Here is a 55408-nt window from a genome sequence, read left to right on the forward strand (position 1 = left end):
ACGAGTTCTTCGACGCGCAGCTGTTAGGGCTTACCCGCCGGCGTTGACCGCCGCAGGCGGTGTCGCCGCGCTGGCCGGGTTCAGGTTGGCCAGATGTCCGCTCTCCACCCCCGCCGCCGGGTCGAGTTCGCAGTCGATGATCGACGGTCCCCCGGCGCCGATCGCTTCGGCCAGCGCGGCGCGCAGCTCCGACGGGGTGGTGACGTGATATCCCTTGCCGCCGAACGCTTCCGCGAGCAGCTCGTGGTGCGCCCGGGCGTTCAACACGGTCGGTGCCGGGTCGGAGCCGCGCGCGGCGGTGCCGGGTGCGGCCTCGTCGCCGCGGTAGACGCCGCCGTTGTTGAGGATGACCACGGTGACCGGCAGGCGGTACCGGCAGATGGTTTCGATCTCCATGCCGCTGAAGCCGAATGCGCTGTCGCCCTCGATCGCGACGACCGGTTTGCCGGTTTCGACGGCCGCGGCGATCGCATACCCCATCCCGATGCCCATCACGCCCCAGGTGCCCGTGTCGAGCCGGTGGCGCGGCAGCTCCATGTCGATGACATTGCGGGCCAGATCGAGCGCGTTGGCTCCTTCGTTGACGACATACACGTCCCGGTTGTCCTGCAGGACGGAGCGAATCGCGCCCAAGGCGTTGTAAAACCGCATCGGGTGCGGATCGTCGGCCAGGCGCTCGCGCATCTTGGCGTCGTTGCGGGCTCTGCGCTCGGCCAGCTCGCCGGCCCACTCCGGTGGCGCGGTGATCGGCCGGGCGGCCACGCCGTCACACAGTGCCGACAGCACCGAACCGATGTCGCCGGCCAGCGGCGCGGCGATGCGCTGGTTGCTGTCGAACTCGCAAGCGGCGATGTCCACCTGCACGAATTTGGCGTTCGCGTTCCACTGCGGCGAATCCCCATGGCCCAGCAGCCAATTCAGCCGGGCGCCGACCAGCAGGACGGCGTCGGCCCGCGCGATCGCCAGCGAGCGGGCTGCCGCGGCCGACTGCGGGTGCGAATCCGGAAGTAGGCCTTTGGCCATCGACATGGGCAGGAACGGAATGCCGGTGGTCTCGACGAACTTCCGAATCGCGTTGTCGGCCTGGGCATACGCCGCGCCTTTGCCGAGCACGATCAGCGGCCGCCGCGCTTGGGTCAGCACGTCCAGCGCACGGTCGATCGCGTCGGGCGCCGGCAGCTGGCGGGGCGCGGGGTCGACGACCCGCCAGATCGTGTCCGCCGCGGCGCCGGCGTCCATGGCCTGGCCCAGCACCTCGCCGGGGATGTCCAGGTAGACGCCGCCGGGCCGTCCCGAGACCGCGGTGCGAATGGCGCGCGCGATGCCGCGCCCGATGTCCTCGATCCGGCCGATCCGATAAGCGGCCTTGGCGAACGGCTTCGCGGCGTTGAGTTGGTCGAGGTCCTGATAATCGCCGCGCTGCAGATCCACCTGCGCTCGATTGCTGGAGCCGGAAATCTGAATCATCGGAAAGCAATTCGTGGTCGCGTTCGCCAACGCGGGCAGGCCGTTGAGGAAGCCGGGCCCGGACGTCGTGAGGCACACCCCGGGCCGGCGGGTCAGGAACCCGGCTGCGGCGGCGGCATTTCCGGCCGAGGTTTCCTGGCGGAAACCGATGTAGCGGATTCCGGACGCCTGCGCGACGCGGGCGAGGTCGGTGATCGGGATGCCGACAATGCCGTAGATGGTCTCGACGCCGTTGGCCTTCAGCGCGTCCACCACGAGGTGAAAGCCGTCGGTCAGGCGCGTCGGTTCCGGCGCCGGGATTCCAGATGCCGAAGCTGTGGACATGTGGCGACTCCTCGGATGCGTGCGGTCGGCGGGTGGGTGCGCCGGGGGCGGGTACTGCCGTAGCCATCACTGTGGCCCCAGCGCACACCGCGTGTCCAAGACGAAGGCGCTATCCGGCGATTCGCGTTGTCTATCGTGCCAGGTCAAAGCGCTGTGAGGGCGGTTCGATAGCCGGCGGTTATCGATCGTGAGCGAATCGATATTGGACGGCCGAGAAGGCCGCGCGGCAGGGTTGGCATCGGCAGCCGAAGTGGAAGGAGTGCGGCGATGACATCCGAGGCGATTGACAGCGGCGAGGGGTTGACCGAATCCGCGAGCCCCCGCCTGGCGGACCTGGTCGAGGCGGCGGCGCACCGGTCGCCGGAGGCGCGGGCGTTGGTCGTCACCGCCGACCGCATACCCATCAACTATCGAGACCTGATCGGGCTGGTCGATGATCTGGCCGCCCAACTGGAGGCCGGTGGCCTGCGGCCGGGGGATCGGGTCGCGCTGCGCGCCGGCAGCAACGCCGAGTTTGTCGTCGGGTTGCTTGGGGCGTCGCGCGCGGATCTCGTTGCGGTTCCGCTGGATCCGGCTCTGCCCCTGGCCGACCAGCGGGCCCGCAGCGAGGCGGTCGGTGCCCGGGTGGTGCTCGTCGACCAACCCGGTGACGCCGACAATGATCCGGCCGCGCCGCCGTGGTGGCCCATCGCGGTGACGGTCGGGCCGGACGGCACCGCCCCGGCGGTCAGCCTGGACGCCGCCGCGGCGCCCCGTCGCGAGGTGGCCACACCGCAGGGGTTGCGCGACGACGACGCCATGATCATGTTCACCGGCGGAACCACCGGTGTGCCCAAGATGGTTCCGTGGACCCACCACAACATCGCCGGGTCGGTGGCGGCCATCATCGCGGGGTACGGGCTGGGTCCGCGGGACGCGACGGTGGCGGTGATGCCGCTCTACCACGGGCACGGGCTGCTCGCCGCGCTGCTGGGCACGCTGGTGTCCGGGGGAGCGGTGCTGCTGCCGGTGCGCGGAAAGTTCTCCGCGCACACGTTCTGGGCGGACATCGAGGCCGTCGGCGCCACCTGGTACACCGCCGTCCCGACGATCCATCAAATCCTGTTGGAGCGCGCGCGAACCGAGCAGCCGGGCAGCACGCCCGCCCTGCGGTTCATCCGTAGTTGCAGCGCGCCGCTGACCGCCGAGACTGCCCAGGCGCTGCATGACACGTTCTCCGCGCCGGTGGTGTGCGCATTCGGGATGACCGAGTCGACCCACCAGGTGGCGACGACCGCCATCGACGGTGCTGGGCATAGCGAAAACCCCGGTGCCACACCGGGTCTCGTGGGCCGGTCGACAGGCCCGGAAATCCGGATCGTCGGGCCCGGCGGTCAGGCGCTGCCCGCGGAGGCCGTCGGCGAGGTCTGGCTGCACGGCCCCACCGTGGTGCGCGGTTACCTCGGCGACCCGTCCATCACCGTCGCCAACTTCACCGAGGGGTGGCTGCACACCGGTGACCTGGGCACCCTGTCGCCGGCCGGCGACCTTGTCATCCGCGGCCGGATCAAGGAGCTCATCAACCGCGGCGGGGAGAAGATTTCGCCGGAGCGCGTCGAGGGCGTCCTGGCCAGCCACCCCGGCGTGCTCGAGGTCGGCGTGTTCGGGGTGCCCGACAAGCTGTACGGCGAGGCGGTGGCCGCGGTGATCGTCCCCCGCGGGTCGGCCGCGCCGACGCCCGACGAACTGGCGGCGTTCTGCCGGGACCGGCTGGCGCCCTTCGAGGTGCCGGCCGAGTTCCAGCAGGCCGACGAATTGCCGCACACCGCAAAGGGTTCGCTGGACCGCCGGGCGGTGGCCGAGCGGTTCGGTCGCAAAGCCTGACGCGCAGGCGCCCTAAACGGCGGCGTTCACCCGGGCGGCCGCGGACTCCGGCATCGGTTCGTAGCGGACGAACGACCGGGTGAACGACGCCGCGCCGTGCGCCAGCGACCGCAGGTCGATGGCGTAACGGGTCAATTCCACCTGGGGCACCTCGGCTTTGACCACGGTGCGCTCGTTGCCCGCGGTGTCCGAGCCCAGCACCCGGCCGCGCCGGCTGGACAGGTCACCCATCACCGCACCGACGTAGTCGTCGGGCACCAGGACCGAAATCTCGTCGATGGGCTCGAGCAGCGCCACCTTGGTCGCCGCGGCGGCCTCCCGCAGCGCCAGCGCGCCGGCCATCTGGAACGCGAAGTCCGACGAGTCGACGCTGTGCGCTTTGCCGTCGAGCAGCGTGACGCGGATGTCGACCACCGGGTAGCCCGCGTGCACGCCCTTCTCCATCTGGGCGCGCACGCCCTTCTCCACGCTCGGAATGAACTGGCGCGGCACCGCACCGCCGACCACCTTGTCCACGAACTCGAAACCCGAACCCTCCGGCAGCGGCTCCACCTCGATGTCGCACACCGCGTACTGACCGTGCCCACCGGACTGCTTGACGTGGCGACCGTGGCCTTTCGCCTTGCCGCCGAACGTTTCTCGTAGCGGGACCCGCAGTTCCACGGTATCGACGGTGACCCCGTACCGATTGGCCAGCGCGTCGAGCACCACCCCGGCGTGTGATTCGCCCATGCACCACAGCACGATCTGGTGTGTCTCGGAGTTCTGCTCGATCCGCAGCGTCGGATCCTCGGCGGCCAGCCGCCCCAGCCCCACCGACAGCTTGTCCTCGTCGGTTTTGGCGTGCGCGGCGATGGCGACCGGCAACAGGGGCTCGGGCATGGTCCAGGGCTTCAAGACCAACGGCTCGGACTTGTCCGAGAGCGTGTCACCCGTTTCGGCGCGGCTCAGCTTCCCGATCGCGCAGATGTCGCCCGCGACCACCGTCGCCGCCGGGCGCTGCTGCTTGCCCAACGGGAAGGACAGCACCCCGACGCGCTCGTCCTCGTCGTGGTCGGGGTGCACATGGCCCTGAGAATTGGAGCCGTTGCTGGCACCGAAGAACGACGCAAAATGGCCCGACACATGGACCGTCGTGTCGGGCCTGATGGTGCCGGAGAACACCCGGACCAGGCTGACCCTGCCCACGTACGGGTCCGACGTCGTCTTCACCACCTCCGCGAGCAGCGGCCCGTCCGCGTCACACGTCAGGGTGGCGTGCGGCGCACCGACCGGCGTGAAGACCTCCGGCAGTGGGTGTTCCCTCGGAGACGGGAAGCCGCGCGTGGCGACCTCCAGCAATTCCAGGGTGCCGACGCCGCTGCCGCTGCAGACCGGGATCACCGGAAAGAACGAGGCCCGGGCGACGGCCCGCTCCAGATCCGCGATGAGCACGGATTCGTCGATGGCCTCGCCCCCGAGATAGCGCTCCATCAGCGACTCGTCCTCGGACTCCTCGATGATTCCTTCGATCAGGGCGCCGCGCGCTTCCTCGATGTGCTCGGCGTCGGAGGGATTGGGTGACCGCACGGTGCGTGTGCCGCCGCTGTATTCGTAGCGCTGCTGCGACAGCAGTCCGATCAGGCCGCTGCAGTTGGGCAGGTCGGTGGGCAGGTAGAGCGGTAATACCTTGTCGCCGAACGCATTCTGTGCGGCGGCCAAGGCCTCGGCGTAATTCGCGCGGGTGTGGTCGAGCTTGGTGATCACCACGGCGCGGGGCATGCCGACCTGGTTGCATTCCTGCCATAGCGATTTGGTGGGCTCGTCGACGTCCTCGTTGGCCGCGATCACAAACAGCGCGCAGTCGGCGGCCCGCAGCCCGGCCCGCAACTCGCCGACGAAGTCGGCGTATCCGGGTGTGTCGACCAGATTGACCTTGACACCGTCGTGCGACAGGGACGCCACGGCCACGCCCACCGACCGTTGCTGGCGGATCTCGGCGTCGTCGTAATCGCAGACCGTGCTGCCGTCGGCGACCGAGCCGCTTCGGGTCAACACACCGGCGGCGACCAACAAGGCTTCTACGAGAGTGGTTTTGCCGCCGCCCGACGGGCCCACCAGCACCACGTTGCGGATCTCGTCCGGACCGGTCGCGGTGGGGGCGTTCCCCGCGCCTTGGGAAGTAGTTGTCCTGTCGGCCATGACTTTCCTCCAGGTTGCCCGGGCGCACCGTTGCTGACCTCGCTAGCACCTAACTAGCTACCATTCACCCAACTTCGGTAGACCACAAGACCGTCGGGCCAGATCGAGTGGCCCACGCGCCGCGGCCGGCCGAGCCGCCGGTTAGTAGTGCCAGCCCGACCAACGCTGCACCGCCACCACGATCACCGGGCCGTCCAGCGAAACCGATTGGTACTGGGGATATTTCGCGCGCAGCAGTTGGTATCCGAGGTCGGCGTCGTCCCCACCGGTGTGGATCGTGGCGACGCCGTCGGCGCGCACCCACCACAGCTGGGTCCAGTCGTCGGCGTAGTGATCGACCAGCAGGCTCACGCGGGGATTGCTGTCGATGTTGGCCAGGCGGCGCAGCCGCCTTGTCGTTTTCGGTTTCGCGTCGACGGCCGTGTACACCACGTCGGATCCGTCCCGGGCATCGGTGGCGACCGCGAAGACCACCGGCACCACGTGCGGTTGGCCGCCGGGCCCGACCGTGGCCAGCCGGGCCACCGGGGACCCGGCGAAACCGGTTTTGGGGTCGAATCCGCCCACCGGGTCAGCCTAGGACCTGGGGTTAACGACGGCGCGGGTGCCGATGAGGCCGATCACAACCTGACACATGCCATCCATAGCTACCTGCATTACGGTTATATACACACAAATGTGCCGCCAAGAGCTTGAGGCCGGGACAGTTTGTTCTCTACCGCAAAGCAGGAGGGTGACACCGATGAGCAAATCGCACCGCCGCGCGGTCCGGTGGTCATGGTTGGTCAGCGTGCTGACCGTGGTCGGACTGGGCCTCGGCTGGGGATCCGGTGTGGGCCTTGCGCCGGCGTCGGCGTCACCATCGAACCTGGCGCTGGATCGGTTCACCGATCGCCCCCAGGCGCCGCTGGATCCGTCGGCGATGGTTGGTCAGGTCGGGCCGCAGGTGGTCAACATCGACACCAAGTTCGGCTACAACAACGCGGTGGGCGCCGGAACCGGCATCGTGATCGACCCCAACGGCGTCGTGCTCACCAACAACCACGTGATCTCCGGTGCCACCGACATCAGCGCATTCGACGTCGGCAACGGGCAGACCTACGCCGTCGACGTGATCGGCTATGACCGCACCCAGGACATCGCGGTGCTGCAACTTCGCGGCGCGTCCGGCCTGCCCACCGCCGCGATCGGCGGCGAGGCCACGGTCGGAGAGCCCGTCGTCGCGCTCGGAAACGTCAACGGCCAGGGCGGTACCCCCAACGCGGTGACCGGCAAGGTCGTCGCCCTGAACCAGAGCGTCTCGGCGACGGACACCCTGACCGGCGCGCAGGAGAGCCTGGGCGGCCTGATCCAGGCGGACGCCCCGATCAAGCCGGGTGACTCCGGCGGGCCGTTGGTGAACAACGCCGGGCAGGTGATCGGCGTCGACACCGCCGCCACCGACAGCTACAAGATGTCCGGCGGGCAGGGCTTCGCCATTCCCATCGGGCGCGCGATGGGCGTCGCCGGGCAGATCCGCTCCGGCGCCGGCTCGAACACGGTTCACATCGGCCCCACGGCGTTCCTCGGGCTGGGTGTGATGGACAACAACGGCAACGGCGCGCGGGTGCAGCGGGTGGTCGGTGCCGGTCCCGCCGGGGCCGCCGGCATCGCGCCCGGCGACGTCATCACCGGCGTCGACAACGTCGCGATCACCGGGGCGACGTCCATGACCGAGGTGCTCGTTCCGCATCACCCCGGCGACACCATCGCTGTGCACTACCGGTCCAACGACGGCGGTGAGCGTACGGCGAACATCACACTGGCGGAGGGTCCGCCGGCCTGACATCCACGCCGGCGAGACCCGGCGGTGGCCAATTCGTTTGTCACCGGGCGTGTTTCGTCACAAGCGTGTGGGCGTGATTCCGAAAGTCGCGCCTAGGGTACCCGTGGCATCGTGGATTTGATGAACGACGCAAGAGAAGCTGTCGAGCACCATCCCGAGGGGGGCAGCCACGTCCAGGACGGCGTAGTCGAGCACCCCGACGCCGAGGACTTCAACAACGCCGCCGCGCTGCCCACCGACCCCACGTGGTTCAAGCACGCCGTGTTCTACGAGGTGCTGGTGCGGGCCTTCCTGGACGCCAATGCGGACGGGTCGGGCGACCTGCGCGGGCTGCTGCAGCGACTGGACTACCTGCAGTGGCTGGGCATCGACTGCATCTGGCTGCCGCCCTTCTACGACTCACCCCTGCGCGACGGCGGCTACGACATCCGGGACTTCTACAAGGTGCTGCCCGAGTTCGGGACGGTCGAGGATTTCGTCGCGCTGCTCAACGCCGCGCACGAACGGGGGATCCGGGTCATCACCGACCTGGTGATGAACCACACCTCCGATTCGCACCCCTGGTTCCAGGAGTCGCGGCACGACCCCGATGGCCCGTACGGCGACTTCTACGTGTGGAGCGACACCAGCGAGCGCTACACCGACGCCCGGATCATCTTCATCGACACCGAAGAGTCGAACTGGACGTTCGACCCGGTGCGCAAGCAGTTCTACTGGCACCGGTTCTTCTCGCACCAGCCCGACCTGAACTATGACAACCCGGCCGTGCAGGAAGCGATGATCGACGTGCTGCGCTTCTGGCTCGAGCTGGGCATCGACGGGTTCCGGCTGGACGCGGTGCCCTACCTGTTCGAACGCGAGGGCACCAACTGCGAGAACCTGCCCGAGACGCACGCCTTCCTCAAGCGGGTGCGCAAGGTCATCGACGACGAATTCCCGGGCCGGGTGCTGCTGGCCGAGGCCAACCAGTGGCCGGCCGACGTCGTCGAGTACTTCGGCGACGCCACCACCGGCGGCGACGAGTGCCACATGGCGTTCCACTTCCCGCTGATGCCGCGCATCTTCATGGCTGTGCGCCGCGAATCCCGCTTTCCGATTTCGGAGATCCTGGCCCAGACGCCCGAGATCCCCGACATGGCGCAGTGGGGAATCTTCCTGCGCAACCACGACGAGTTGACGCTGGAAATGGTCACCGATGAAGAGCGTGACTACATGTACTCCGAGTACGCCAAGGATCCGCGGATGAAGGCGAACGTCGGCATCCGCCGCCGGCTGGCGCCGCTGCTGGACAACGACCGCAATCAGATCGAGCTGTTCACCGCGCTGCTGCTGTCGCTGCCCGGCTCGCCGGTCCTCTACTACGGCGACGAGATCGGCATGGGTGACGTCATCTGGCTGGGTGACCGCGACGGCGTGCGCACACCGATGCAGTGGACGCCGGACCGCAACGCGGGCTTTTCCAAGGCGAACCCCGGCCGGCTCTATCTGCCGCCCAGCCAGGACTCCGTCTACGGCTATCAGGCGGTCAACGTCGAGGCCCAACGCGACACCAGTACCTCGCTGCTCAACTTCACCCGGACGATGCTGGCGGTGCGGCGCCGCCACGAGGCCTTCGCGATCGGCAGCTTCGAAGAACTGGGCGGCTCGAACCCGTCGGTGCTGGCGTTCGTGCGGCAGGTGTCCGAGGACGGCGACACCGTGCTGTGCGTCAACAACCTGTCGCGGTTCCCCCAGCCGATCGAACTGAATCTGCAGCATTGGAGCGGGTGCACACCGGTGGAGCTGACCGGACACGTCGAGTTCCCGCGCATCGGCCACCTGCCCTACCTGCTCACCCTGCCGGGACACGGCTTCTACTGGTTCCAGCTGACCGGATGCGAGGAGGACGCATGACGACCCCCGCGACGAGGCAGACTGGTGCTCATGAGGAGGAGTGGCGCAAATGACTCAGCCAGCCAAGCTGCCCTGGTCTGAGTGGCTTCCGCAACAACGTTGGTACGCCGGGCGTAACCGAGAACTGACGCGCGCCGAATCCAGCGTGGTCGTCCCGCTCGACGACGACCTCGACCTGGTCCTCGTCGACGCCGACTACGCCGACGGTTCCCGCCACCGGTACCAGGTGATCGTGCGATGGGATGCCGGACCGGTCTCCGAGTACAGCACCGTCGCCACCATCGGCTCCGCTGACGGCCGGACCGGGTTCGACGCGATGTACGACGCCGAGGCGCCGCGGTTCCTGCTCTCTTTGATCGACTCGTCGGCCGTGCGCAACGCGACGGGCACCGAGGTGAGTTTCGCCAAAGAGCCGGGCGTCGAGCTTCCGCTGGAGGCGATGGCGCATGTCTCGGACGCCGAGCAGTCCAACACCAGCGTCATCTTCGACCGCGACGCGATCTTCAAGGTGTTCCGGCGCGTCAGCAGCGGCATCAACCCCGACATCGAGCTGAACCGCGTGCTCGGCCGGGCCGGCAACCCGCACGTCGCGCGGTTGCTGGGCACCTACGAGATGACCGGTTCCGAGGGCAGCGCCGACGAGGCGTGGCCGTTGGGCATGGTGACCGAGTTCGCCGCCAACTCCGCGGAGGGCTGGGCGATGGCCACCGCGAGCGTCCGTGACCTGTTCGCCGAGGGCGACCTGTATGCGTACGAGGTCGGCGGCGACTTCGCCGGCGAGTCCTACCGGCTCGGCGAAGCCGTGGCGTCCGTGCACGCCACCCTGGCCGAGACGCTTGGAACCTCGCAGGCCGTGTTCCCGGTGGACAACGTGCTGGCGCGGCTGTCGGCGACCGCGGCCCTGGTGCCCGAGCTCGAGGAGCACGCGACGACGATCGAAGAGCGCTTCCAGAAGCTGATCACCGAGACGATCACCGTGCAGCGCGTCCACGGCGATCTGCACCTGGGCCAGGTGCTGCGCACGCCGGAGCGCTGGCTGCTCATCGATTTCGAGGGCGAGCCGGGACAGCCGCTCGAGGAACGCCGAGCGCCGGATTCACCGCTGCGTGACGTGGCCGGGGTGCTGCGCTCGTTCGAGTACGCCGCGTACGGACCATTGGTCGACCAAGCCGACGACAAGCAGTTGGCGGCCCGGGCCCGCGAGTGGGTCGAACGCAACCGCACCGCGTTCTGCGACGGCTATGCGGCCGCCTCCGGGACAGACCCGCGCGATTCGGCGCAGCTGCTGGCCGCCTACGAGCTCGACAAGGCCGTCTACGAGGCCGGTTACGAAGCGCGGCACCGGCCGGGCTGGCTGCCGATTCCGTTGCGCTCCATCGCTCGTCTCACCGCCCACTAGCGTTCGCGTGCGCTGCGCGTGCCGCGGCTGTCTGACAGCATGTGCGTGTGCCGAACGAGATCAACAACAGTGAGTCGCGGTTGTCGTGGGTGCTGGCGGTGCTGGCCGGGATTTTGGGGGCGACCGCCTATACGCATTCCGCCGGATACTTTGTGACCTTCATGACAGGCAACGCCCAGCGGGCGGCGCTGGGGTACTTCCGCGGGGACGTGGTGCTGTCGATCTCCGCGGGGGTGTTGATCCTGTGCTTCGTCGCCGGCGTGATCATCGCGTCGGTCTGCCGGCGCCATTTCTGGGTGGCGCACCCGCACGGGCCGACGGTGCTGACGACGTTCAGCCTGGCGGCGGCCACCGTGGCCGACGTCATCGACGAGGGCTGGACCGAAAACCTGCTCGATTTCGCGCCGATCATGTTGGTGGCGTTCGGGATCGGGGCTTTGAACACGTCCTTCGTCAAGGACGGTGAGGTGTCGGTCCCGCTGAGCTACGTGACCGGCACGCTGGTGAAGATGGGCCAGGGCATCGAACGCCACCTCGCGGGTGGGTCGGCGGCCGACTGGCTGGGCTACTTTCTGCTGTTCGCCAGCCTGGTGCTGGGCGCCGCAGTGGGTGGCTTCATCAGCCTGTTCGTCAACGGGACGTGGATGCTGGTGGTGGCCACCGTCGTGTGCGCGCTGACCACCGGCTACACGTACTTCCACTCCGATCGCCGGGCCCTGCTCAAGGAGGCGTGAGAAAAGCATCGGCAGTAGCGCTGACCGGTGCGCTACTGCCGATGCTGGCCTTGGCCTCAGGCCGCGGGAGGGTTAGCGGTAGGGGCGCTAGCCGGCGCGGCGTTGACCGTGTTGAGGGTTTGCAGGATGTCGGGCTTCATCGCGACCAACTGCTGGTTCCAGTAGGGCCACGAGTGCGTCCCGTTGGCGGGGAAGTTGAACACCCCGTTGCGTCCGCCGGCGGCCACGTAGTTGTTCTGGAACTGCTCGTTGGTGCGCAGCGTCATGCCCTCCAGGAACTTGGCCGGCATGTTGTCGCCGCCGAGGTCGCTGGGGGTGCCGTTACCGCAGTAGACCCAGATGCGGGTGTTGTTGGCGACCAGTCGCGGAATCTGGACCATCGGGTCGTTGCGCTTCCACGCCGGGTCGCTGGACGGCCCCCACATGCTGTTGGCGTTGTAGCCGCCCGCGTCGTTCATCGCCAGCCCGATCAGGGTGGGCCACCAGCCCTCGGACGGGTTGAGGAAGCCCGACAACGCGGCGGCGTACGGGAACTGCTGCGGGTAGTAGGCCGCCAGGATCAGCGCGGAGCCGCCCGACATGGACAGCCCGACGGCGGCGTTGCCGGCCGGGGAGACCTGCTTGTTGGCCTGCATCCACAGCGGCATCTCCTGGGTCAGGAAGGTCTCCCACTTGTAGGTGTAGTTCTGTCCGTTACCCGAGGACGGCTGGTACCAGTTGCTGTAGAAGCTGGACTGGCCGCCGACCGGCATGATGACCGACAGGCCGGACTGGTAGAACTCCTCGAAAGCCGGGGTGTTGATGTCCCAGCCGTTGTAATCGTCCTGCGCGCGCAGGCCGTCGAGCAGGTACACGGCGTGCGATCCGCCGCCCTGGAACTGGACCTTGATGTTGCGGCCCATCGACGGCGAGGGCACCTCGAGGTATTCCACCGGAAGGCCGGGCTTGGAGAAGGCCCCCGCGACGGGGGAGCCGCCGGAGGCAACGGCGAGACCGGACAGCAGGGAGGCCCCCATGGCCGCGATCGCCAGTCGGCGCGGCATGGTAGCCGCTGCGCCACGCAACTTTTCGAAGAACGACATAGCTCTCTACCCATCCCAACTTTCATCTGCCGCATGGTGCGGTCGAATCTGTTCTCGGGGAGTCAAACACAGCGGGACGGGTGAATTCGTTTGTCGCGGCCGGGATGTCAGATCGCGGTTGGCTAACGATTGGGCCTCGCACAGAAATCGTCACGATCGGGTCACGATCGGCTCTCGAAACCGTGCACCTGCCTTGCGATGCGCTGGCGCATGCGCTATCGCCGGCGCCGGATCATGCCACCAAGCGACGCAAAAGTGTTGAGGCCGTGACGATTCCGAGCACCGCGGCCACCACCAGCACCGCGATGTCCGCGGGGTTGTATGGGGTGCCGATCAACAACGCGCGCAGCGCGTTCACCTCGTAACTGAGGGGATTGACCTTGCTCAGCACGTGCAGCCACGCGGGCATCACGTCGACCGGGTACAGGGCGTTGGATGCGAAGAACAACGGCATCGTGATCGCTTGCCCGATTCCCATCAGGCGGTCGCGACTGCGCACCAAGCCGGCCAGTGTCATGGACAGACAGGCGAAGAAGGCGGCGCCGAGCATGACGATGGCCATCGCCGCCACGATCCGCAACGGATTGACCGTCAGGCCGACACCCATCGCGTACGCCAGCGCCAGCACGCCGACCACCTGGGCCACCGACCGGACCCCGGCCGCAAACGCTTTGCCGGTGATCAGCGCCGAAGCCGGCGCCGGTGTCACCATGAGCTTGGCCAGCACACCGGCGTCTCGGTCCCAAATGATCTGTATCCCATAGAAAATGGAGATGAACAGCGCTGACTGGGCGATGATCCCCGGCGCCAGGAACGCCAGATATGACACCGATCCGGTGGGGATGACATGCAAGTGGCTGAACGTGGTCCCGAAGATCAACAGCCACAGGGCGGGCTGCACCATCCGGGTGACCAGTTCGGTCCGGTCGTGCTGCAACTTCTGCAGTTCGACGATCGCGAACGCCCCGATGCGGCTGGCCAAGGCGCCGGCTCGTTGCCAGCCGTGGGGCGCGCGAAGCAGTGTCGAGCCGGCGGCGCTATCAACCGACACGGCGAGCCACCTTTCTGCTGGAACGGATTTCGCGAATGGACCCGTTGGCTTCCGCGGGATCCGCGTCATCGGCCAGACCCGATGCCGCGTAGTGGCGGAACACATCCTCGAGCGTGGCGTTCGCAGACACCTTGGCCTTCAACCTGTCGGGTGTGCCGACCGCCCGCAGTTGACCGCGGTGCATCAGCGCGACCCGGTCGCACAGCGCGTCGGCTTCCTCCATGTAGTGCGTGGTAAGCAGCACGGTCATGCCGAACTGGGCCTGCATCTTTTGCACCTGTGCCCACACGCCGTCACGCGCGATGGGATCCAGCCCGACGGTCGGCTCGTCGAGCACCAGCAGCGACGGGCGGTTGACCAGCGCCTGCGCCACCTCGAGGCGGCGGACCATGCCACCGGAATAGGACGACGCCAGCCGGTCGGCCACGTCGATGAGATCCATGGCGACCAGCGCCTGATCGACGCGGTCGGCGCGCTCGGCGCGGGGCACCCCGTACAGCCGCGCGAACCACTGCACGTTTTGCCTGCCGGTCAGTGCGGGCTCAATCGAAAGCTGTTGGGGCACATAGCCGATATTGCTTCGAATGTCGGTGGTCTGGCGGCGGGCGTCCATCCCGAAGATGCGCAGTTCGCCATGCTGCACCGGGGTCAACGTGGTCAGCATCCGGACCATGGTCGTCTTGCCGGCGCCGTTGGGCCCCAGCAGGCCCATGGTTTCACCGGGCCGCACCTGCAGGGTCACGTCATCGACGGCGGTGAACTGACCGTACCGGTAGGTCACATTTCTGGCGTCGACCGCCATCGGCAGCGATACGCTCATGATCGCCGCTCACTCATTTTTCGGGTCATCGTGTCGAGGACCTCCAATCCCTTTGTCAAAGCCTCGATTTGGTCGTCGTCAAGCTCGTCGATCACCTCGGACAGCAACGCCCGCCGGGTGGCGCGGGATGCGTCGACGACCTGCTGGGCGGGCTCGGCCAGCCGCAGTTGGCACACCCGGCGATCGCTGTCGCCGGCAGTCCGCAGCAGCAGCCCGGCGGACACCAACTTGGTGACCAGGGTCGACGCGGTGTTGGGCACCAGGCCCAACTCGGCGGCCGCGGCGCTGACCGAGATCCCCGGCCGACGGCCGACCAGCCACAACAGCTCCGTCTGCGACTCGGACAACCGCGCCGAATCGAACCCGCGACCCGCCGACCGCCGGAGTTGCCGGCGAAACCTGCCGACGACGCCGAACAAGTCGCCGGCCACATCTGTGCGTGAGTTCATCTGCGCCCATAATACCTCTGTAGCCGAGCTATCTATGTGGGGAAGCTGTGCGTGGGTTATGTACCCGCTACCGGGGCAGGCGATGCAGCGCGACCTCGGTCAGCTCGCCGTCCGCGGCGCGCGCCGTCATATAGGTGCAGAAGGGTTGGCGGCGGCGGTCCGTCGGTGACCCGGGATTGAGCAGCCGTAAGCCGTTGTCGGTGGTGGTGTCCCACGGGATGTGGCTGTGCCCGAAGACCAGCACGTGGGTGTCGGGATAGAGCCGCGCCATCCGCGTGTCGCGTCCGGTCGCGGCGCCGGTCTCGTGCACGACCGTCAGCCGGACCCCGGCCAGCGTCACGTCGGCCCGTTCCGGCAGTCGCGCCCGCAGCGCCGCGCCGTCGTTGTTGCCCCAGCACCCCACCAGCCTGGCCGCCCGGGCCTCTAGCTCATCGAGGAATTCGGGTGCTATCCAGTCGCCCGCGTGCACGACGACGTCGGCCGCGGCCACCTCATCCCAGACCTGGGCCGGCAGGTCGCGGGCGCGTTTGGGAATGTGGGTATCGGCAATCAGCAGCAGCCTCACAAACCCATCTTGCGCTAAGCGGGATCAATAGCCAGGCGGCTCGCAGCTATACCCTACGGGGTATGGTATAAAGTGGGCATGGCGATCGAAGGTAATGGCAGCTCACCCCGCACGAAAGCCGGTGCGGGGCGGGACCCCGGTGATATCGATGCCGTGCTCACCCGGTTACGCCGGGCGCACGGTCAGCTCGGGGGGGTCATCTCAATGATCGAGCAGGGCCGTGGGTGCAAAGACGTCGTCACCCAGCTGGCTGCGGTGTCAAAGGCCTTGGACCGCGCGGGTTTCAAGATCATCGCCTCGGGCCTGCGCGACTGCATCACGCGAGGGCACGATCAGCCGGCCGTGTCGATCGACGAATTGGAGAAGCTGTTCCTGAGCCTGGCGTGATTGCCTAGCGCGACGAAAAGGAGGGAAAATGTCTGCCGTCCAACGTAATTCGACCAAACCGGCTGCGACGCTGTGGCTGGACCCGGTATGTCCGTACACGTGGAACACCGCGCGCTGGCTGCGTGCCGTCGCCGAGAAGACCGGGCTGGCCACCGATTGGCGGCTGATGAACCTGGCCGTCCTCAACGAGGGAAGCGAACTGTCGCCCGCGCACCAGGCCCGGATGCGTGACTCCCGGCAGGTCGGGCGGCTGATGGCCGCGATCGTCCGCGACCACGGCAGCGCGGGTTGGACCGCCGCGTATTTCGCCTTCGGTGAGCGGTACTTCGAGCAATCGCAGCCTCTCACCGACTCGCTGGTCGCGGAGGTGCTGGATGCGGCGGGCGTTCGTGACATCACCCCCGCCGCCACCTCGGACGCAACACTGGACGACATTGTCAGGCGAGCACACCAGGACGGACAGGACGCGCTCGGCGAAACCGGCGGCAGCCCGATCCTGCGTATCGGCGAACACACCTTCTTCGGGCCCGTCCTGACGGCCCTGCCCGACGCCGACGCCGCCCTCGCCCTGTTCGACGCGGTGGCCGCCCTGGCCGCAATTCCCCAGTTCACTCAGCTGCAGCGGCCCCGCACCGCGGCCTAGGCGGGATCGCCGCGCATTTCTGGCTAGTGCCACGCCAAAACAGGAGGACAAATGACATCAGGATTGAGCACCACACTGCACACCTCGTTCGAGGACGCGGTGGATCGGACGACGAAAGCCCTGGCCGACCAGGGTTTCGGCGTACTGACCACCATCGACGTGCAGGCCACGCTGAAGCAAAAGCTCGGCGAGGACATGGAGAACTATTTGATCCTGGGGGCCTGCAACCCGGTGCTGGCGCATCGCGCGCTGGACATCCACCGCGAGATCGGCCAGTTGCTGCCGTGCAACGTGGTGGTGCGGTCCGATCCCGCCGGCGATGCGGATGCGGTTCTGGTCGAGGCGATGGATCCTCAGCTGATGGTCAAAGTGACGGCCGAGCCTGGCGCTCTGCAAGACGTGGCGGACCAGGCCACCGCCAAGCTGCAGGCCGCGATCGGCGCACTCGGGTAGCTTTCGGCGCAGCCCTACCGCCCTCGCGGATGGCGCTAGCCGTCTTGACTGCGGGCTTCGGCGCCCGACTCACCGGCGTCGAAGGAATCGTCGGAGCCCGCCGCGCCCACGTACGAGCCGTCTTCCTCACCCGCGGCGGCGCGGGACTGAGTCTGGTGGTTCTCAGCGTCCACGTCTTCCTCGGTCTTGTGGCCCTTGTGATCTGGCATGGTGGCTTCCTTTTCTGGAGAGGTGGCGTTCCGCGTGGGGTTCCCTCGACAGCTCATCCGAAACGGTGACCTCCGGCGATGACGTGGCGCTCCGGCGCTATTGTTGGCAGCCGAAACCAAGGAGAACTCGAATGCGCACCTTCGAATCAGTTACCGAGCTTGCCGCCGCCGCGGGCGAAGCTCTCGGGCACAGCGACTGGGTCACGATCACCCAGGAAGACGTCAACCTGTTCGCCGATGCGACCGGTGACCACCAGTGGATTCACGTCGACCCGGAACGGGCCGCGTCGGGCCCGTTCGGCACGACCATCGCCCACGGTTTCATGACCTTGGCGCTGCTGCCCCGGCTGCAGCATCAGATCTACACAGTCAACGGCATCAAGCTGGCAATCAACTACGGCCTCAACAAGGTTCGTTTCCCCGCACCGGTTCCGGTCGGCTCCCGGGTACGCGCGCAGAGTTCGTTGGTCAGCGTCGACGACGTCGGTAACGGCGCAGTGCAGGCGACCATCTCGACCACCGTCGAGATCGAGGGATCGGCCAAGCCGGCGTGCGTGGCCGAAAGCGTCGTCCGTTTCGTCGCCTGAGGTCGCGGCGCGCGTAGCTAGAACTCGGCGACGGCGTGTTCGAGCCGCTCGGCCAGTCGCGCCTGCGCTTCGGCGCGCCGGGTCGGTATGTGAGCCGACGGGAAAGGCGTTGTCACCGGCTCGTATTCGCGCAGGGTCCGGCGGGCGACAGTCATCTTGTGCAACTCGGTGGCACCGTCGGCGATACCCAGCGACTCGGCGGCCACCAGCATCTTGACGAACGGCATCTCGTCGGAGACGCCGAGCGCGCCGTGTAGGTGCAGCGCCCGCTGCGCGACATCGTGCAGCACCTGGGGCATCGCCACTTTCACCGCCGCGATGTCGCGCCGCACCTTCTGGTAGTCGTGGTGCTTGTCGATCAACCACGCGGTGCGCAGCACCAGCAGGCGGAACTGCTCGATCTGGATCCAGCTGTCGGCGATCTTCTCCTGGGTCATCTGGAAATCGGACAGCCGGCCGTGCCGGGTCTTGCGGGACACCGCGCGCTCGCACATCATGTCAAAGGCGCTGCGGGCCAACGCAATTGTGCGCATGGCGTGGTGAATCCGGCCGCCCCCGAGCCGGGTCTGCGCGATCATGAACGCCTGTCCCTCGCCACCCAGCACATGGTCGGCGGGTACCCGGACGTCGTTGTAGCGGACGTAGCCGTGGGTGGCGCGCTTTGACGACTCCGCTCCGACGCCGACGTTGCGCACGATCTCGATGCCGGGCGTTTCGGCCGGAACGATGAACAGTGACATCTTGTCGTAGGTGCGGGCCTCGGAATTCGTCACCGCCATGACGATGAAGAACGACGCGTGTTTGGCGTTGGTGGAGAACCACTTCTCCCCATTGATCACCCAGTAGTCGCCGTCTCGGGTTGCGGCGGTGACGAATTGCCCTGGGTCAGAACCGCCTTGCGGTTCGGTCATCGAATAACAGGAGGTGATTTCGCCGTCCAGCAGCGGCTGCAGGTAGCGCGCCTTCTGCTCGTCGGTGCCGAACAGGGCGAGGATCTCGGCATTACCGGAATCCGGTGCCTGACAGCCGAACACCGACGGGGCCCACCGCGAGCGGCCCAGGATCTCGTTGAGCAGCGCCAGCTTGACCTGACCGAAGCCTTGGCCGCCCAACTCCGGGCGCAGGTGCGCGGCCCACAACCCCTGGTCCTTCACCTGCTGCTGCAACGGCCGCAGGATGGCCATCATCTCGGCGTTCTGCTTGTCGTACGGGTCGAGCGCGACCAGATCGAGCGGTTCGAGCTCTTCGGCCATGAATTTTTCGACCCAGTCCAGCTTTGCCTGGTACTCGGGGTCTGTTTCGAAGTCCCACACCGTGGTCAACCAATCCCCGGCGCAACGCCGCGCCGGACTCGTTGATGAAGCCACCCCATCCTAGAGCGGGGCGGCGGAGGTTCAGTCGGCGCTGCGGGTGTCGATCACGCGCTGGGCGACGTCGATGAGCTTGGTCTGGCTTTCCTGGGAAAGCCGGCGCAGCAATTCGAAGGCGCGCACGTCATCGACGCCGTAGCGCTCCATGATGATGCCCTTGGCCTGGCCGATGCGGTCCCGCGTGGACAGGGCCGATTGCATCTGCTGTCCGTGCCGCCCGGCCATGATCGCCGAGGCGGCATGCGCGGCGAACACCGTGCCGATGGTTTCGGCTTCGGTGTCCCACACACCGGGCCGGAAACTGAACAGGTTGAGCGCGCCGGCGGTGCGGTCGGCGGTGTAGAGCTTGAACGAGAGGCTGCTGAGGATGCCATGCTCGACGGCGGCCGGTGCGTATTTCGGCCAGCGAGGCTCGTTGCGGAGATCGTCCGTGCGCACGATCGTCTGCTTCAGCGCGGCGTCGTGGCAGGGGCCCTCATTGAAGTCGTGCTGCAGCTTGTCGAGTTTGGCGACCAGGCTGTCGGTGTCGGCGAGCGATTCGAAATCATCGCCCCCTTTGACCAGCAACACCCCGGCGAGGTCCGCCGCCGGTATCAGTTCCACCGCCGCGGTGGTCACGTCGGCGAGAACCCGGTTGAGCGAACGCGGCACCGCGATCTCCCGGGATAGCTCCGCCATGCGCGTAGCCAGCTCGTGCCGAGCGGCCGCGTCCAAAGGCTCCATGGAACCGGATTCTCCACGATGTCCCACGATGCGTCACCCCCGCGGTCGTCTGAGGTGCCCGAGCGCTGGCCACCGAGGGAGTTGCTGTCGTCCGAGTTTGGGGCAAAACGCCCCGGGTACCCGGCGTCGACAACCCGATCTCAACCCCCAGGGAGCCCCAGTGTTTGTGCACAACAAAGATCTTCAATTCGAGGTTCGCGTCGACCGACCCGACCCTCGCTTCGCGTCGCTGCTGATGGACCAGTTCGGCGGAGCCAACGGTGAACTCACCGCCGCGCTGCAGTACTTCACCCAGGCATTCGTGCTGCGGCAGAAGAACCCGAAAATGTATGACCTGTTCATGGATATTGCGACCGAGGAGCTCAGCCACCTCGAGATGGTCGGATCGATGATCACGATGTTGCTCGACGGGCTCAACGACAACCTGAAGATCGCCAATGAGAAATGCGACTGGATGCCGGCGGTGGCGGCCAACGGCGGCGGCCGCGACGGCCTGATCCACTCGGTGGCGGTCAACCCGCTGTTCCTGGTGCTCAGTGGCGGTGGGCCGGACGTCAAGGACTCCGGAGGAAACAACTGGACCGGCGCCTACATCGACGCCAACGGTGATCCCACCGTGGACCTGCGCAACAACGTCGCGGCGGAATCGCGCGCCAAGGTCGTCTACGAATATCTCAAGCAGTTCACCGACGACCCCGGCGTGCAGGACACCCTGACGTTCCTCATGACGCGCGAGGTGGCGCACTATCAGCAGTTCACCGCAGCGCTCAACGAGCTCCCGGTGAACTTCCCGCCGGGACAGCTGCCGGGCGACCCGCGCTTCCAGAACGTGGCGTTCAACATGTCCAACGGCGGTGGCGAGTCCATTCGCGGCCCGTGGAACCAAGGACAGGGTCCCTGGCCCGAGGGCACGGAATGGGAGTACGTCGAAAAGCCCGAGGAACAGTGGCTTGGCGGCACCACTCGCAAGAACACCGGCGCCAAGGAGAACCCGCAGGGTTCGCCGGCGGTCAACGCCGAGAAGCCCTTCACCCACGAACAGCACGTTCCCACCGGCTAATTGGACAAGTGGAAGGGCCGGGCGCCGAATTTTGCTCAGCGCCCGGCCCTTCCCATGTGCTCAGTGCATCTGCGGGTCCGGCGGATTGTTCTCGCCGCGGCCGGTTACCGCGTCGCGGACGTGGTCCACGATCGCCGCCCCCATGCCCATCGTTTTCAGCACAGCCGGGTTGGGCGGCGTGTCGGGGTGCGGCCGGGTCGGAGCGATCTTCTTTGCCGCTTCCAACTTTTCGCCGATCTTCTCCAAATCCTCACGGCTGAGCACGGTTTCGACCTGCGGCCACACCTCATCCTGTTCGTAGGCGATGTGTTCGCGGCCCGCTGTGACGAATTCCTGCAACGCTTCGTGGTAATCCGGGTCGCCCGGCTTGCCGTCCTCGAGACGCTGCAGCAGCTTCTTTCCGGCCTGCTCCTGCTCGAGCGCTTTGTCGACGAGGCCGTCGCCGATCGCTTCGCGCACCGCGGGCCAGAAGAACTGCTCCTCAATGGCTTCGTGCTGCGATTCGGCGATGATGAGGTTGTTCACCATGGTTTCCAGGCCGCTCGCCTGAGCGCCCTCGCCCGACGGCGCCCCGTCGAGCGTTTCCAACAAACCGAGCACACTCTTGTGGTCCTGACGAAGAAAAGTGATTGCGTCCATGCGTTGCCTTCCCAGTTGGGGCTGTTAGGAGTTGCGTGCGGATACCCGGGGTAGCGGTGCCGAAACGGGGGGCGGCCGGGGTCCGTCAGTGCAACTTCGGCAAGACGTTGGCGCCGTAGAACTCGATGGCGGCGACGGGATCGTCTTGCGGAAAATGCAGGAACGGAATCGCACCGGCGTCGAGAATCCGCTGCAGGGCGTTGATATGGGGAGCCGGGTCGGTGCCGACCGTCCAGCCGCCCAACACCTTGTCGATGGGGTTGGACTCGGCCGCGCGCTGGATCTCGACGGGGTTGGGTTGATCGACGGCCCCGGCGGTGAAGCGCCACAGCGTGGCGGCCCGGGTCGCGACGGCGTTGTCGCCGACGACCGCGAACAGTTCGGCCCGTTTTCCGAGCGTCGCCACGTCACGCCCGGCGGCCCGGGCGCCCGCACCGAAGGCCGCCAACAGCTTTGGATTCGTGACATCGCTCGCCTGGGTGATCCAGCCATCCCCGTACTGTCCGGCCAGTCTCACGCTTTTCGGGCCGGCGGCCGCGACGAAGATCGGCGGGGGCGTCGCCGGAACATCGTAGAGTTTCAGCGAGTTCGTTTGAAAATAGTGGCCGGCGAACGAGATTCGCGAACCACTCCACAGCTGGCGGATCAGCTGTACCGCTTCGGCCAGCCTGTCGTGACGCTCGGCGTAGTTGCCGTAGGTGTTGGTGGTGGCCTGTTCATTGAGCCGTTCGCCGGTGCCGACGCCCAGAAACACCCGGCCGGGATAAAGAATCGCCAGGGACGCGAACGCCTGGGCGACCGTGGCGGGGTGGTAGCGGTAGGTCGGGCAGGTCACCCCGGTGCCGAACGTTACGTGGCTGGTGGCGTTGCCGACGAGCGCTAGGGTCAGCCACGGGAACATCGCGTGGCCTTCGTTGTCTTGCCACGGCTGAATGTGGTCGCTGGCCCATACGTGTTGGAAGCCGGCGCGTTCGGCCGCCTTAGCCTGCGCAACCAGCTGGTCGGTGCGGAACTGCTCGTGCGAGAGGACAAAGCCCACGCCCTTGCCCGGTGGGGGCGCCGGCCCGCTGGACTTGCCCTGCTCGGCAGCCGGTTTCGCGCATCCCTGCGCCAGCCCGGCGGGCCCGAGCACGCCGGCGCCGGCCGCTATCCGCCCGAACGCTCGCCGCGAGATGCCGGTCACCGGGTCGGCATACCCGTCACGCCGGGCCTCACACGCACTAGCGTGGTGCAGATGACCCCGCAGGTCCGCCCGGCAGTGAAAGCCGACGTCCGCACGCTGTCGCGCACCCTGGCCCGCGCGTTCTACGACGACCCGGTGATGATCTGGCTGATGCCCGATCAGGACAAGCGGATCGCGCAGCTGTCCCGGTTGTTCGCGACGATGACCCGCCATCATCACCTGGCCCGCGGCGGCGTGGAGGTGGCCGGTGCGGGGGCGGACATCGTTGCGGCGGCGCTGTGGGATCCGCCGGATCAGTGGCAAGAGACGCCGCGGGGCCAGCTGGCGATGACGCCGACGTTCATCCGGGTGTTCGGCCTGCGCTCGATGCGGGGACGCGCCGTACAGGAATTGATGAAAAGCGTGCATCCCGAGGAGCCGCACTGGTACCTGGCGGTGATCGGCAGCGATCCGGCGGTTCGCGGCAAGGGATTTGGTCAGGCGTTGATGCGGTCGCGGTTGGACCGCTGCGACGCCGAGTACTGCCCGGCCTATCTCGAGTCGAGCAAGCCCGAAAATGTGCCGTACTACGAGCGTTTCGGCTTCAGCGTCACCCGTGAGATCGTGCTGCCGGACGGCGGGCCGAGCCTGTGGGCCATGTGGCGTCCGCCACGGTAGGAGCGCGGCCGGAGGCCTGCCGCCCGCGTTTAACCCCCCGACGCCGCGGGCAACCGGATGGGCATGAGCGATAACCCCCAGGCCGACGTGGATCCCGCGGACTTCCCCGAGGAGGGTGGCCCGGGTGACACCTTGAACCCGAGCGAAGGCACCGACTCGGACGAGTTGCGCAACGACGACGGCGACATCGTCGTCGACCCGCCTGAGGGCTGGAGCGAGGCCGACCGGTTCGGCATGACCGCCAGAGAAGAACGCGAGGGCGAATCCCTCGACGCCCGACTGGCGGCCGAGGAGCCCGACGTCCCCGATGCCATTGAGCCGGTCGACGACGGTCCCCGGCGCGCCCACCGGGGCCAGATCGACGGCACCCCCGAGGACGGCGACTCGCTCTACGAGGTCGTCGACGAGTAAGTCAGTGCTCGGCTGTTTACTGCAGCCGATCGGATCAGGGCGTGCTGCGCCAGCCGGCGATGCCGGTCGCGATCATCCGCAACTGCTTGACCGCGAGCCGGCGAATGTCCTCGGTTGCCTCGGCGCTCTGCGAATCCTCGATGGCCTCCGCGATGACGATCATGGCGTTGACGAACAGGGTCGCCAGCACGTTGAGATCCTCGGTGGTCCACTTGTTCAGGCCCGGGAATCGCGCCAGGTCGGTGGCCAGCTCGGACGTGATCAGCCGGATCTCGGTACGGATGGCGTAGCGCAGCACCGACAAGCCGCTGTTGCGCTCGCGGCCGATGAGCCGCCAGTGTTCGCGCCTGTCGGCGACGCTGGCGACCAGGATCTCGACGGACGACTCGATCACCCGGTTCGGGTCGAGCTTTCCGGCACGCGCGTCGCGCAGCGTGTCGCGCAGGCTCCGGAACGACTCGTCGATCAGGACCAGCCCCAGGGCCTCCATCGATTCGAAATGCCGGTAGAACGCCGCCGGAACGATCCCGACCTCCCGCGTCACCTCGCGCAGGCTCAAACTGGAGAAGCTGCGGTCCTGCAGGAGCTTGAGTGCCGCGGCGATGATGGCCCGGCGCGTCGCCTCCTTGCGCTCCTCGCGCGACTGGCTTTCCCGTGTGCGTTCGCGCCCCGCGCCCCGTCCCCGTGAGCTAGGAGTACGGCTGTTCACTGTGTGAACCCTACCACAGCCAGGCATTAAACCCTTGACTGCATGGCCTCCGCGGTCGCACGGTGTACATATGTTCACTCAAACCGCTCAAGCTTCTGGCCGAGTCCTCGCGCGGACCCTTCGGCAGCGCGTGTTGGGTTCAGAGCTGCTAGACCTGCTGACCGGCCCGCACGGCGTCGACCGCTACACCGAACTGGTGGCGCCCACCTGGACGCTGGGCGAGGCCCGCGCCAAGGTGACCGACGTGCGCCGGGCCACGCCCCGCAGCGTCACCCTGACCCTGACCCCCAACGACACCTTCCTGGCCGCCCACACCCTCAAGGCCGGACAGTACGTCAACCTGACCGTGGAGATCGACGGCCGCCGCCACACCCGGTGCTATTCGCCCGCCAACGCCGAAGGCGGTACCACCCTCGAGCTGACGATCGGTCGGCACGACGGCGGCCTGGTCTCGAACCATCTTTACGAACACGCCCACCGCGGGATGGTGGTCGGTCTCGCCGGGACCGGCGGTGACTTCACGCTGCCGGGACCGCAGACCCCGCGGCGCATCCTCTTCGTCTCGGGCGGAAGCGGGATCACTCCGGTGATGTCGATGCTGCGGACCCTCGTCGCCCAGGGCCACGACGGCGAAATCGCATTCATTCACTACGCGCGCACGCCGGCCGAGGCCTGCTACCGCGACGAGCTGAAGGCGATGCCCGGCGTGCGGGTGCTGCACGGCTACACCCGCTCCGAGGGCGGCGACCTCGCCGGACGCTTCGGTGCCGAGCACCTGGCCACCGCGATGCCGTCACCCGATGCGGTATTCGTCTGCGGCCCGGCCGCTTTGGTCGAGGCGGTCCGATCGCACTGCGACAACGTGTACACCGAGAGCTTCGTGCCGCCGGCCTTCGATGTGCCGGCGAATCCCTCGGGCGGTCGAGTCACATTCTCCGACAGCGGTGTTGACGTCGTCGACGACGGGCGCCCGCTGTTGGAGCAGGCCGAAGCGGCCGGGCTCTCACCCGAAAACGGATGCCGAATGGGCATCTGCCACACCTGCACGCGGCGTAAAACCGCCGGCACCGTTCGCAACCTGGTCACCGGTGCGGTCTCGACCGCTCCCGACGAGGACGTGCAGATCTGCGTGTCCGTTCCGGTCGGTGACGTGGACCTGTCGCTATAGCGACCGACCATTCCAGCCCCTGAAAACTTCTGGAGGACAAACAATGTCGAACGCCAAGATTGCCCTGACGCCCGAACAGGCCGATGCATTCGGCCGGGAACTCGACGCCATCAAGGAACGTGTGATGGCAGAACTCGGCGAACAGGACGCCGACTACATCCGCCGCGTCATCAAGGCCCAGCGTGCGCTGGAGGTCGGTGGCCGGGCGCTGTTGTTCGCCGGGTTCCTGCCCCCGGCTTGGCTGGCGGGCACGGCGATGGTGGGCCTGTCGAAGATCTTGGACAACATGGAGATCGGCCACAACATCATGCACGGCCAGTACGACTGGATGCGCGATCCGGCCATCTCCGGGCGCACCTTCGAGTGGGACACGGCGTGCCCGGCCGACCAATGGCGCCACTCGCACAACTACATGCATCACACCCACACCAACATCGTGGGGATGGACCGCGACATCGGCTACGGAATCCTGCGGATGAGCGAAGACCAGCGCTGGCAGCCGTACTTCCTCGGCAACCCGGTCTACGCGTTCCTGCTGATGGTGTTGTTCCAGTACGGCGTTGCGCTGCACGAGCTGGAAACCGAGCGCATCCGCTCCGGCGAGATCCGGCTCCAGGACAAGCGTGAGGTGCTGCGGGAGATCTGGCGCAAGACCCGTCGGCAGACCCTGAAGGACTACGTCGCCTTCCCGCTGCTGGCCGGTCCCTTTGCGCCGTTCGTCTTCACCGGCAACCTGACCGCCAACCTGATGCGCAACGTGTGGTCGTACATGATCATCTTCTGCGGCCACTTCCCGGACGGGACACAGGAATTCACCGTCGAGGAAACCAAGGACGAGTCACGCGGCATGTGGTACTTCCGCCAGATCCTCGGCTCGGCAAACCTGACCGGCGGCAAGATCTTTCACCTGCTGTCCGGCAACCTCTCGCACCAGATCGAGCACCACCTGTTCCCGGACATGCCGGCCCGCCGCTACGCCGACATCGCGCCGGAGGTGCAGGAGATCTGCGAGCGCTACGGCATCCCCTATAACCGCGGTCCGCTGCTGCGTCAGTTCGGCACCGTCGTCCGCAAGATCGTCCGGCTGACCTTCCCGGACTCGTGGGTGCCAAAGGCCGGCGTCGAAAAGTCGCCCGAGCCCGAGCCGATCGCCGCGTAAATCCACATTGGCTGGGCCGCGCAATCGAGTTCCAGGGGCGGCCTAGGTGACGGCCGTCGGCGCGTCGACCGCCTTGACGAGTTTCACCTCGGGCCGTTGCGGCACGCCGTCGGCAAGGAACCAGCGAAAAGCCAGATTCCCGCGTGGATAGCCCAGCGTGGTAAGTGAATTGGGATGCGCGGTCGGGCCCGCGGACAAGACGACCGTCACCGAACCGTCACTGTTCGCCACGGCGCTGTGGCCGTTCAGGGAGCACCGGGCGTCCCGGGCGCCGAACGTCGCCATGAACTGGTTCCACACCACCAGGTTCCAGAACCTGCACGACGGCGGTCGGTGCGTGATCACCAGCGCCTCGTCCTCATCGAGCACGAAACTGCCGTACGAGTAGCAGGCGTCGCGTGCCGACCACCCGAAATTGGCGTCCGGCACCTGATAGGGATCGGCGAATTCATTAGCCACGTGGGCGGTTTCGTGCCCGAGCGCGTGTTGGTCGGCCACCCGCTTTCCCACGGCCAGCGGCACGATGGCGAACATGGTGCGCAGCCAGGTGGCGGCGGCGCGCAGGCTCGCCGCGGTCTCGGCGTCGCCGTGCCGGATCGGGTCGGGCTCGTCGAGCGCCTCGATGTGCCACGTCACCGGGCGGCCGGCCAGGGGATCGGCCTGGTAGTCGCGGGTCATCAGCACGGCCGCGTCGGGCGTGGCGGGAAAGTCGAAGGCGAAGTTGCCGTCGGCGTCGATGTCGAGATCGGTGTCGCGGACGATCGCCACCACCCGGTCCGACCAGGCGCCGGGCGTCGGCTCGTTGTACGCCGTCACCGAAAAGTACACGCTGTCACCCCTATTGCCGCTGATGCGGTATCGACGGGCGGGATCGACCGGGCATATGTAGTAGTAGGCATCGGTGTTGTCCCCGCCCCAGCGGCGGTCGCGGCGGAAAGGCGTGTTCACCGCAACGAACTGGGGCCGACCCGGTTCGGGGAACAGGTAGGTGTCCAGGGCCACGCCCAGGGTGGCGGCCAGCATCCGGTAGCCGTCGGCGACGTGCCGGTCGTCGGTGACGGCGCGGTCACCTTCGAGGAACGAGTGGCCCAGTTCGCCAAGCGTTTTCAGCAATTCCTGCCACGCCTCGGTCGATTGGTGCGTCATGCGCTGATTCCTTTCAGGAGCAACCTGGTGGTGCGATCGACCCACGCATCGTCGAGTTCGGTGACGCGGGTGAGCAGGGCGACCAGCGTGACGCCGGCGATCGTCTCGGCCAGTTCGGCGGCGGTCACGTCCGAGCGCACCTCACCGCGCAGCGCAGCGGCCGCCAGCCAGTCGGCGAGCCCGCCGCCGATGACCCCGGCGAAGCGCTCCAGCAACGCCGAGTGCAGCGTCGGGTCCGCGGCCAGCTCGCCGATCAGCCCGGGCAGGGCAGCCCTGGCGGCCGGCGTGGTGAGGAAAGCCATTGTGCGGCGGACCATCTCGCGCAAGCCCTCGGCCGTCGACCCAGTATCGGGGATGGCCGTTCCGGCGCCGATCGGGAACACCGCCTCGTGCACCAGGTGCGCCTTGCTGGGCCAGCGGCGGTAGATGGCGGGCTTGCTGGTGCCGGCGCGTTCGGCGATGGCGGAGACCAGCAAGCCGGGGTAGCCGGTTTCGGCCAGCAGCTCAACGGTCGCCCGAAGCACCGCGGCGTCGATCCGGGGATCACGGGGTCTGCCAAAATCCACAACCATTACGAAACTCAGAGTAACATAAGTCGCCGTGACCGTTCGCCTTGACGACCTGGCCTCGCCCCGCTTCAGCGCCGAGGGCCAGCAGATCCTGGACATGATGGCCTCGATGGCGCCCCAGTGCCCGTTGGATGCCGCCGCGCTGCACGCGCGGGCCAGCGCCGACACCGGCCTGGACGACTTCGGGCCCGACGACTACCGGGAACGCCTCGAGGTCTACCTCGCCGCCCTGCGCGAGATCGACGGACTGCACGACGCGGGGAGGGTGAACTTCTACGGGCAACTCCTGCAAGTCCTCAAGAACCGGTTGCTGTTGACCGACCTGCTGAGGCGCCATCCCGAGATCAACGAGATCGAACTGCGTTCACCGGTGGTCATCGCCGGGCTGCCCCGCACCGGCACCACACACCTGCACAATCTGCTGGCCGCGCCGCCGACGTTCCGTACCATGCCGTACTGGGAAAGCAACGAACCGTTCCCGATGCCGAATGAGGTTGACGTACAACCGGATCCGCGTCGGACTCGGATGGACGTCGCGGTCGGGGTGATCAACATGGTGATGCCGCATTTCGCGCTGATGCACGAGATGACCACCGATCACGTCCACGAAGAGATCCAGCTGCTGGCCAACGACGTGTCGACGATGCTGCTGGAGACGCTCGGCGACGTCCCCCGCTGGCGCGACTACTACCAGGCGCACGACCAGACACCGCACTACGAATACCTGGCCACCCAACTCCGGGCGATGCAGTACCTGCGCGGTGGTCGGCGCTGGCTGCTCAAATCGCCCCAACACCTCGAGCAGGTGCCGGTCCTGGATCGGGTCTTTCCCGACAGCATCGTGGTGTTCACCCACCGCGACCCCGTCCCGGTGGCACTGTCGATGATCGCGATGATCACCTACTCCGCCCGCATGCACCGCTCGCCGGTGCCGGTGGAGCGGATCGCCAATTCCTGGATCGACCGCCTCGACCAGATGCTCGGTGCACTCATCCGCGATCGAGACACCATCGGTCCGGACCGCTCGATCGACATTCGGTTCGACGACTTCATGGCCGACGAAATCGGCGTAGCCGCACGGGTCTATGCCCTGGCCGGCGAACCGTTCACCGACGAGGCGCGCAAGGCCGTCGACGACTACCTGACGGGCCACCGGCGCGGACGGCTGGGCAATGTCGAAACGTCATACGAGATGTTCGGGCTGAACGAGGAGAGCCTGCGGAAGCGCTTCGCGCCCTACGTCGAGCGGTTCCTGAAATAGGCGCAGTGCGCTAGCTTTTCAAGCATGGTCACCATGCCCGCGCTGGACGGCGTCGAACACAGGTACGTCGAGCTGGGAAGCGGCGTCACCATCCATGTCGCGGATGCCGGTCCGGCCGACGGACCGGCCGCCATGCTGGTGCACGGCTTCCCGGAGAACTGGTGGGAATGGCACGAGCTGATCGGTCCGCTGGCCGCCGATGGTTACCGGGTGGTGTGTCCCGACCTGCGGGGTGCGGGCTGGAGTTCGGCGCCGCGCTCGCGGTACCTGAAGGCGGAGATGGCCGAGGACCTTGCGGGCGTGCTGGACGAATTGGGCATCGCCAAAGTGAAGCTGGTCGCCCACGATTGGGGCGGGCCCGCGGCTTTCATCATGATGTTGCGCCATCCGGAGAAGGTGACGGGCTTTTTCGGACTCAACACCGTGGCGCCCTGGGCGAAGTTCGATTTGGCGGCGGTCCGCGACCTCTGGCGCTTCTGGTATCAGGTCCCGATGTTGCTGCCCGTGATCGGACCTCGGGTGCTCAGCGATCCTCACTGGCGGTTTCCCCGGATCCTGGGTTCGTGGGTCGGCGGCGGGTTCCCGCTGCCCGAGGACAGCGTGCGGTTATACGCGGAGTGCATGCGCGAGCCAGGGCACGCGGAGGCCGGATCGCGGTGGTATCGCAGCTTCCAGACCACAGAGATGCGCAGCTGGCTGGGGGGTGAGTACGACGATCACCGAGTCGACGTACCGGTGCGCTGGCTGAGCGGTACCGATGATCCGGTGATCACTCCGCGGCTTCTGGACGGATACGCCGACCACATCAGCGATTTCGAGGTGGAGCTGGTCGACGGAGTCGGTCACTGGATCGTCGCGCAACGACCCGATTTGGTGCTGGATCGGTTGCGCGGGTTCATGAAACTCTGAGTCAGTCGACGCCGATGGTGACTTCGGTCGACTTGATGAACACCGTCGCCTTCTGACCGACCTGAAGGCCGAGGTCGGTCGCGGCATCCTTGGTGACCGACGACGTGATCACCTGGTCGCCGCCGTCGAGGGTCACCTTGACCACCGCCATCACCGTGCCGAGATCGATTTCGGTGATGGTCCCCTTGAGCTGATTTCGGGTTGAAAGCCGCATCGCTAGGTCCTCCGTTTCCGCGCAAGCCATTCCGGCGATGAGCCTAGGCCCCGAAAACCACTCGCGCGATGGGTTCTACGCCGTCAGTGCCGGGGCCCCAGCAGCGCGACGGAGGCATCCACGGCCGGTTCGACGATCTCACGGACGGCCCGACCGTCTTCGACCGCAAGCGCGGTGAGCTCACGCAGACCGCCCAACAGGATCACGGCCAACGGCGCCGTCAACGGAGGCAGCTTGGCGCGCCGAAATCCGGGACTGGCGCTGAGGTCGATCAGCAGACTGGTCAGCAACTGCAGCCCGCGGCGCTGGACCGGGCGAGCGGCCGCACCCAGCGAGGGCAGTTCGCGGATCCAGCTCAACGTGATGGCCGGGCGGGCCTCGATGTATCCCACATAGGCCTCGACCGCCTGACGGATCTGGACGTGCCAATCGGCGTCGGGATCGACCGATGCCGCGATCTTGGCGCCCAACTTCTCGATGTCGACGGCCAGCAGCTCCAGAAAGCACTCTTCCTTGCCGCCGAAGTGGTCGTAGAAGGTGCGCTTGGAGGTCCGTGCGTAGCGGACGACGTCGGCGACCGTGCTGGCGCGGTAACCGCGCTCGCTGATCGAGGTGGCGAGGCCGTCGAGCAACCGGATTCGAAACGGATCGACCTCGCCGAGATCGGGGTCGCCGGCCGTTGCTGTCATTGCTGAGGTCACGGCCAGCGCCCCCGTTCGGTTCGAAACGCATCTTGTCAGCTTTGGTACTGCAGAGTACCGTACTCGGAAAAGGTCCGTGGTACATCGCGGTACCAATTCCGGCCCGGCAGATGTGGGGAGCAATGACGCCATGAGTGAACTAGCCACCGTCCCATCGGCCCCGGCCCATTTGCCACCTGCCGTCCGAAGCCCGAAGCTATTGCAGGGCATCGGCTTTGCCGCGTCACGACGAATGATGATGCGACGCCTGTCACGCCGTTATGGCAACGTCTTCACGCTGCGCCTGCCGATGTGGGGGCGTGTCATCATGGTCAGCGACCCTCAGCTGGCTAAGCAGATCTTCACCACCAGCCCAGACGAACTCGGCAACATCCAGCCCAATTTGAGCAGGCTGTTCGGCTCCGGCTCGGTATTCGGGCTCGAGGGTGATGACCACCGGCGGCGGCGGCGGCTGCTGGCGCCGCCGTTTCACGGCAAGAGCATGAAGAATTACGAGGCCATCATCGAAGAAGAGACGCTGCGCGAGATGGCCGACTGGCCGGAGGGCAGGTCATTCCCGACGCTGCCGCCGATGATGCGAATCACGCTCAACGCGATCCTGCGCGCGGTCTTCGGCGCCGAGGGCGCCGAACTCGACGAGCTGCGCCGCCTCATCCCGCCGTGGGTCACCCTGGGTTCACGCCTTGCGGCGCTACCGAAGCCGAAGCGCTATTCCCGGTTCGGCCTATGGGGCCGGCTGGACAAGTGGCGGCGTCAATACGACGACGTCATCGAGAAGCTGATCGCCGCGGAGCGGGCCGACCCGGAGTTCGCCGAGCGGACCGACGTGCTCGCGCTGCTGCTGCGCAGCACCTACGACGACGGTGCGGCCATGTCACACAAGGAGATCGGCGACGAGCTCCTGGCTCTGCTGGCCGCCGGGCACGAGACCACCGCCTCAACGCTGGCTTGGGCATTCGAGCGGATCAGCCGGCACCCGGAGCTGCTGGCGAGGCTTGTCGAGGAGGCCGACGGGGCCAGTGATGGCGGCAACGAGCTGCGCCAGGCGACGATCCTGGAGGTCCAGCGAGCAAGGACCGTCATCGATTTCGCCGGTCGCCATGTCTACCCCGAGGCCTACCGGCTCGGCGAATGGGTGATCCCGCGCGGCTATTCGATCATCGTCGGCATCGCCCAGATACACGACAACCCCGATGTGTTCCCCGATCCCGGACGGTTCAACCCGCAACGGTTCATCGACACGAAACCGTCGGCGCTGTCGTGGATCCCGTTCGGCGGCGGGACGCGTCGGTGCGTTGGGGCGGCGTTCGCGAACATGGAAATGGACGTCGTGCTACGAACGGTGTTGCGAAACTTGACCATTGAGACGACGGACGCTCCCGGCGAGCGCTGGCACGGCCGCGGGGTCGCGTTCACCCCGAAGGACGGCGGCCGAATCGTGATGCGCCGCCGCTGAACTCGGCGCTAGGCTCCGCCTACTGGCCGGCGGCCGCGCGACGCGGCAGTTTCCAGCCCGGGCGGATGAAGTGGCAGGTGTACCCGTTGGGGTAGTGCTGCAGGTAGTCCTGGTGCTCGGGTTCGGCTTCCCAGAAGTCGCCGGCCGGGCTGACCTCGGTCACCACCTTGCCGGGCCATAGCCCCGATGCCTCGACATCGGCGATGGTGTCCAGCGCGATCCGCTTCTGGTCCTCGTCCAGATAGAAGATGGCCGACCGGTAACTGGTGCCCCGGTCGTTGCCCTGGCGGTCTTTCGTTGTCGGATCGTGGATCTGGAAGAAGAACTCCAGGATCGTGCGGTAGTCGGTGACCGCCGGGTCGTAGATGATCTCGATGGCTTCGGCGTGGGTGCCGTGATTGCGGTAGGTCGCATTGGGGACGTCACCGCCGGTGTAACCGACCCGCGTCGAAACCACGCCCGGCTGCTTGCGGATCAGTTCCTGCATCCCCCAGAAGCAGCCGCCGGCGAGAATCGCTTTCTGGTTGGTCATGCTTCGTCCTCCATAACCGGCTAGCACTCGGGCAGGAACAAGGCCAGGCTACACTCCGCCGATGAGCTGCAATGGTGCCGCGAAATCATGAACACGCCGAAGTTCTCGCGTAGCGAACTGGCCGCCGCGTTCGAGAAGTTCGAAGCGACCGTCGATGCGGCGGCGCGGTCGCAGGACTGGGACGCGTGGGTGCAGCACTACACGCCCGATGTGGTCTACATCGAACACGCGGCGGGCACCATGCACGGCCGCGACGAGGTCCGCGAGTGGATCAGCAGGACGATGGGCAGCTTTCCCGGCAGCCACATGGTCGCTTTCCCGTCGCTGTGGTCGGTGATCGACGAGGCCACCGGGCGCATCATCATGGAGCTCGACAACCCGATGCGCGATCCGGGCGACGGCACCGTCATCAGCGCGACGAACATCTCGATCATCACCTACGCCGGTGACGGCCTGTGGCGTCAACAGGAAGACATCTACAACCCGTTGCGCTTCGTGCGGGCGACGTTGAAGTGGTGCCGCAAGGCCCAAGAGCTCGGCACCCTCGACGAGGAAGCCGCGCGTTTCATGGATCAGTACGGAGGGGCCCAGTGACCACCAGACCCAAGCTCGTCATCGGCGCCAACGGCTTCCTGGGTTCGCATGTGACCCGCCAGCTCGTCGCCGACGGTTTCGAAGTCCGGGCCATGGTGCGGCCGAACGCCAACACGCGCTCCATCGACGACCTGGACGTCACCCGGTTTCACGGCGACGTGTTCGACACCGCCGTGCTGCGCGAGGCGATGGACGGCGTGGATGACGTCTACTACTGCGTCGTCGACACCCGCGCCTGGCTGCGCGACACCTCTCCGCTGTTTCGCACCAACGTCGAGGGGCTGCGCAACGTCCTCGATGTGGCAATCGCGCAACCCGGCCTGCGCCGGTTCGTCTTCACCAGCACCTACACGACCGTCGGCCGGCGCCGCGGGCACGTGGCGACCGAAGACGACGTCGTGGGCAGTCGCGGGCTGTCGGACTACGTCAAGTCCCGGGTGCAGGCCGAGAACCTGGTGATGCGTTACGTGGCCGAGTCCGGCCTGCCCGCGGTGGCGATGTGCGTGTCGACGACATACGGCGACGGCGATTGGGGTCGCACCCCGCACGGTGCGTTCATCGCCGGCGCGGTCTTCGGCAAGCTGCCCTTCACGATGGAGGGCATCCAGCTGGAGGTCGTGGGCGTCACCGACGCGGCCCGGGCCATGATCCTGGCCGCCGAACGCGGCCGCATCGGCGAGCGATACCTGATCTCCGAGCGGATGATCGCGTTGAAAGAGGTGGTCCGGATCGCGGCCGACGAGGCCGGGGTGCCGCCGCCGCGGCGCTCGATCTCCGTTCCGATGCTCTACGCCCTGGGTGCGCTGGGCGACGTGCGGGCCCGGCTCACCGGCAAGGACGCCGAACTCAGCCTCGCCTCGGTGCGCATGATGCGTGCCGAAGCGCCCGTCGACCACAGCAAGGCCGTGCGCGAATTGGGTTGGCAGCCTCGCCCGGTCGAGGAATCCATTCGCGAGGCGGCCCGCTTCTGGGCGGCGATGCGAAATGCCAAGGGTAAGAGCGCGACTCCCGGCTGAACGCCACGCCGATCGCCGTTCAGGATGCGCCGCGGCCCGTCGTGGGGGACTAGCCTCGGGCGGTATGCCGACCGCGCGAGTACCCGTCGATCTCACCGGGGCGCCCCAGACCATGCTGGCGACGTTCTACGCGAAGGCGCTGGACGCCGACTTCGACAAGCCGATCCTGGGCGATCGGTACGCCAAGGAGATCGTCGAGCGCATCGACTACGACTGGAAGAAGACCACCATCACGGCGCGGCGAGCGCCGTCGGTGACCACCCGGTCGGCGCACTTCGACGACTGGACGCGCAAATTCCTTGCCGCGCATCCGCGTTCGGCCGTGCTGCACCTGGGCTGCGGGCTGGACAGCCGGTTCTTCCGCGTGCAGCCGGGTCCGGACGTCGAGTGGTACGACGTCGACTACCCCGAGGTTGTCGCGCTGCGCACCCAGCTCTACCCGAGCCCCGATCACTACCGCGTCATCGCCGCCTCGGTCACCGACCCGGCATGGCTGGAAGACATCCCCGCCGACCGTCCCACCCTGATGATCGGGGAGGGGCTGACCATGTACCTCACCGAGCGGGACGGCATCGCGCTGCTGCGCCGGGTGGTCGACCGATTCGGTTCCGGCGAGTTGCAGTTCGACGCGTTCAACTGGCTCGGGATCAAGTCGCAATGGCTCAACACGGTGGTGCGGCGGTCGGGATCCACGCTGCACTGGGCGATCAACGGGCCCGACGACATCGTCAACGCCGTGCCGGGGGTGCGGCTGCTGGCCTGGGAACGATGGTTCGAGTCCGACACCTTCGCGCGGTTGCCCCGCCCAACCCGAGTCCTGGGCAAGCTCATGGCGCAGGTTCAGGCGGCTGCGAACATGGCGCAATACCACCGCTACGCATTTGGCCCGGCCGAACGGGAAGGCTAGGCCACGGACGCGCGTTGAACGACTGATAGGCGCCTGAAGGAGGAACCACCATGGCCCACCCGGAAATCAAAGAACCCAACGCGGGGCACCCGATCACCATCGAGCCGACCAAGGGACGGGTGCAGGTGCGCGTCAATGGCGAGCTCGTCGCCGACACCACCGCCGCGCTGGAACTGCGTGAAGCCACTTTGCCTGCGGTGCAATACATTCCGATCGCCGACGTGGTACAGGATCGGCTCACCCGGACGGACACCAGCACGTACTGCCCCTTCAAGGGCGACGCGAGCTACTACAGCGTGACCACTTCGGCCGGTGACACCGTCGACGACGTGATCTGGACGTACGAGCAGCCGTATCCGGCGGTCGCGGCGATCGCCGGGCATGTGGCGTTCTACCCCAACAAGGCCGACATCAGCGTGCTAGCTCAGTAGGGGACCCACCCGGGAAGCGCGGTCGCCACCGCGCGGGTGTCGCTGTAGAGGCGCATCGAGACGATCAGCCCGTCGCGGGTGTCGAAGATGCAGACGAACGGGCTGTCGTACTCGACGCCGGCGGACGTGGTGCCGCTGGCCTGCGCCTCCACCACCACGGTCTCCCCCTCGTTGACGCAGCGCACCAGGTCGATGGTCAGTTCGAGCTCCTGTTTGCGTCGCTCCACCCCACGCCGAAACGCGTCCTTGTCACAGGACGTGCGGGTGTAGAGCGTCCAGTAGGTGAAGTCGTCGCTGAGCAGGGAGAAGCCCTCGTCCAGATCGCCGCCGTCGCTGGTGCTCTGCAGGAACATCCAGGCCAGTTCGCCCTGCGGGTCATCGAACGGCGTCATCACAACGCAATATTGACCTGGGACGCAGTTCACGGTCAATCACGGCAGTCGGGGAGTCATCAGATGGAAAGCGCGCGCACGGTCGTGTTCCCCGGAGCCGTCAGCTTCGGGCACACGTTGGCGCCCCTTCGCCGCGGCCGGGGGGATCCGTGCTTCCGGACTCCCGGTGACGGCTCGATCTGGCGTACCAGCCTGCTACCCACCGGTCCGGTCACGGCCCGGATCAGCCGCGTCGCCCACAACACCGCGCACGCGGTGGCGTGGGGCGGCGGCGCGCAGGAGTTCGTCGAGATGCTGCCCGCCCTGCTCGGTCTCGAGGACGACGACTCGGACTTCGTGCCGCACCATCCGACGGTTGCCGCCGCCCAGCAACGGGTGCCGCACCTGCGCCTGGGAAGAACCGGCCTGGTGCTGGAGGCGCTGATCCCGGCCATCATCGAGCAGCGGGTGCCCGGCGCCGATGCGTTTCGCGCATGGCGGGTGCTGGTGTCGAAGTACGGCACGCCGGCGCCGGGGCCGGCGCCCGACGGGATGCGCGTCATGCCGGCCGCGGAGGTCTGGAGATATATCCCGTCGTGGGAGTTTCATCGCGCCAACGTGGACCCGAGACGGGCGCAGGCGGTGGTGACCTGCGCGCGTCGGGCCTCCTCGGTGGAGCGGCTGGCGGGTGGGCCGGCCGGGCAGGCGCGTGCGGCGCTCATGTCGCTGCCGGGCGTGGGGGAGTGGACCGCCGCCGAGACGGCACAACGCGCCTTCGGTGACGCCGACGCCGTGTCGGTGGGCGACTACCACATCCCCAAGATGATCGGCTGGACGTTGCTGGGGCGGCCCGTCGACGACGCCGGCATGCTCGAACTGCTCGAGCCGATGCGCCCGCACCGCCAGCGCGTGGTCCGGCTCCTCGAGGCCAGCGGACTGGCGTACGAACCGCGCCGCGGGCCGCGGCTGCCGGTGCAGCAAATCCACTCACTTTGATCCGTCGCGTTTTTCACTATCGCCATCGGGTACCCAACGGGGCAGTAACCGTGTGTGAACCCCGTGGAAGGAAGCTAGGAAACAAGCGATGACTCAGTTCACGATTCCGGGATTGACCGACAAGCAGGCGGCGCGGCTCACCGAACTGCTGCAAAAGCAACTGAGCACCTACAACGATCTGCACCTGACGCTCAAGCACATTCACTGGAACGTGGTGGGCCCCAACTTCATCGGCGTGCACGAGATGATCGACCCGCAGGTGGATGCGGTCCGCGGGTTCGCCGACGATGTCGCCGAACGCATTGCGGCCCTTGGTGCTTCGCCGCAGGGTACTCCCGGCGCCATCATCAAGGACCGCTCGTGGGACGACTATTCGGTCGGCCGCGACACGGTCCAGGCCCACTTGGCCGCGCTGGATCTGGTGTACACCGGCGTGATCGAGGACATCCGCCAATACATCGACGAGACAGACGAACTCGACCAGGTGACCCAGGACCTGCTGATCGGGCAGGCGGGTCGGCTGGAGAAGTTTCAATGGTTCGTCCGGGCGCACCTGGAAAGCGCCGGCGGAGAGTTGGCCCACCAAGGCAAGAGCACCGAGAAGGACGCCGCAAGCAGCGCTCGTGGCAAATCCTGACGGTTATGCTAGTCACGGTGCTTGGAATCGGCGTCCCGCGAACCGTTTTTGGGGACTAGGACATTGATGCGGTCTCCGGCCGTGAGTTGCACGGCGGGTTGGGCGTCGACCAGCTGCCGGTTGTGCACTACGGATACCGGGAGGTGGCCCGCCGGCCAATCGAGGTCGTCGAGCGTGCGTCCGACCGCGGCTGAATCCGCCGCCAGAGTGTGCTCGATGATGCAGTATCCGTCGAGTTGACTTCGCGGATCGTGTTCGTTCTCGGGACTTTTCGGGTCCGCGGAGTCACCGCCGAGATTCGCGGCGGTGGGGCTGGGTTCGACACCTGTGACGTAGGCACTGACGGCGCGCAGCACGTTCTGGTTGGTCAGCCAACCCTGAACGCGGTGCGCGTTGGTATCGATCACCGGTAGTCCATCGCGGCCGTAGAGCACCAGCTGGCGCAGGGCCTGCGCGAGGCTGTCGTTGGCAAACAGCGCCTGCGGTTCCCGGATCCGGGTCACGGGGCCGAGGAGTTGTGTTCTGTCGTGGGTGGTGTCGCTTGTCGGATGGGTCAGGTCCAGTGGAGTGGCAAATGGATGCATGGCCTCAGCGACCGTGAGGCCCGCAAAAGCGTGGGCGGGGGCGGGCCGATCGATGTCGATGCCCCGGCGTAGCAGCTTGGCGGTGTAGATGGTGCCGTAGGAAAGCCCGCGCGACACCGTGGTTCCCACGGCGACGGCCAGCATGACCGGCAATGTCAGGGTGAAGTCGCCGGTCATCTCGACCGTGCTGGCCAGCGCGGTGAGCGGGGCCCGGGCGGCGGAAGCGAATACCGCGCCCATGCCGACGATGGCATACAGCGCGGGATGTCCCACCGCAGTGCCGATGACGTGCTGGACGATCAGCCCGAATGCCATGCCGGAAGTAGCCCCCACGAACAACGACGGAGCGAACACGCCGCCGGAGCCGCCGATCCCGATGGTCAAGCTGCACGCCAGCATTTTGCCGCCGGCGAGGACCACCAGGAACCACAGAGCGTAATGACCGGCAAAGGCGGCGTACATGACCGGGTAGCCCACCCCGTACAGCTGCGGCACGGCGAGCAACAGCAGGCCCAGCACCAATCCACCGACCGCCGGTCGCGCCCAGTCCGGGCGCTCGCCCCAGAGCCGATCACACAGATCCTCCGTCTTGTACAGGACGTTTTTGAACACGATGCCCAGCACCCCGGCGACCGCCGCAAGAAGGGCGATCAGCAAGTAATTGGCAATGTGATTGAGCTCGATGCCCTCGGGAAGCTTCGTGAGGAAAGGGGCGGAGCCGAAGAACACGCGGGCGATCACGTCGGCGACCATTGCCGAAAGCATGATGGTGAAGATCGCCTCGACCGAGAGTTCACGCAGGATCAGTTCGACGGCGAAGAACACCCCGGTGATCGGGGCGTTGAACGTTGCCGAGATGCCGCCGGCGGCGCCGCACGCCACCAGCACCCTTAGCCGATTCTCCGGCATCCGCACCCATTGACCGAAGCTTGATGCCAGCGCCGCACCGATCTGCACGATCGGCCCCTCCCGACCGACCGAGCCGCCGGTCCCGATGCACATCGCCGAGGCCAGCGCTTTCACCACCGTCACCTGCGGGCGGATGCGGCCGCCGTTCTCTGCGACGGCGATCATCACTTCCGGGACGCCGTGGCCACGCGCCTCGCGCGCGAACCGGCTGATCAGTGGCCCGTACAGCAACCCGCCGATAACGGGGATGACCGCGTAAAACGCGATCCCCAACCAGGGCAGGTGGTCGCTGGCCGCCCACCCCTGTTGGCCGAACTCGTCATGGCCGGTCGCCAGCCAGGTGAAGCCGAAGACCAGGTAGCGGAACGCCACCGCGCCGAGCCCGGCGCCGACCCCCACCACGATTGCCACGCAAAACAAGCCCAGTTGATTCGCCCGCAGCCAGCTTGCGAGCTGTCCCGGAAACCCGGCCCCCGGCTTTCGCGTGCGGGCCGGGTGACCGGCTGATTTGTCCTGCCCCATGCCCGTCACCCTCCCAGCGTTCTTTTCAATCGTTGCGTCGAAACCATGTTCGAAGGTCACCCGCACCCGCGACGAATATTTATGTCAGCAAATATTGCCCTATGGAACTATCGGCCGCCTGTTACGAGCCCCAGGAATAAGTGGACCTCAGTCCGGTTATATGGGCATCCACTAAACGAGGAGCCCGATGCCTGCAATCACGGCTGACACCATGACCCTGCCGCGAGTGAGCGGCCCCGGCCCCGCGGATGCCGAGCGGGCCGTCCGATCGATCACCACCTGCCCGCGCGGCTACGAGGGCGAGGGTTTTCCGGTGGTGCGCGCCTTCGCGGGCGTCAGCACCGCCGCGCTCGACCCGTTCGTGCACATGGACCAGATGGGTGAGGTCGACTACCAACCGGGCGAGCCCAGGGGCACCGATTGGCATCCGCACCGCGGCTTCGAAACCGTGACCTACATGCTCGACGGGAAGTTCGCGCACCAGGACTCGCACGGTGGCGGCGGCCTGATCGCCGACGGCGCCACGCAGTGGATGACGGCCGGGTCCGGCATCCTGCACATCGAGACCCCGCCGGCCGAACTGGTCGACAGCGGCGGGCTCTTCCACGGCATCCAGTTGTGGGTCAACCTGCCGAAAAAGGACAAGTTCGCGCCCCCGCGCTATCAGGCCATCGAGGGTGGCGACGCTGCCCTGCTCGCCTCCGACGACGGCGGGGCGTTGGTCCGCATCATCGCCGGCGAGATCGACGGCCACCGGGGTCCGGGCATCACTCACACCCCGATCACCCTCGCCCACGCGACCATCGAGAACGGGGCCCGGCTCAACATCCCGTGGCGGCGCGATTTCAACGCGCTGGCCTACGTGCTGTCCGGCAGCGGGTACGTCGGTCCGGTCGCGCACCCGATCCGCCAGGGGCAGTTAGCGGTCCTGTCAGCCGGCGATCGGATCACGGTCGGCGCCCAGCGGGCACCGGATTCGAGCGGCCTGCCGGTCCGGGGCGCCATTGATGTGCTGCTTCTGGGCGGGCGGCCGATTCGCGAACCGGTATTCCACTACGGCCCTTTCGTGATGAACACTCGGGCGGAATTGATCGAGGCGCTAGAGGACTACCGAGCTGGAAAGTTTGGCACCATTCCGCCAAATGCGCTAATGCCGCACCGCGGGGGTGGCACACTTTAGCAATGCATCCCCGGGGGAATCGCAGGCCGGGGCGTCCGCCCGCCGCGAAAGCCGACGAGACGCGGCAGCGGATCATCCAAGCCGCCCGTCTGGTCTTCAGCGAGCGCGGCTACGACGGCGCGACGTTCCAGGCCATTGCGGCGCGCGCCGACCTTACCCGACCGGCGATTAACCATTATTTCTCGAGCAAACGAGCGCTTTATCGCGAAGTTATGGACGAGACAAATGAATTCATCATCGGAGCAGGAATTAAACAGGCCGAAGGCGAGACGGGGCTGGTAGCACGGCTGACGGCGTTCATCTCCGCGGCTGTTAAAGCGAATTCGGAAAATCCCGCCGGTTCGGCGTTCATTATCGGCGGCGTACTCGAATCGCAGCGGCATCCGGAGTGGAGCGCAACCGAAAATGATTCCGTGCGGGTGGCGCGAGAATTTCTGATGCGCGAAGTGAACGAGGCGATCGAGCGCGGCGAGGTCGTCGCCGACATCGACGCGTCCGCGTTGGTCGAATCACTGCTCGTGGTGATCTCGGGGGTGGGCCTGTACGCGGGTTACATCAAGAGCTACAAGGAAATGCTGGCTGTCACAGGGATGCTGCGCCAGCTCCTGGAAGGCGCGCTCTGGCGGCCGGAGGCCTAGCCCCTTCGACGCAGTGAAGTTGCGCACAAAGCGTATAGGCTAACTAACTTATCCCGGTACCATGGTCGGGATATGACTGACCTGGATGCCTCGCCACCGCCTTCCGTACGGTCTGCCAGCGACAGCTGGACCATCACCGAACTCGTCGGCGCCACCGCGCTGGGCGTCGCCGCGTCGCGCGCCGCCGAGACCGCCGGACCCGATCCGCTGATCCGCGACGAGTTCGCGCGCCTGCTGGTGTCGTCGGCCGGACCGGCGTGGGCCCGGCTGGCCGACCCCGAGCTCGGCTGGCTCGACGGTGATCAGCACGGCCAGCGCGCGCATCGGTGCGGCATCGACTACCAAGCCGTGCGCACCCACTTCTTCGACGAGTACTTCACCGGGGCCGTCGACGCAGGCATCCGCCAGGTGGTGATCTTGGCCGCCGGCCTCGACTCCCGGGCCTACCGGCTGGACTGGCCGACCGGCACCACGGTCTACGAGATCGACCAGCCCCAGGTACTCGAGTACAAGGCGGGCATCCTGCAGCAGCACGGCGCCGTGCCCACCGCCATCCGGCACCCCGTCGCGGTGGACCTGCGCGACGACTGGCCCGCGGCCCTGACCGCCGCCGGGTTCGACCGCACGCGGCCCACCGCGTGGCTGGCCGAAGGCCTGCTCCCGTACCTGCCCAGCGACGCCCAGGACCGGCTGTTCGAGATGTTCACCGCGCTGAGCGCACCCGGCAGCCAGGTCGCGATCGAGATGTTCGGCATGAACTCGCGCAGCAACTCGCAGCGCTGGCTGCGGATGCGGGAGCGGCTCGGCCTGGACGTCAACGTCCAGGCGCTGACGTACCACGAGCCGGACCGTTCGGACGCCGCGGCGTGGCTGGCCGAACACGGCTGGCAGGTGCACAGCGTGAGTAACCGCGACGAGATGGCCCGGCTGGGGCGTCCAGTGCCCGACGACCTGACCGACGAGGCGGTCCGCAGCACCCTGTTGCGGGCGCGTCTCGGCACGCCCACCGCCTGACCGAGGATCGATCCAAGGAGCAACGCCATGAGTTCACTGCGCACGCACGACGACACCTGGGACATCAAGAGCAGCGTCGGCACCACCGCGGTGATGGTCGCCGCGGCGCGGGCCATCGAGACCGAGCAGCCCGACGCGCTGATCCGCGACCCCTACGCCCGGCTGCTGGTCAACAACGCCGGCGCCGAGGTGCTCTGGGAGGCCATGCTCGACCCGGAGGTCGTGGCCAAGATCGAAGCCATCGACGAAGAATCCGCCGCCCGGATCCAGCACATGCGCGGCTACCAGGCGGTGCGGACCCACTTCTTCGACGAGTACTTCGCAGACGCCGTCGCCGCCGGGATCCGGCAGGTGGTGATCCTCGCGTCGGGTCTGGATTCGCGGGCGTACCGCCTCGACTGGCCGGCCGGCACCACCGTCTACGAGATCGACCAGCCCCAGGTGCTGGACTACAAGACCACGACGCTGGCCGAAAGCGGCGCCACGCCGTCGGCCGACCGTCGCGAGGTGGCGATCGACCTGCGCGAGGACTGGCCGACCGCGCTGCGCGCCGCCGGCTTCGACCCCGCCCGGCCCACCGCCTGGCTGGCGGAGGGATTGCTGATGTACCTGCCCGCGGAAGCCCAGGACAAGCTGTTCACGCAGATCGGCGAGCTCAGCCCGGCGGGCAGCCGCGTCTCCGCCGAGACCGCACCCATGCACGCCGAGGAGCGGCGCCAGCAGATGCGCGAACGGTTCAAAAAGGTTGCCGACCAGCTCGGCCTCGAGGAGACCGTCGACGTCGGCGAGCTGATGTACCGCGACGAGCACCGTGCGAACCTCGCCGACTGGCTCAACGAGCACGGCTGGCGCGCCACGGCGCAGAACTCGATCGACGAGATGCACCGCCTGGGTCGTGGGGTGCAGAGTTCCGAAATCGACGAAGACCGGGACGCCTTCTCCGACTTCGTCATCGCCGAGCGCCTGTAGCGGCCCGCACCGGCTCGTCGACCGTCCGTTGGCTCGCGGCTCCGGTTACCGGGAATTCGCCTGGTCATCGGGGACAATGGTCACTCATTATGGCCAGTGGCGGATCGGGGCGATCGCACCGTTGGGTGCTGCTCAAGGGCCGCCTGGTCGCCAGCATCGCGTCGGCGTTCGTCATGGCCATCACCGGCGTCGGCTGGACGGGCTACCACACCGCGCTGGGCAGGATCATCATCTCGCACGCACTGCCCCATGCGGCGACGACGCTGGACGGCAACCAGAACATCCTGCTGATGGGCTTGGACAGCAGGTTGGATCAGAACGGTCAGCCGCTGCCCCAGGAGATCTACGACGCGCTGCACGCCGGTGACGAAAGCTCGGGCGGCTACAACGCGAATGTCCTTATCGTCGTGCATCTTTCGGACGGTGACGGGCCCGTCACCGCGATCTCGATTCCGCGCGACGACTACGCGGAGCTACCGGGCTGCCCGGGGTCGGTCTGCGCCGGCAAGATCAAGCAGGCCTACGGGCTGGCCTATCAGCAGTCGCTGAATTCGCAGGCGGCCGGGAAATCGGGTGGGGCGGGCGCCACCAATCTGGCGGCCCGCGAGCAGACCGCCCGCGAGGCTGGGCGCAAGGCCGAAATCAGCGCCGTCAACGACTTTCTGGGGATCTCCGTCGACCACTTCGTCGAGATCACGCTGGGCGCGTTCTTTCAAATCGCCAAGGCCGTCGAGCCGATCACGGTGTGCCTCAACGCCGATACGCGGGACAGCTATTCGGGTGCCGACTTCCATCAGGGGGTGCAGCGCATCGACGCCGCGGACGCGATGGCCTTCGTGCGGCAGCGCCGCGACGAAAACGACGGCTCCTTCACCGATTTCGACCGGACGCGACGGCAGCAGGCGTTCCTGGTGTCGTTGGTCCAGGCGGCTCGCAGCGGTGGTGCGCTGTCCAGCGTGAGCGGGCTGCGTAAGCTGCTGCAGGTCGCCCGAGACAACGTCGCCGTCGACGACGGGCTCGACATCATGGAATTGGCCTCGCGGGCCTCGCAATTGAGTGAGCGGCCGCTGTCGCTGTACACCCTGCCCATCTCCGGCTTCGGCAAGGACGCCAACGGGTCCGACATCAACCAGGTCGACCTTCCGACGATCCGGCGCATCGTCAACGAGCGCTTCATGTCCGACACGCCGGTCGCGCTCGAGGCCGCGTCACCGGCCACCCAGCCGGCACCCGTGCTGACCGAACCCGTGATCCTCGACGTCGTCAACGCGGCCGCACGGGACGGACTCGCGGCCGCCATCGAGGAGGCCTTCGCGGCCCGCGGCTTCACCCGCGGCAGCGCCACGACCGCCGCGGCTCCGGCCGACGACAGCGCCATCGAATACGGCCCCGGGGCGGACCGCGGCGCGCAGCTCCTGGCCGACCAGCTGCACATGCCCGCGACGGCGAACGGCGCCGTGGCCGCGGGCACCGTGCGGCTGACGGTGGGGACGGCATTTCCCGCGGCGGACTACCTCGCCCACCCCGGCGCGACGACCGACCCGTCGGGGTCCGGGCAGGTGAGTGCCGTCGCCGCCACCGGCACCGGCGACCGCGCCCCGGCGCCGACCGACCTCAGCCAGATGACCGCGGCGAAGGTGCCCTGCGTCAAGTAACCGCGCGCCCGCAACCGCGGTGGTACTGCCCGGCGAGACCGGGGTTGGGCGGATCCTTCCTATTGCTCTCCCAACCGGATGGTTAGTATCGCGGTTATCACCGATGAGCGGCCGCCTTGCAGCGGGACTCTGCTCGGGAAGGACAATGATGACCACCGAATCGGTTGCATCGCAGACATCGCTCGCCAAGGACTCCACCAACGGGGCGGCTGCGGCCGACGTCCCCGCCACGGTTGCCCGCCTTCGTCAGACCTTCGCCACCGGACGTACCCGCGACGTCGAATGGCGCAAGCGGCAGCTGCTGCAACTGGCGAAGCTGATGGAGGAGAACGAGGCCGCGATCGCCGCCGCGCTCGCCGAAGACCTGGACCGCAGCCCCTTCGAGGCCTACATCGCCGACATCGCCACCACTGCCGGCGAAGCCAAGTACGCGGCCAAGAAGGTGCGGAGGTGGACCCGCCGCAAGTACCAGCTGCTGGAGGTGCCGCAACTTCCCGGCCGCGGTTGGATCGAGTACGAGCCCTACGGCACCGTGTTGATCATCGGCGCCTGGAACTACCCGTTCTATTTGACCCTGGGTCCGGCCGTCGGAGCGATCGCCGCCGGAAACGCCGTCATCCTCAAGCCCTCCGAGATCGCGGCGGCGTCCGCGCACCTGATGGCCGAGCTGGTGCCGAAGTATCTCGACCAGGACGCCATCGCGGTGGTCGAGGGCGACGGCGCGACGAGCCAGGAGCTCATCGCCCAAGGCTTGGACCGCGTGCTGTTCACCGGCGGCACCGAGATCGGCCGCAAGGTCTACGAGGGCGCGGCACCGCACCTGACGCCCTGCACCCTAGAGCTCGGCGGCAAGAGCCCGGTCATCGTCGCCGCCGACGCCGACGTGGAGGTGGCGGCCAAGCGGATCGCCTGGATGAAACTGCTCAACGCCGGACAGACCTGTGTGGCACCCGATTACGTCCTGGCGGACGCCACGATTCGCGATGAACTGGTCGACAAGATTGGTGCCGCCATCACCAAATTCACCTCGGACAAGCCGGGCGGCATGCGGGTGGTCAATCAGCGCCAATTCGACCGGATCAGCGGTTACCTGTCCAGCGGAGACGGCAAGGTCACCGTCGGCGGGGCCTGCGACGCGTCGAACCTGCGCATCCAGCCCGCCGTCGTGGTTGACCCCGACCCGAACGGGCCGCTGATGCAGAACGAGATCTTCGGTCCCGTCCTACCGGTGGTCACCGTCCAAAACCTGGACGAGGCAATACGTTTCGTGAACTCGAGGCCCAAGCCGCTGTCGGCCTACCTGTTCACCAAGCGACGCGAGACGCGCGAGCGGGTGATCAAGGAGGTGCCGGCCGGCGGCATGCTGGTCAACCACATCGCCTTCCAGGTGTCGACGGCCAAGCTGCCGTTTGGTGGGGTCGGCGCTTCGGGGATGGGGGCCTACCACGGCCGCTATGGCTTCGAGGAGTTCAGCCACCGCAAGTCGGTGTTGACCAAACCCACTCGGCCCGACCTGTCGAGCTTCATCTACCCTCCGTACACCGAGCGGGCCTTCAAGATGGCCCGCCGAATGTTCTGACCCTGGTTTCACCGAAACCGTTGCAACACTGAGTTTTTCACAGCAGAGAGGAAACGTATGCCCGGAGTGCAGGATCGCGTCATCGTCGTCACCGGAGCCGGTGGAGGCCTGGGCCGTGAGTACGCCCTGACCCTCGCCAAGGAGGGCGCCAGCGTCGTCGTCAACGACCTCGGCGGTTCGCGTGACGGCACCGGCGCCGGCCATAACATGGCCGACCAGGTGGTCCAGGAGATCAAGGACGCCGGCGGGCGGGCGGTCGCCAACTACGACAGCGTCGCCGAACCCGAGGGCGCCGAGAACATCATCAAAACCGCGCTCGACGAATTCGGCGCCGTGCACGGCGTGGTCAGCAACGCCGGCATACTGCGCGACGGCACCTTCCACAAGATGTCCTTCGAGAACTGGGACGCCGTGCTCAAGGTGCACCTCTACGGCGGCTACAACGTCATCCGCGCCGCCTGGCCGCACTTCCGTGAGCAGAGCTACGGCCGCGTCGTCGTGGCCACCTCCACCAGCGGACTGTTCGGTAACTTCGGCCAAACCAACTACGGCGCAGCCAAACTCGGCCTCGTCGGCCTGATCAACAGCCTGGCGCTGGAGGGTGCGAAGTACAACATCCACGCCAACGCGGTCGCCCCGATCGCCGCCACCCGCATGACCGAGGACATCCTGCCCAAGGAGGTGCTCGAGAAGCTGACCCCCGAATACGTCGCACCCGTGGTGGCCTACCTGTGCACCGAGGAAAACCCGAACAGCGCTTCGGTTTTCGTCGTCGGTGGCGGCAAGGTGCAGCGCGTCGCGCTGTTCCAGAACGCGGGCGTCAACTACGACAAGCCGCCGACGGTGGAGGACATCGCCTCGCAGTGGGGCGAGATCACCGACCTGTCCGCGGCGAAGCAGGCGGACTTCAAGCTGGGCTGAGCCAGCCGCGACCGGGTGGTCAGCGAGTCAGGCGAGCAGTTCGCCGCGCAGGCGTTCGACGTCCGCCTCGCTGACACCCGCGTCGCTTAAATAGGCGTCCAGGGACCCGAATTCGTCGTCGATCGTTTGGCGCGCGGCGTCCAGGTATTCCGGACGCACGCCGAGGACTCCGTCGGACAGCCGCGCCTCGGTGAACGTCATGACTTCCGGGGTGAGTTCGACGTCGGAGCGCTGCTTGATCATCTCGGAGATGTGGTCTCGGAGTTGGGGGACCGCGGCGTTGCTGCGCAGGTAGTCGGCGATGATGGTGTCGCGGTCGACGCCGAGCACTTCCAGCACCGTCGCGATCACGAAACCGGTCCGATCTTTGCCCGCGAAGCAGTGCGTGAGCACCGGGCGCCCGGCACCCAGCAGCGAAAAGACTTGCCGCACAGCACGTTGCGCCCCGTTGCGGGTCGGAAACTGCCGGTACTCGTCGATCATGTGACGAACGGCGGCCTCGTTGACGGCCTCGTCGGATTGGTTCGGGTCGCCTTCGAACAGCCGACGGAACGCGTGCTCGTGCGGGGCCTCGTTGTCGGTCGGTGCATCGTCGCCGAGGTCGGGAAGGGGCAGCCGGTGGATCTCGACGCCGTCGGGGACCAGCCCCGGGCCGCGCCGGGCGACTTCCTGGTTCGCGCGCAGGTCGGCGACATCGGTGATGCCCAGCTCGAGCAGCGTTGCGCGTCCGGCGTCGTCGAGCCGGCTCAGCTCACCGGACCGGAACAGCCGCCCGGGCCGAAGCGCGCTCGCGCCGTCGGCGACGTCGCGAAAGTTCCACGCGCCGGACAGTTCTCGCAACGCCTCGGTCATCCTGCGGTGACCGCCGCGGCGAAGGCCGACTGTTCGCGGCCGATCTCGGTGCGCGCGATGGTCCGCATGTGCACCTCGTCGGGTCCGTCGAAGATGCGCATGGCGCGGTGCCAGCCGTAGAGGCGGGCCAGCACCGTGTCGTCGCTGACGCCGGCGGCGCCGTGTACCTGGATGGCGCGGTCGATGACGTCGCACGCGACCTGCGGTGCCACCGCCTTGATCTGCGAGACCAACAGGTGGGCGGCCTTGTTGCCGTGCTGATCGATGGTCCACGCCGCTTTTTCGCACAGCAAGCGGGCCTGGTCGATCTCGTTGCGGGACTTCGCAATTGCTTGCTGCACCAGACCCTGGTCGGCCAGCGGCCGGCCGAAGGCGATGCGGTTGTTCGCGCGGTGCACCATCAGCGCCAGCGCACGTTCGGCGCCGCCGAGCGCGCGCATGCAGTGGTGGATGCGGCCCGGGCCCAGCCGGGCCTGGGCGATCGCGAAGCCGCCGCCCTCCTCACCGAGCAGATTGGTGGTTGGTACCCGCACGTTGTCGTAGATGATCTCGCAGTGCCCGTGCTGGTCCTGCCAGCCGAACACCGACGTCGAGCGCACCACCGTCACGCCCGGGGTGTCCATCGGCACCAGCACCATCGACTGCTGCTGGTGACTCGCGGCGTCGGGGTTGGTGCGGCCCATCACGATCAGGATCTTGCAGCGCGGGTCGGCCGCGCCCGAGGTCCACCATTTACGGCCGTTGATGACGTAGTCGGCGCCGTCGCGCACGATCGACGTCTCGATGTTGCGGGCGTCGCTGCTGGCGACCGCCGGCTCGGTCATCGAGAACGCGCTGCGGATCTCGCCCGCCAACAACGGCTCCAGCCACTGCTTGCGCTGCTCCTCGGTGGCGAACAGGTGCAGGGTCTCCATGTTCCCGGTGTCCGGCGCCGCGCAGTTGACCGCCTCGGGCGCGAGCTCCAGGCTCCAGCCGGTGAGCTCGGCCAGCGGGGCGTACTCGAGGTTGGTCAACCCCGACTCGGCCGGCAGGAACAGGTTCCACAGGCCCCGCTCTTTGGCCTTGACCTTGAGGTCCTCGATGACGGGCGGGACCGTGTGATCGTGTGGGCCGGCTTCTTCGCGGTATTTGTCGTATTCGGCCTCGGCCGGAAAGACGTACTCGGTCATGAAGTCGGACAGTCGCTTGTGGTAGTCGATGGCTTTGGCCGACATCGCGAAGTCCATGCCCGTCACGATAGGACACGTGTCGAGTCGCCGGGTTTCCGGTCGTCAGCGCGGTGCTTACGCCGGGGTGAAAGCGCGCCGGCGGGGCGGCACGATAGAGGCATGAGTGAAGCCCGCCCCCCGTTCCCGCCGTTCACCCGGGAAACCGCGATCCAGAAAGTGCAGGCGGCCGAGGACGCCTGGAACACCCGCGATCCCCACCGCGTCAGCCTGTCCTACACCGTCGATTCGCAGTGGCGCAATCGCGACGAACACGTCGTGGGCCGCGACGAGATCGTGGCGTTTCTGACCCGCAAGTGGCAGCGCGAACTGGATTACGCACTGCGCAAGAGCCTTTGGGACTTCCACGACAACCGCATCGCGGTGCGGTTCCAGTACGAGTGCCGCGACGCGTCCGGCCAGTGGTATCGCAGCTACGGCAACGAGCTGTGGGAGTTCACCGAGTCCGGACTGATGGCGCGGCGCGAAGCCAGCATCAACGACGTGCCGATCGAGCAATCGCAGCGGCGCTACTTCGGGCCCCGACCGGAGTCCGAACACGGCCACGACATCCCGCTTTGGTAGCAACAACGCCGGCTTGTGACCTCACAACGGTGCGGGCGCTACTGCGTCGCGCGGCGGCGGCGAACCATCGACCGGAGCGTCGATCGCCTTCGGCCGGGGTATCCCGCCTTGGGCTGCCGGAGCCGTTGACGCGTCCATGGTGAAACCTGGTTAAGGTAGCGAAGCGCGCGGCCGAGCCGGCGCCACGTCCATCGGCAGGGACAGTACGGGAAAGTACGGAAAGTAGATGTACGCGCCATGACAAATGCGCAGACGACGGTAGGAGTGGTCGCCGAATCCGGCCCCGACGAGCGGCGGGTCGCGCTGGTGCCGAAGGCGGTCGCGTCGCTGGTGAACAGCGGCGTGGCGGTGGTGGTCGAATCCGGCGCGGGGGAGCGGGCGTTGCTGCCCGACGCGCTCTACACCGAGGCCGGGGCCAGCATCGGCGACGCGTGGGCCGCCGACGTGGTGGTCAAGGTGGCGCCGCCGACGCAGGCCGAGGTCGCCAAGCTGCACAGCGGTCAGACGCTGATCGGTTTCCTCGCGCCGCGCAACGCCGAGAACTCGATCGGCGCGCTGAAGCATGCGGGCGTGCAGGCGTTCGCGCTCGAGGCCATCCCGCGGATCTCGCGGGCTCAGGCGATGGACGCGCTGTCGTCGCAGGGCAACGTGGCCGGTTACAAGGCGGTGCTGCTGGCGGCCTCGGAGTCCACCCGGTTCTTCCCGATGCTGACGACTGCGGCCGGCACCGTGAAGCCGGCCACCGTGCTGGTGCTCGGCGTCGGGGTGGCCGGGCTGCAGGCGCTGGCGACGGCCAAACGGCTGGGCGCCCGTACCACCGGTTACGACGTCCGGCCCGAGGTGGCCGACCAGGTGCGCTCGGTGGGCGCGCAGTGGCTTGACATCGGAATCGACGCCTCCGGCGAGGGTGGCTACGCCCGTGAGCTGACCGACGAGGAGCGCGCCCAGCAGCAGAAGGCTTTGGAGAAGGCGATCAGCGGCTTCGACGTCGTGATCACCACGGCGCTGGTCCCCGGACGCCCGGCGCCACGCCTGGTCACCGCGGCGGCGGTGGAGGCGATGAAGCCCGGCAGCGTGGTGGTGGACCTGGCCGGAGAGACCGGCGGCAACTGCGAGCTCACCGAGCCCGGCCAGACCGTCGTCAAGCACGACGTCACCATCGCGTCGCCGCTGAACCTGCCGGCCACCATGCCCGAGCACGCCAGCGAGCTCTACAGCAAGAACATCACCGCACTGCTGGACTTGCTGCTCACCGACGGCAAGCTGGCCCCCGACTTCGACGACGAAGTGATCGCGGAATCGTGTGTCACACGGAAGGACTCGTAGATGTACGACGAGCTATTGGCCAACCTGGCGATCCTGGTGCTGTCCGGATTCGTCGGGTTCGCGGTCATTTCCAAGGTGCCCAACACGCTGCACACGCCGCTGATGTCGGGCACCAACGCCATCCACGGCATCGTGGTGCTGGGCGCGCTGGTGGTGTTCGGCTCGGTCGAGCACCCCTCGCTGGCGGTGCAGATCATCCTGTTCGTCGCGGTGGTGTTCGGAACCCTGAACGTCATCGGCGGGTTCATCGTCACCGACCGGATGCTGGGCATGTTCAAGGGCAAAAAGAAGCGGCTGCCCGCCAAGGCCGAGAGCACGGAAGCGCCGGCCGCCAAATGAATTACCTGGTTATCGGCCTCTACATCATCTCGTTCGCCCTCTTCATCTACGGCCTGATGGGCCTGACCGGACCCAAGACGGCGGTGCGGGGCAACCTGATCGCCGCGGTCGGCATGGCGCTGGCGGTGGTGGCGACCCTGATCAAGATCCGCCACACCGACCAGTGGGTGCTGATCATCGCCGGCCTGGTGGTGGGCGTCGTGCTCGGCGTCCCGCCCGCCCGCTACACCAAGATGACGGCCATGCCGCAGCTGGTGGCGTTCTTCAACGGCGTCGGCGGCGGCACGGTCGCGCTGATCGCGCTCGCGGAATTCATTGAGACGCACGGCTTTTCGGCCTTCCAGCACGGCGAGTCGCCGACCGTGCACATCGTGGTGGCCTCGCTGTTCGCCGCGATCATCGGGTCGATCTCGTTTTGGGGATCGATCATCGCGTTCGGCAAGCTGCAGGAGATCATCTCCGGCTCGCCGATCGGCTTCGGCAAGGCGCAGCAGCCGATCAACCTGCTGCTGCTGGCCGGGGCGGTGGCCGCGGCCGTCGTCATCGGCCTGCACGCGCATCCGGGCACCAGCGGCGCGCCGCTCTGGTGGATGATCGGGCTGCTCGCCGCCGCGGGCGTGCTGGGCCTGATGGTGGTGCTGCCCATCGGCGGCGCCGACATGCCGGTGGTCATCTCGCTGCTCAATGCGATGACCGGGCTTTCGGCCGCGGCCGCGGGGCTGGCGCTGAACAACACCGCGATGATCGTCGCGGGCATGATCGTCGGCGCGTCCGGTTCGATCCTGACCAACCTGATGGCCAAGGCCATGAACCGCTCGATCCCCGCGATCGTCGCCGGTGGCTTCGGCGGTGGCGGCGTCGCGCCGAGCGGCGGCGACAGCGGCGACAAGACCGTCAAGGCCACCTCGGCCGCCGACGCGGCGATCCAGATGGCGTACGCCAACCAGGTGATCGTGGTGCCCGGCTACGGCCTCGCGGTCGCCCAGGCCCAGCACGCGGTCAAGGACATGGCGGCGCTGCTGGAAGACAAGGGCGTGGAGGTCAAGTACGCCATCCATCCGGTCGCCGGCCGGATGCCGGGCCACATGAACGTGTTGCTGGCCGAGGCCGAGGTCGACTACGACGCCATGAAGGACATGGACGACATCAACGATGAGTTTGCCCGCACCGACGTCGCGATCGTCATCGGCGCCAACGACGTCACCAACCCGGCGGCCCGCAACGACGCGTCCAGCCCGATCTACGGGATGCCGATCCTGAATGTGGACAAGGCCAAGTCGGTGATTGTGCTCAAGCGGTCGATGAACTCGGGTTTCGCGGGGATCGACAACCCGCTGTTCTACGGCGAAGGCACCAGCATGCTGTTCGGCGACGCGAAGAAATCGGTGACCGAGGTCGCCGAGGAACTCAAAGCGCTGTAACAGCGGGAAAAAGCGCCGCTGCGCTGGGCGGTTAGACGGGCGGGTAAGCCGGCGGCGGGTAGCCGTTTCCGTCGGTGACCCCACGCAAGCCCCAGGTCAGGTACCGCATGAAGAACTCGATCTCGTCGCTTCCGTCGTAATCCGGACTCGGATCCATCGGCCCCACCTCTCGACTCATCGCGTTCGATCAGGAGTCTAGTCGCATACGCCTGCACGTGACACCCGGCGTTTTGCTTAAACTGTCCAACCAGTTAGTTGATAGCTATTCTGGGCCGCACCGCCCCTGGCCTGGCCATACCGACGATAGTGAGAACAGATGCCCACCGACAGCATCACCCCGAACGGGCTGACCCGGCGCGAAGAGCTGCTGGCGGTTGCCACCAAGCTGTTTGCTGCGCGCGGCTATCACGGCACCCGGATGGACGATGTGGCCGACGTGATCGGGCTGAACAAGGCGACGGTCTACCACTACTACGCCAGCAAGTCGTTGATCCTGTTCGACATCTACCGCCAGGCCGCCGAGGGCACGCTGGCCGCCGTGCACGACGACCCGTCCTGGACGGCGCGCGAGGCCCTCTACCAGTACACCGTCCGGCTGCTCACCGGCATCGCCAGCGATCCGGAACGGGCCGCGGTGTACTTCCAGGAGCAGCCCTACATCACCGAATGGTTCACCAGTGAGCAGGTCGCCGAGGTCCGGGAGAAGGAAGCCCAGGTCTATCACCACGTGCACGGCCTGATCGACCGCGGCATCGCCAACGGCGAGTTCTACCCGTGCGACTCGCACGTGCTGGCGCTGGGCTACATCGGCATGACCCTGGGTGCCTACCGCTGGCTTCGCCCGAGCGGGCGGCGGTCGGCCAAGGAGATCGCCGCCGAGTTCAGCACCGCGCTGCTGCGCGGGCTCATTCGCGACGAAGCCATCCGCACGACGTCCCCGCTCGGACCCTAGGCGGGC

Annotated in this window: 59 protein-coding genes and 1 pseudogene (1 of these 60 cut by a window edge); 35 read left to right on the top strand and 25 right to left on the bottom strand. The window is 67.2% G+C overall.

The genetic code is table 11. From position 1 onward, the window contains the following. Positions 1–30 precede the first annotated feature (30 nt). Positions 31–1791 carry an oxalyl-CoA decarboxylase gene (gene oxc / locus A5624_RS16150; protein ID WP_066868104.1) on the bottom strand — a complete coding sequence of 587 codons (1761 nt, stop codon included), beginning with the start codon at positions 1789–1791 and terminating at the stop codon, positions 31–33. A 267-nt stretch (positions 1792–2058) separates the two neighbouring features. Between oxc and A5624_RS16155 the strand changes: the two genes are divergently transcribed. Then, a complete protein-coding gene (locus tag A5624_RS16155) occupies positions 2059–3654 on the top strand; it encodes a FadD7 family fatty acid--CoA ligase (RefSeq protein WP_066868107.1) in 1596 nt (531 codons plus the stop codon). A gap of 12 nt (positions 3655–3666) precedes the next feature. On the opposite strand, the gene A5624_RS16160 is transcribed toward A5624_RS16155, so the two are convergent. Both A5624_RS16160 and A5624_RS16165 read right to left on the bottom strand, forming a co-directional pair. Further along, on the bottom strand, positions 3667–5835 hold the full coding sequence (locus A5624_RS16160) for an elongation factor G-like protein EF-G2 (RefSeq protein WP_066868111.1): 2169 nt from the start codon (positions 5833–5835) through the stop codon (positions 3667–3669). A gap of 141 nt (positions 5836–5976) precedes the next feature. Then, the gene (locus A5624_RS16165) at positions 5977–6402 is read right to left on the bottom strand and encodes a TIGR03668 family PPOX class F420-dependent oxidoreductase (protein WP_066868113.1); all 426 of its coding nucleotides are present in this window, start codon (positions 6400–6402) and stop codon (positions 5977–5979) included. A 175-nt stretch (positions 6403–6577) separates the two neighbouring features. Here A5624_RS16165 and A5624_RS16170 point away from each other — a divergent pair, with 175 nt between their 5' ends. The 4 genes from A5624_RS16170 to A5624_RS16185 all read left to right on the top strand — a co-directional run bounded on the left by A5624_RS16170 (position 6578) and on the right by A5624_RS16185 (position 11686). Next, on the top strand, positions 6578–7660 hold the full coding sequence (locus A5624_RS16170; RefSeq protein WP_066868122.1) for a S1C family serine protease: 1083 nt from the start codon (positions 6578–6580) through the stop codon (positions 7658–7660). Positions 7661–7780: 120 nt separating this feature from the next. Next, complete coding sequence (gene treS / locus A5624_RS16175) at positions 7781–9553, top strand: maltose alpha-D-glucosyltransferase (protein ID WP_066868237.1); 1773 nt, start codon at positions 7781–7783, stop codon at positions 9551–9553. A 49-nt stretch (positions 9554–9602) separates the two neighbouring features. Next, positions 9603–10952 (top strand): maltokinase, encoded by a 1350-nt coding sequence (locus A5624_RS16180; RefSeq protein ID WP_066868125.1) that lies wholly within the window; start codon positions 9603–9605, stop codon positions 10950–10952. 47 nt (positions 10953–10999) lie between these two features. Next, a complete protein-coding gene (locus A5624_RS16185) occupies positions 11000–11686 on the top strand; it encodes a YoaK family protein (RefSeq protein WP_066868128.1) in 687 nt (228 codons plus the stop codon). 56 nt (positions 11687–11742) lie between these two features. Here A5624_RS16185 and ag85C read toward each other — a convergent pair whose 3' ends face one another. The 5 genes from ag85C to A5624_RS16210 all read right to left on the bottom strand — a co-directional run bounded on the left by ag85C (position 11743) and on the right by A5624_RS16210 (position 15653). Beyond that, a complete protein-coding gene (gene ag85C / locus A5624_RS16190) occupies positions 11743–12768 on the bottom strand; it encodes a diacylglycerol acyltransferase/mycolyltransferase Ag85C (RefSeq protein ID WP_066868130.1) in 1026 nt (341 codons plus the stop codon). A 232-nt stretch (positions 12769–13000) separates the two neighbouring features. Further along, positions 13001–13819: an ABC transporter permease gene (locus A5624_RS16195; RefSeq protein WP_066868134.1), complete on the bottom strand. Its 819-nt coding sequence runs from the start codon at positions 13817–13819 to the stop codon at positions 13001–13003. Next, positions 13809–14639 carry an ATP-binding cassette domain-containing protein gene (locus A5624_RS16200; RefSeq protein WP_066868137.1) on the bottom strand — a complete coding sequence of 277 codons (831 nt, stop codon included), beginning with the start codon at positions 14637–14639 and terminating at the stop codon, positions 13809–13811. The genes A5624_RS16195 and A5624_RS16200 overlap by 11 nt, the downstream gene beginning before the upstream one ends. Continuing rightward, entirely contained in the window at positions 14636–15088 is a 453-nt protein-coding gene (locus A5624_RS16205) for a MarR family winged helix-turn-helix transcriptional regulator (RefSeq protein WP_066868139.1), read from the bottom strand. The genes A5624_RS16200 and A5624_RS16205 overlap by 4 nt, the downstream gene beginning before the upstream one ends. Before the next feature lie 67 nt (positions 15089–15155). Next, a complete protein-coding gene (locus A5624_RS16210; protein WP_066868141.1) occupies positions 15156–15653 on the bottom strand; it encodes a metallophosphoesterase in 498 nt (165 codons plus the stop codon). Positions 15654–15725: 72 nt separating this feature from the next. On the opposite strand from A5624_RS16210, the gene A5624_RS16215 reads away from it, so the two are divergent. The 3 genes from A5624_RS16215 to A5624_RS16225 are packed head-to-tail and all read left to right on the top strand — an operon-like array spanning position 15726 to position 17136. After that, positions 15726–16040 carry a metal-sensitive transcriptional regulator gene (locus tag A5624_RS16215; RefSeq protein ID WP_066868144.1) on the top strand — a complete coding sequence of 105 codons (315 nt, stop codon included), beginning with the start codon at positions 15726–15728 and terminating at the stop codon, positions 16038–16040. A 28-nt stretch (positions 16041–16068) separates the two neighbouring features. Then, positions 16069–16683 (top strand): hypothetical protein, encoded by a 615-nt coding sequence (locus A5624_RS16220; protein ID WP_066868146.1) that lies wholly within the window; start codon positions 16069–16071, stop codon positions 16681–16683. A 51-nt stretch (positions 16684–16734) separates the two neighbouring features. Next, the gene (locus A5624_RS16225) at positions 16735–17136 is read left to right on the top strand and encodes a DUF302 domain-containing protein (protein ID WP_066868148.1); all 402 of its coding nucleotides are present in this window, start codon (positions 16735–16737) and stop codon (positions 17134–17136) included. Positions 17137–17171: 35 nt separating this feature from the next. Here the strand turns inward: A5624_RS16225 and A5624_RS28645 are convergent, their stop codons facing one another. Then, entirely contained in the window at positions 17172–17345 is a 174-nt protein-coding gene (locus A5624_RS28645; protein ID WP_197498032.1) for a hypothetical protein, read from the bottom strand. Between the two features lie 131 nt (positions 17346–17476). Between A5624_RS28645 and A5624_RS16230 the strand changes: the two genes are divergently transcribed. Then, a complete protein-coding gene (locus A5624_RS16230; protein WP_066868150.1) occupies positions 17477–17932 on the top strand; it encodes a MaoC family dehydratase in 456 nt (151 codons plus the stop codon). Between the two features lie 17 nt (positions 17933–17949). Here the strand turns inward: A5624_RS16230 and A5624_RS16235 are convergent, their stop codons facing one another. Together A5624_RS16235 and A5624_RS16240 are read right to left on the bottom strand one after the other, a co-directional pair. Continuing rightward, positions 17950–19245 carry an acyl-CoA dehydrogenase family protein gene (locus tag A5624_RS16235; RefSeq protein ID WP_066868152.1) on the bottom strand — a complete coding sequence of 432 codons (1296 nt, stop codon included), beginning with the start codon at positions 19243–19245 and terminating at the stop codon, positions 17950–17952. A gap of 81 nt (positions 19246–19326) precedes the next feature. Next, positions 19327–20025 (bottom strand): GAF and ANTAR domain-containing protein, encoded by a 699-nt coding sequence (locus A5624_RS16240; protein ID WP_066868154.1) that lies wholly within the window; start codon positions 20023–20025, stop codon positions 19327–19329. A 160-nt stretch (positions 20026–20185) separates the two neighbouring features. On the opposite strand from A5624_RS16240, the gene A5624_RS16245 reads away from it, so the two are divergent. Continuing rightward, positions 20186–21085 carry a manganese catalase family protein gene (locus tag A5624_RS16245; protein ID WP_066868157.1) on the top strand — a complete coding sequence of 300 codons (900 nt, stop codon included), beginning with the start codon at positions 20186–20188 and terminating at the stop codon, positions 21083–21085. A gap of 60 nt (positions 21086–21145) precedes the next feature. Here the strand turns inward: A5624_RS16245 and A5624_RS16250 are convergent, their stop codons facing one another. After that, positions 21146–21724 carry a hemerythrin domain-containing protein gene (locus tag A5624_RS16250; RefSeq protein ID WP_066868159.1) on the bottom strand — a complete coding sequence of 193 codons (579 nt, stop codon included), beginning with the start codon at positions 21722–21724 and terminating at the stop codon, positions 21146–21148. An 85-nt stretch (positions 21725–21809) separates the two neighbouring features. Continuing rightward, positions 21810–22907, bottom strand: coding sequence for a F420-dependent hydroxymycolic acid dehydrogenase (locus A5624_RS16255; RefSeq protein WP_066868162.1), 1098 nt, complete (start codon positions 22905–22907; stop codon positions 21810–21812). Between the two features lie 51 nt (positions 22908–22958). On the opposite strand from A5624_RS16255, the gene A5624_RS16260 reads away from it, so the two are divergent. Further along, positions 22959–23564: a GNAT family N-acetyltransferase gene (locus A5624_RS16260; RefSeq protein WP_066868239.1), complete on the top strand. Its 606-nt coding sequence runs from the start codon at positions 22959–22961 to the stop codon at positions 23562–23564. A 63-nt stretch (positions 23565–23627) separates the two neighbouring features. After that, a complete protein-coding gene (locus A5624_RS16265) occupies positions 23628–23975 on the top strand; it encodes a hypothetical protein (protein ID WP_066868241.1) in 348 nt (115 codons plus the stop codon). Between the two features lie 34 nt (positions 23976–24009). Here A5624_RS16265 and A5624_RS16270 read toward each other — a convergent pair whose 3' ends face one another. Continuing rightward, positions 24010–24711 (bottom strand): TetR family transcriptional regulator, encoded by a 702-nt coding sequence (locus tag A5624_RS16270; RefSeq protein ID WP_197499698.1) that lies wholly within the window; start codon positions 24709–24711, stop codon positions 24010–24012. 43 nt (positions 24712–24754) lie between these two features. Between A5624_RS16270 and A5624_RS16275 the strand changes: the two genes are divergently transcribed. Both A5624_RS16275 and A5624_RS16280 read left to right on the top strand, forming a co-directional pair. Then, positions 24755–25852 (top strand): ferredoxin reductase, encoded by a 1098-nt coding sequence (locus A5624_RS16275; RefSeq protein WP_066868166.1) that lies wholly within the window; start codon positions 24755–24757, stop codon positions 25850–25852. 43 nt (positions 25853–25895) lie between these two features. After that, a complete protein-coding gene (locus A5624_RS16280) occupies positions 25896–27011 on the top strand; it encodes an acyl-CoA desaturase (RefSeq protein ID WP_066868167.1) in 1116 nt (371 codons plus the stop codon). Between the two features lie 42 nt (positions 27012–27053). On the opposite strand, the gene A5624_RS16285 is transcribed toward A5624_RS16280, so the two are convergent. Both A5624_RS16285 and A5624_RS16290 read right to left on the bottom strand, forming a co-directional pair. Beyond that, complete coding sequence (locus tag A5624_RS16285; protein WP_066868169.1) at positions 27054–28157, bottom strand: DUF1214 domain-containing protein; 1104 nt, start codon at positions 28155–28157, stop codon at positions 27054–27056. Continuing rightward, positions 28154–28729, bottom strand: coding sequence for a TetR/AcrR family transcriptional regulator (locus A5624_RS16290; RefSeq protein ID WP_066868171.1), 576 nt, complete (start codon positions 28727–28729; stop codon positions 28154–28156). The genes A5624_RS16285 and A5624_RS16290 overlap by 4 nt, the downstream gene beginning before the upstream one ends. Before the next feature lie 28 nt (positions 28730–28757). Here A5624_RS16290 and A5624_RS16295 point away from each other — a divergent pair, with 28 nt between their 5' ends. Both A5624_RS16295 and A5624_RS16300 read left to right on the top strand, forming a co-directional pair. Beyond that, positions 28758–29987 carry a sulfotransferase gene (locus tag A5624_RS16295; RefSeq protein WP_066868173.1) on the top strand — a complete coding sequence of 410 codons (1230 nt, stop codon included), beginning with the start codon at positions 28758–28760 and terminating at the stop codon, positions 29985–29987. Positions 29988–30011: 24 nt separating this feature from the next. Beyond that, positions 30012–30896: an alpha/beta fold hydrolase gene (locus A5624_RS16300; RefSeq protein ID WP_066868175.1), complete on the top strand. Its 885-nt coding sequence runs from the start codon at positions 30012–30014 to the stop codon at positions 30894–30896. Position 30897: 1 nt separating this feature from the next. On the opposite strand, the gene A5624_RS16305 is transcribed toward A5624_RS16300, so the two are convergent. Beyond that, entirely contained in the window at positions 30898–31110 is a 213-nt protein-coding gene (locus A5624_RS16305; RefSeq protein ID WP_066868177.1) for a molybdopterin-binding protein, read from the bottom strand. An 83-nt stretch (positions 31111–31193) separates the two neighbouring features. Then, a complete protein-coding gene (locus A5624_RS16310) occupies positions 31194–31799 on the bottom strand; it encodes a TetR/AcrR family transcriptional regulator (protein WP_066868178.1) in 606 nt (201 codons plus the stop codon). 142 nt (positions 31800–31941) lie between these two features. On the opposite strand from A5624_RS16310, the gene A5624_RS16315 reads away from it, so the two are divergent. Continuing rightward, positions 31942–33267: a cytochrome P450 gene (locus tag A5624_RS16315; RefSeq protein ID WP_066868181.1), complete on the top strand. Its 1326-nt coding sequence runs from the start codon at positions 31942–31944 to the stop codon at positions 33265–33267. Here the strand turns inward: A5624_RS16315 and msrA are convergent. Then, positions 33259–33799: pseudogene (gene msrA, locus A5624_RS16320) on the bottom strand (peptide-methionine (S)-S-oxide reductase MsrA); the annotation flags it as partial. The gene A5624_RS16315 and the pseudogene msrA sit on opposite strands and share 9 nt — an antisense overlap. An 87-nt stretch (positions 33800–33886) precedes the next feature. Here msrA and A5624_RS16325 point away from each other — a divergent pair. From A5624_RS16325 to A5624_RS16340, 4 genes are all read left to right on the top strand, one after another. Continuing rightward, positions 33887–34393 (top strand): nuclear transport factor 2 family protein, encoded by a 507-nt coding sequence (locus tag A5624_RS16325; RefSeq protein ID WP_066868184.1) that lies wholly within the window; start codon positions 33887–33889, stop codon positions 34391–34393. After that, the gene (locus A5624_RS16330; RefSeq protein WP_066868186.1) at positions 34390–35409 is read left to right on the top strand and encodes an NAD-dependent epimerase/dehydratase family protein; all 1020 of its coding nucleotides are present in this window, start codon (positions 34390–34392) and stop codon (positions 35407–35409) included. Before A5624_RS16325 ends, A5624_RS16330 begins: the two co-directional genes overlap by 4 nt. Positions 35410–35473: 64 nt before the next feature. Beyond that, positions 35474–36316, top strand: a complete 843-nt coding sequence (locus A5624_RS16335; RefSeq protein WP_066868188.1) for a class I SAM-dependent methyltransferase — start codon at positions 35474–35476, stop codon at positions 36314–36316. A gap of 50 nt (positions 36317–36366) precedes the next feature. Beyond that, positions 36367–36747: a DUF427 domain-containing protein gene (locus A5624_RS16340; RefSeq protein WP_066868190.1), complete on the top strand. Its 381-nt coding sequence runs from the start codon at positions 36367–36369 to the stop codon at positions 36745–36747. Here A5624_RS16340 and A5624_RS16345 read toward each other — a convergent pair. Next, the gene (locus A5624_RS16345; RefSeq protein WP_066868192.1) at positions 36741–37142 is read right to left on the bottom strand and encodes a nuclear transport factor 2 family protein; all 402 of its coding nucleotides are present in this window, start codon (positions 37140–37142) and stop codon (positions 36741–36743) included. The two genes, A5624_RS16340 and A5624_RS16345, sit on opposite strands and share 7 nt — an antisense overlap. 60 nt (positions 37143–37202) lie before the next feature. Here A5624_RS16345 and A5624_RS16350 point away from each other — a divergent pair, with 60 nt between their 5' ends. Together A5624_RS16350 and A5624_RS16355 are read left to right on the top strand one after the other, a co-directional pair. Further along, the gene (locus tag A5624_RS16350) at positions 37203–38114 is read left to right on the top strand and encodes a DNA-3-methyladenine glycosylase (RefSeq protein WP_066868194.1); all 912 of its coding nucleotides are present in this window, start codon (positions 37203–37205) and stop codon (positions 38112–38114) included. Between the two features lie 88 nt (positions 38115–38202). After that, positions 38203–38751 (top strand): Dps family protein, encoded by a 549-nt coding sequence (locus tag A5624_RS16355; RefSeq protein ID WP_066868196.1) that lies wholly within the window; start codon positions 38203–38205, stop codon positions 38749–38751. Between the two features lie 8 nt (positions 38752–38759). Here the strand turns inward: A5624_RS16355 and A5624_RS16360 are convergent, their stop codons facing one another. Continuing rightward, the gene (locus A5624_RS16360) at positions 38760–40655 is read right to left on the bottom strand and encodes a chloride channel protein (RefSeq protein ID WP_232002267.1); all 1896 of its coding nucleotides are present in this window, start codon (positions 40653–40655) and stop codon (positions 38760–38762) included. Between the two features lie 298 nt (positions 40656–40953). On the opposite strand from A5624_RS16360, the gene A5624_RS16365 reads away from it, so the two are divergent. The 7 genes from A5624_RS16365 to A5624_RS16395 all read left to right on the top strand — a co-directional run bounded on the left by A5624_RS16365 (position 40954) and on the right by A5624_RS16395 (position 48722). Continuing rightward, positions 40954–41946, top strand: coding sequence for a pirin family protein (locus A5624_RS16365; protein ID WP_066868205.1), 993 nt, complete (start codon positions 40954–40956; stop codon positions 41944–41946). A gap of 2 nt (positions 41947–41948) precedes the next feature. Continuing rightward, positions 41949–42584 carry a TetR/AcrR family transcriptional regulator gene (locus A5624_RS16370; protein WP_066868207.1) on the top strand — a complete coding sequence of 212 codons (636 nt, stop codon included), beginning with the start codon at positions 41949–41951 and terminating at the stop codon, positions 42582–42584. 72 nt (positions 42585–42656) lie between these two features. Further along, positions 42657–43598: a class I SAM-dependent methyltransferase gene (locus A5624_RS16375; protein WP_066868208.1), complete on the top strand. Its 942-nt coding sequence runs from the start codon at positions 42657–42659 to the stop codon at positions 43596–43598. Positions 43599–43625: 27 nt separating this feature from the next. After that, entirely contained in the window at positions 43626–44567 is a 942-nt protein-coding gene (locus A5624_RS16380) for a class I SAM-dependent methyltransferase (RefSeq protein WP_066868209.1), read from the top strand. Positions 44568–44656: 89 nt separating this feature from the next. Then, the gene (locus A5624_RS16385) at positions 44657–46222 is read left to right on the top strand and encodes an LCP family protein (RefSeq protein WP_066868211.1); all 1566 of its coding nucleotides are present in this window, start codon (positions 44657–44659) and stop codon (positions 46220–46222) included. A gap of 145 nt (positions 46223–46367) precedes the next feature. Continuing rightward, positions 46368–47801 (top strand): aldehyde dehydrogenase family protein, encoded by a 1434-nt coding sequence (locus tag A5624_RS16390; protein ID WP_066868212.1) that lies wholly within the window; start codon positions 46368–46370, stop codon positions 47799–47801. Positions 47802–47858: 57 nt separating this feature from the next. Then, positions 47859–48722 carry an SDR family oxidoreductase gene (locus tag A5624_RS16395; RefSeq protein ID WP_066868214.1) on the top strand — a complete coding sequence of 288 codons (864 nt, stop codon included), beginning with the start codon at positions 47859–47861 and terminating at the stop codon, positions 48720–48722. A 27-nt stretch (positions 48723–48749) separates the two neighbouring features. On the opposite strand, the gene A5624_RS16400 is transcribed toward A5624_RS16395, so the two are convergent. Beyond that, entirely contained in the window at positions 48750–49574 is an 825-nt protein-coding gene (locus A5624_RS16400; protein WP_066868216.1) for a tyrosine-protein phosphatase, read from the bottom strand. Beyond that, positions 49571–50788 (bottom strand): acyl-CoA dehydrogenase family protein, encoded by a 1218-nt coding sequence (locus A5624_RS16405; protein WP_066868243.1) that lies wholly within the window; start codon positions 50786–50788, stop codon positions 49571–49573. Before A5624_RS16405 ends, A5624_RS16400 begins: the two co-directional genes overlap by 4 nt. Before the next feature lie 114 nt (positions 50789–50902). Here A5624_RS16405 and A5624_RS16410 point away from each other — a divergent pair, with 114 nt between their 5' ends. From A5624_RS16410 to A5624_RS16425, 4 genes are all read left to right on the top strand, one after another. Beyond that, positions 50903–51364, top strand: coding sequence for a nuclear transport factor 2 family protein (locus A5624_RS16410; RefSeq protein ID WP_066868218.1), 462 nt, complete (start codon positions 50903–50905; stop codon positions 51362–51364). A gap of 237 nt (positions 51365–51601) precedes the next feature. Next, positions 51602–52690: a Re/Si-specific NAD(P)(+) transhydrogenase subunit alpha gene (locus A5624_RS16415; protein ID WP_066868220.1), complete on the top strand. Its 1089-nt coding sequence runs from the start codon at positions 51602–51604 to the stop codon at positions 52688–52690. Next, the gene (locus A5624_RS16420; RefSeq protein ID WP_066868222.1) at positions 52691–53029 is read left to right on the top strand and encodes an NAD(P) transhydrogenase subunit alpha; all 339 of its coding nucleotides are present in this window, start codon (positions 52691–52693) and stop codon (positions 53027–53029) included. Continuing rightward, entirely contained in the window at positions 53026–54450 is a 1425-nt protein-coding gene (locus A5624_RS16425) for an NAD(P)(+) transhydrogenase (Re/Si-specific) subunit beta (RefSeq protein WP_066868223.1), read from the top strand. The genes A5624_RS16420 and A5624_RS16425 overlap by 4 nt, the downstream gene beginning before the upstream one ends. Positions 54451–54481: 31 nt before the next feature. Here A5624_RS16425 and A5624_RS28240 read toward each other — a convergent pair whose 3' ends face one another. Next, the gene (locus tag A5624_RS28240; protein ID WP_003874194.1) at positions 54482–54607 is read right to left on the bottom strand and encodes a hypothetical protein; all 126 of its coding nucleotides are present in this window, start codon (positions 54605–54607) and stop codon (positions 54482–54484) included. 159 nt (positions 54608–54766) lie between these two features. Here A5624_RS28240 and A5624_RS16430 point away from each other — a divergent pair, with 159 nt between their 5' ends. Continuing rightward, positions 54767–55402, top strand: a complete 636-nt coding sequence (locus tag A5624_RS16430; RefSeq protein ID WP_066868225.1) for a TetR/AcrR family transcriptional regulator — start codon at positions 54767–54769, stop codon at positions 55400–55402. Here the strand turns inward: A5624_RS16430 and A5624_RS16435 are convergent. Further along, positions 55399–55408, bottom strand: partial view of an alpha/beta hydrolase gene (locus A5624_RS16435; protein WP_066868227.1) — the final stretch only. It continues 890 nt past the right edge of the window; the window shows 10 of its 900 coding nt (coding positions 891–900); its start codon lies off the right edge, out of view — the gene reads right to left on this strand; its stop codon occupies positions 55399–55401. The genes A5624_RS16430 and A5624_RS16435 overlap by 4 nt on opposite strands.

Source organism: Mycobacterium sp. 1482292.6 (assembly GCF_001672995.1).
Taxonomy (GTDB): Bacteria; Actinomycetota; Actinomycetes; order Mycobacteriales; family Mycobacteriaceae; genus Mycobacterium; species Mycobacterium europaeum_A.

Bases quoted from the DNA above. Each gene is read 5' to 3' on its own strand.
- A5624_RS16250 (WP_066868159.1), bottom strand. From the start codon at position 21,724: ATGGACGCAATCACTTTTCTTCGTCAGGACCACAAGAGTGTGCTCGGT.
- A5624_RS16260 (WP_066868239.1), top strand. From the start codon at position 22,959: ATGACCCCGCAGGTCCGCCCGGCAGTGAAAGCCGACGTCCGCACGCTG.
- A5624_RS16410 (WP_066868218.1), top strand. From the start codon at position 50,903: ATGAGTGAAGCCCGCCCCCCGTTCCCGCCGTTCACCCGGGAAACCGCG.
- A5624_RS16285 (WP_066868169.1), bottom strand. From the start codon at position 28,157: ATGACGCACCAATCGACCGAGGCGTGGCAGGAATTGCTGAAAACGCTT.
- A5624_RS16400 (WP_066868216.1), bottom strand. From the start codon at position 49,574: ATGACCGAGGCGTTGCGAGAACTGTCCGGCGCGTGGAACTTTCGCGAC.
- A5624_RS16205 (WP_066868139.1), bottom strand. From the start codon at position 15,088: ATGAACTCACGCACAGATGTGGCCGGCGACTTGTTCGGCGTCGTCGGC.
- A5624_RS16170 (WP_066868122.1), top strand. From the start codon at position 6,578: ATGAGCAAATCGCACCGCCGCGCGGTCCGGTGGTCATGGTTGGTCAGC.
- A5624_RS16270 (WP_197499698.1), bottom strand. From the start codon at position 24,711: ATGCCTGGCTGTGGTAGGGTTCACACAGTGAACAGCCGTACTCCTAGC.
- A5624_RS16310 (WP_066868178.1), bottom strand. From the start codon at position 31,799: ATGACAGCAACGGCCGGCGACCCCGATCTCGGCGAGGTCGATCCGTTT.
- A5624_RS16370 (WP_066868207.1), top strand. From the start codon at position 41,949: ATGCATCCCCGGGGGAATCGCAGGCCGGGGCGTCCGCCCGCCGCGAAA.
- A5624_RS16180 (WP_066868125.1), top strand. From the start codon at position 9,603: ATGACTCAGCCAGCCAAGCTGCCCTGGTCTGAGTGGCTTCCGCAACAA.
- A5624_RS28645 (WP_197498032.1), bottom strand. From the start codon at position 17,345: ATGCCAGATCACAAGGGCCACAAGACCGAGGAAGACGTGGACGCTGAG.
- A5624_RS16305 (WP_066868177.1), bottom strand. From the start codon at position 31,110: ATGCGGCTTTCAACCCGAAATCAGCTCAAGGGGACCATCACCGAAATC.
- oxc (WP_066868104.1), bottom strand. From the start codon at position 1,791: ATGTCCACAGCTTCGGCATCTGGAATCCCGGCGCCGGAACCGACGCGC.
- A5624_RS16355 (WP_066868196.1), top strand. From the start codon at position 38,203: ATGACTCAGTTCACGATTCCGGGATTGACCGACAAGCAGGCGGCGCGG.
- A5624_RS16415 (WP_066868220.1), top strand. From the start codon at position 51,602: ATGACAAATGCGCAGACGACGGTAGGAGTGGTCGCCGAATCCGGCCCC.
- A5624_RS16405 (WP_066868243.1), bottom strand. From the start codon at position 50,788: ATGTCGGCCAAAGCCATCGACTACCACAAGCGACTGTCCGACTTCATG.
- A5624_RS16265 (WP_066868241.1), top strand. From the start codon at position 23,628: ATGAGCGATAACCCCCAGGCCGACGTGGATCCCGCGGACTTCCCCGAG.
- A5624_RS16395 (WP_066868214.1), top strand. From the start codon at position 47,859: ATGCCCGGAGTGCAGGATCGCGTCATCGTCGTCACCGGAGCCGGTGGA.
- A5624_RS16275 (WP_066868166.1), top strand. From the start codon at position 24,755: ATGTTCACTCAAACCGCTCAAGCTTCTGGCCGAGTCCTCGCGCGGACC.
- A5624_RS16280 (WP_066868167.1), top strand. From the start codon at position 25,896: ATGTCGAACGCCAAGATTGCCCTGACGCCCGAACAGGCCGATGCATTC.
- A5624_RS16375 (WP_066868208.1), top strand. From the start codon at position 42,657: ATGACTGACCTGGATGCCTCGCCACCGCCTTCCGTACGGTCTGCCAGC.
- A5624_RS28240 (WP_003874194.1), bottom strand. From the start codon at position 54,607: ATGGATCCGAGTCCGGATTACGACGGAAGCGACGAGATCGAGTTCTTC.
- A5624_RS16425 (WP_066868223.1), top strand. From the start codon at position 53,026: ATGAATTACCTGGTTATCGGCCTCTACATCATCTCGTTCGCCCTCTTC.
- A5624_RS16340 (WP_066868190.1), top strand. From the start codon at position 36,367: ATGGCCCACCCGGAAATCAAAGAACCCAACGCGGGGCACCCGATCACC.
- A5624_RS16335 (WP_066868188.1), top strand. From the start codon at position 35,474: ATGCCGACCGCGCGAGTACCCGTCGATCTCACCGGGGCGCCCCAGACC.
- A5624_RS16420 (WP_066868222.1), top strand. From the start codon at position 52,691: ATGTACGACGAGCTATTGGCCAACCTGGCGATCCTGGTGCTGTCCGGA.
- A5624_RS16200 (WP_066868137.1), bottom strand. From the start codon at position 14,639: ATGAGCGTATCGCTGCCGATGGCGGTCGACGCCAGAAATGTGACCTAC.
- A5624_RS16430 (WP_066868225.1), top strand. From the start codon at position 54,767: ATGCCCACCGACAGCATCACCCCGAACGGGCTGACCCGGCGCGAAGAG.
- A5624_RS16240 (WP_066868154.1), bottom strand. From the start codon at position 20,025: ATGGAGCCTTTGGACGCGGCCGCTCGGCACGAGCTGGCTACGCGCATG.
- A5624_RS16155 (WP_066868107.1), top strand. From the start codon at position 2,059: ATGACATCCGAGGCGATTGACAGCGGCGAGGGGTTGACCGAATCCGCG.
- ag85C (WP_066868130.1), bottom strand. From the start codon at position 12,768: ATGTCGTTCTTCGAAAAGTTGCGTGGCGCAGCGGCTACCATGCCGCGC.
- A5624_RS16385 (WP_066868211.1), top strand. From the start codon at position 44,657: ATGGCCAGTGGCGGATCGGGGCGATCGCACCGTTGGGTGCTGCTCAAG.
- A5624_RS16300 (WP_066868175.1), top strand. From the start codon at position 30,012: ATGGTCACCATGCCCGCGCTGGACGGCGTCGAACACAGGTACGTCGAG.
- A5624_RS16325 (WP_066868184.1), top strand. From the start codon at position 33,887: ATGAACACGCCGAAGTTCTCGCGTAGCGAACTGGCCGCCGCGTTCGAG.
- A5624_RS16380 (WP_066868209.1), top strand. From the start codon at position 43,626: ATGAGTTCACTGCGCACGCACGACGACACCTGGGACATCAAGAGCAGC.
- A5624_RS16160 (WP_066868111.1), bottom strand. From the start codon at position 5,835: ATGGCCGACAGGACAACTACTTCCCAAGGCGCGGGGAACGCCCCCACC.
- A5624_RS16290 (WP_066868171.1), bottom strand. From the start codon at position 28,729: ATGGTTGTGGATTTTGGCAGACCCCGTGATCCCCGGATCGACGCCGCG.
- A5624_RS16315 (WP_066868181.1), top strand. From the start codon at position 31,942: ATGAGTGAACTAGCCACCGTCCCATCGGCCCCGGCCCATTTGCCACCT.
- A5624_RS16390 (WP_066868212.1), top strand. From the start codon at position 46,368: ATGATGACCACCGAATCGGTTGCATCGCAGACATCGCTCGCCAAGGAC.
- A5624_RS16350 (WP_066868194.1), top strand. From the start codon at position 37,203: ATGGAAAGCGCGCGCACGGTCGTGTTCCCCGGAGCCGTCAGCTTCGGG.
- A5624_RS16365 (WP_066868205.1), top strand. From the start codon at position 40,954: ATGCCTGCAATCACGGCTGACACCATGACCCTGCCGCGAGTGAGCGGC.
- A5624_RS16225 (WP_066868148.1), top strand. From the start codon at position 16,735: ATGACATCAGGATTGAGCACCACACTGCACACCTCGTTCGAGGACGCG.
- A5624_RS16220 (WP_066868146.1), top strand. From the start codon at position 16,069: ATGTCTGCCGTCCAACGTAATTCGACCAAACCGGCTGCGACGCTGTGG.
- A5624_RS16230 (WP_066868150.1), top strand. From the start codon at position 17,477: ATGCGCACCTTCGAATCAGTTACCGAGCTTGCCGCCGCCGCGGGCGAA.
- treS (WP_066868237.1), top strand. From the start codon at position 7,781: ATGAACGACGCAAGAGAAGCTGTCGAGCACCATCCCGAGGGGGGCAGC.